Source organism: Paenibacillus urinalis (genome assembly GCF_028747985.1).
Classification (GTDB): Bacteria; Bacillota; Bacilli; order Paenibacillales; family Paenibacillaceae; genus Paenibacillus; species Paenibacillus urinalis.
This window is the reverse complement of sequence record NZ_CP118109.1, coordinates 57,672-110,780: the sequence shown is the minus strand read 5'-3', so window position 1 is coordinate 110,780 and position 53,109 is coordinate 57,672. Positions and strand designations below refer to the sequence as shown.

At 40.0% G+C, this 53,109-nt stretch carries 86 protein-coding genes (2 of these 86 running past the window's edge); all 86 read right to left on the bottom strand.

Annotated elements, in window-relative coordinates:
* Positions 1–67: the 5' portion of a hypothetical protein gene (locus tag PUW25_RS25945; RefSeq protein ID WP_274338637.1), read on the bottom strand. The gene continues 239 nt to the left of window position 1, outside the view; only the first 67 of its 306 coding nucleotides appear in the window; its start codon is at positions 65–67; its stop codon lies off the left edge, out of view.
* 28 nt (positions 68–95) lie between these two features.
* The gene (locus tag PUW25_RS25940) at positions 96–989 is read right to left on the bottom strand and encodes a DNA methyltransferase family protein (protein WP_274338636.1); all 894 of its coding nucleotides are present in this window, start codon (positions 987–989) and stop codon (positions 96–98) included.
* Between the two features lie 13 nt (positions 990–1,002).
* Complete coding sequence (locus tag PUW25_RS25935; protein ID WP_274338635.1) at positions 1,003–1,236, bottom strand: hypothetical protein; 234 nt, start codon at positions 1,234–1,236, stop codon at positions 1,003–1,005.
* A gap of 130 nt (positions 1,237–1,366) precedes the next feature.
* Positions 1,367–1,840 (bottom strand): hypothetical protein, encoded by a 474-nt coding sequence (locus tag PUW25_RS25930; protein WP_274338634.1) that lies wholly within the window; start codon positions 1,838–1,840, stop codon positions 1,367–1,369.
* Between the two features lie 188 nt (positions 1,841–2,028).
* Positions 2,029–5,274, bottom strand: coding sequence for a DEAD/DEAH box helicase (locus tag PUW25_RS25925; RefSeq protein ID WP_274338790.1), 3,246 nt, complete (start codon positions 5,272–5,274; stop codon positions 2,029–2,031).
* 11 nt (positions 5,275–5,285) lie between these two features.
* Positions 5,286–6,548, bottom strand: a complete 1,263-nt coding sequence (locus PUW25_RS25920; RefSeq protein WP_047912985.1) for a DUF6094 domain-containing protein — start codon at positions 6,546–6,548, stop codon at positions 5,286–5,288.
* 14 nt (positions 6,549–6,562) lie between these two features.
* On the bottom strand, positions 6,563–7,027 hold the full coding sequence (locus PUW25_RS25915; RefSeq protein WP_047912986.1) for a hypothetical protein: 465 nt from the start codon (positions 7,025–7,027) through the stop codon (positions 6,563–6,565).
* A 103-nt stretch (positions 7,028–7,130) separates the two neighbouring features.
* Positions 7,131–7,643 carry a hypothetical protein gene (locus tag PUW25_RS25910; protein WP_052512156.1) on the bottom strand — a complete coding sequence of 171 codons (513 nt, stop codon included), beginning with the start codon at positions 7,641–7,643 and terminating at the stop codon, positions 7,131–7,133.
* A gap of 87 nt (positions 7,644–7,730) precedes the next feature.
* Positions 7,731–8,402: a hypothetical protein gene (locus tag PUW25_RS25905; protein ID WP_047912987.1), complete on the bottom strand. Its 672-nt coding sequence runs from the start codon at positions 8,400–8,402 to the stop codon at positions 7,731–7,733.
* Between the two features lie 8 nt (positions 8,403–8,410).
* A complete protein-coding gene (locus PUW25_RS25900) occupies positions 8,411–8,653 on the bottom strand; it encodes a hypothetical protein (RefSeq protein WP_047912988.1) in 243 nt (80 codons plus the stop codon).
* A gap of 12 nt (positions 8,654–8,665) precedes the next feature.
* Complete coding sequence (locus PUW25_RS25895) at positions 8,666–8,899, bottom strand: hypothetical protein (RefSeq protein WP_047912989.1); 234 nt, start codon at positions 8,897–8,899, stop codon at positions 8,666–8,668.
* 89 nt (positions 8,900–8,988) lie between these two features.
* Positions 8,989–9,225, bottom strand: coding sequence for a hypothetical protein (locus PUW25_RS25890; protein ID WP_274338789.1), 237 nt, complete (start codon positions 9,223–9,225; stop codon positions 8,989–8,991).
* A gap of 3 nt (positions 9,226–9,228) precedes the next feature.
* Entirely contained in the window at positions 9,229–9,456 is a 228-nt protein-coding gene (locus PUW25_RS25885; RefSeq protein WP_274338788.1) for a hypothetical protein, read from the bottom strand.
* A complete protein-coding gene (locus PUW25_RS25880) occupies positions 9,449–9,781 on the bottom strand; it encodes a hypothetical protein (protein ID WP_047912992.1) in 333 nt (110 codons plus the stop codon). The genes PUW25_RS25885 and PUW25_RS25880 overlap by 8 nt, the downstream gene beginning before the upstream one ends.
* Positions 9,782–10,105: 324 nt before the next feature.
* Entirely contained in the window at positions 10,106–10,363 is a 258-nt protein-coding gene (locus PUW25_RS25875) for a hypothetical protein (protein ID WP_047912993.1), read from the bottom strand.
* A gap of 3 nt (positions 10,364–10,366) precedes the next feature.
* On the bottom strand, positions 10,367–10,528 hold the full coding sequence (locus PUW25_RS25870; protein WP_193746082.1) for a hypothetical protein: 162 nt from the start codon (positions 10,526–10,528) through the stop codon (positions 10,367–10,369).
* 37 nt (positions 10,529–10,565) lie between these two features.
* The gene (locus PUW25_RS25865; RefSeq protein ID WP_274338787.1) at positions 10,566–10,976 is read right to left on the bottom strand and encodes a hypothetical protein; all 411 of its coding nucleotides are present in this window, start codon (positions 10,974–10,976) and stop codon (positions 10,566–10,568) included.
* Positions 10,977–11,136: 160 nt separating this feature from the next.
* Positions 11,137–11,379, bottom strand: a complete 243-nt coding sequence (locus tag PUW25_RS25860; RefSeq protein ID WP_274338786.1) for a hypothetical protein — start codon at positions 11,377–11,379, stop codon at positions 11,137–11,139.
* Positions 11,354–11,701, bottom strand: a complete 348-nt coding sequence (locus tag PUW25_RS25855) for an eL43 family ribosomal protein (protein ID WP_274338785.1) — start codon at positions 11,699–11,701, stop codon at positions 11,354–11,356. The genes PUW25_RS25860 and PUW25_RS25855 overlap by 26 nt, the downstream gene beginning before the upstream one ends.
* Before the next feature lie 13 nt (positions 11,702–11,714).
* Positions 11,715–12,392, bottom strand: a complete 678-nt coding sequence (locus tag PUW25_RS25850; protein ID WP_274338784.1) for a hypothetical protein — start codon at positions 12,390–12,392, stop codon at positions 11,715–11,717.
* Between the two features lie 41 nt (positions 12,393–12,433).
* The gene (locus PUW25_RS25845) at positions 12,434–12,664 is read right to left on the bottom strand and encodes a hypothetical protein (RefSeq protein ID WP_274338783.1); all 231 of its coding nucleotides are present in this window, start codon (positions 12,662–12,664) and stop codon (positions 12,434–12,436) included.
* Positions 12,665–12,666: 2 nt separating this feature from the next.
* Entirely contained in the window at positions 12,667–13,056 is a 390-nt protein-coding gene (locus PUW25_RS25840) for a hypothetical protein (protein WP_274338782.1), read from the bottom strand.
* Positions 13,053–14,420: a CHC2 zinc finger domain-containing protein gene (locus PUW25_RS25835; protein WP_274338781.1), complete on the bottom strand. Its 1,368-nt coding sequence runs from the start codon at positions 14,418–14,420 to the stop codon at positions 13,053–13,055. The genes PUW25_RS25840 and PUW25_RS25835 overlap by 4 nt, the downstream gene beginning before the upstream one ends.
* Positions 14,421–14,476: 56 nt before the next feature.
* Positions 14,477–15,514, bottom strand: a complete 1,038-nt coding sequence (locus PUW25_RS25830; protein WP_274338780.1) for a helix-turn-helix domain-containing protein — start codon at positions 15,512–15,514, stop codon at positions 14,477–14,479.
* Between the two features lie 75 nt (positions 15,515–15,589).
* On the bottom strand, positions 15,590–17,578 hold the full coding sequence (locus PUW25_RS25825; RefSeq protein ID WP_274338779.1) for an ATP-dependent helicase: 1,989 nt from the start codon (positions 17,576–17,578) through the stop codon (positions 15,590–15,592).
* 88 nt (positions 17,579–17,666) lie between these two features.
* Positions 17,667–17,882 (bottom strand): hypothetical protein, encoded by a 216-nt coding sequence (locus tag PUW25_RS25820; protein ID WP_047913003.1) that lies wholly within the window; start codon positions 17,880–17,882, stop codon positions 17,667–17,669.
* A 65-nt stretch (positions 17,883–17,947) separates the two neighbouring features.
* Entirely contained in the window at positions 17,948–19,534 is a 1,587-nt protein-coding gene (locus tag PUW25_RS25815; RefSeq protein ID WP_274338778.1) for an FAD-dependent thymidylate synthase, read from the bottom strand.
* A gap of 300 nt (positions 19,535–19,834) precedes the next feature.
* The gene (locus tag PUW25_RS25810) at positions 19,835–20,041 is read right to left on the bottom strand and encodes a DUF2997 domain-containing protein (RefSeq protein WP_274338777.1); all 207 of its coding nucleotides are present in this window, start codon (positions 20,039–20,041) and stop codon (positions 19,835–19,837) included.
* A 36-nt stretch (positions 20,042–20,077) separates the two neighbouring features.
* Positions 20,078–20,476, bottom strand: a complete 399-nt coding sequence (locus PUW25_RS25805) for a DUF1257 domain-containing protein (RefSeq protein ID WP_274338776.1) — start codon at positions 20,474–20,476, stop codon at positions 20,078–20,080.
* Between the two features lie 100 nt (positions 20,477–20,576).
* Positions 20,577–20,939, bottom strand: coding sequence for a hypothetical protein (locus PUW25_RS25800; RefSeq protein WP_274338775.1), 363 nt, complete (start codon positions 20,937–20,939; stop codon positions 20,577–20,579).
* A gap of 12 nt (positions 20,940–20,951) precedes the next feature.
* Complete coding sequence (locus PUW25_RS25795) at positions 20,952–22,601, bottom strand: AAA family ATPase (RefSeq protein ID WP_274338774.1); 1,650 nt, start codon at positions 22,599–22,601, stop codon at positions 20,952–20,954.
* Between the two features lie 28 nt (positions 22,602–22,629).
* Positions 22,630–23,811 carry a hypothetical protein gene (locus PUW25_RS25790; protein WP_047913009.1) on the bottom strand — a complete coding sequence of 394 codons (1,182 nt, stop codon included), beginning with the start codon at positions 23,809–23,811 and terminating at the stop codon, positions 22,630–22,632.
* The gene (locus PUW25_RS25785) at positions 23,811–24,659 is read right to left on the bottom strand and encodes a 4Fe-4S cluster-binding domain-containing protein (protein ID WP_047913010.1); all 849 of its coding nucleotides are present in this window, start codon (positions 24,657–24,659) and stop codon (positions 23,811–23,813) included. Before PUW25_RS25785 ends, PUW25_RS25790 begins: the two co-directional genes overlap by 1 nt.
* Before the next feature lie 189 nt (positions 24,660–24,848).
* Positions 24,849–25,574: a hypothetical protein gene (locus tag PUW25_RS25780; RefSeq protein WP_047913011.1), complete on the bottom strand. Its 726-nt coding sequence runs from the start codon at positions 25,572–25,574 to the stop codon at positions 24,849–24,851.
* A 71-nt stretch (positions 25,575–25,645) separates the two neighbouring features.
* Positions 25,646–26,197, bottom strand: coding sequence for a hypothetical protein (locus tag PUW25_RS25775; protein WP_047913012.1), 552 nt, complete (start codon positions 26,195–26,197; stop codon positions 25,646–25,648).
* Positions 26,198–26,260: 63 nt separating this feature from the next.
* On the bottom strand, positions 26,261–26,725 hold the full coding sequence (locus PUW25_RS25770) for a hypothetical protein (RefSeq protein ID WP_047913013.1): 465 nt from the start codon (positions 26,723–26,725) through the stop codon (positions 26,261–26,263).
* 21 nt (positions 26,726–26,746) lie between these two features.
* Positions 26,747–27,352 (bottom strand): hypothetical protein, encoded by a 606-nt coding sequence (locus PUW25_RS25765; RefSeq protein WP_047913014.1) that lies wholly within the window; start codon positions 27,350–27,352, stop codon positions 26,747–26,749.
* Positions 27,353–27,374: 22 nt separating this feature from the next.
* Positions 27,375–28,013, bottom strand: coding sequence for a hypothetical protein (locus tag PUW25_RS25760; protein WP_047913015.1), 639 nt, complete (start codon positions 28,011–28,013; stop codon positions 27,375–27,377).
* A gap of 267 nt (positions 28,014–28,280) precedes the next feature.
* The gene (locus PUW25_RS25755; protein ID WP_274338773.1) at positions 28,281–28,694 is read right to left on the bottom strand and encodes a Na-translocating system protein MpsC family protein; all 414 of its coding nucleotides are present in this window, start codon (positions 28,692–28,694) and stop codon (positions 28,281–28,283) included.
* 139 nt (positions 28,695–28,833) lie between these two features.
* Complete coding sequence (locus tag PUW25_RS25750; protein ID WP_047913017.1) at positions 28,834–29,076, bottom strand: MerR family transcriptional regulator; 243 nt, start codon at positions 29,074–29,076, stop codon at positions 28,834–28,836.
* On the bottom strand, positions 29,073–29,642 hold the full coding sequence (locus tag PUW25_RS25745; RefSeq protein ID WP_274338772.1) for a uracil-DNA glycosylase family protein: 570 nt from the start codon (positions 29,640–29,642) through the stop codon (positions 29,073–29,075). Before PUW25_RS25745 ends, PUW25_RS25750 begins: the two co-directional genes overlap by 4 nt.
* Before the next feature lie 16 nt (positions 29,643–29,658).
* Positions 29,659–30,849, bottom strand: a complete 1,191-nt coding sequence (locus PUW25_RS25740; RefSeq protein ID WP_052512164.1) for a recombinase RecA family protein — start codon at positions 30,847–30,849, stop codon at positions 29,659–29,661.
* The gene (locus PUW25_RS25735) at positions 30,827–31,213 is read right to left on the bottom strand and encodes a hypothetical protein (RefSeq protein WP_047913019.1); all 387 of its coding nucleotides are present in this window, start codon (positions 31,211–31,213) and stop codon (positions 30,827–30,829) included. Before PUW25_RS25735 ends, PUW25_RS25740 begins: the two co-directional genes overlap by 23 nt.
* Before the next feature lie 23 nt (positions 31,214–31,236).
* A complete protein-coding gene (locus tag PUW25_RS25730) occupies positions 31,237–32,001 on the bottom strand; it encodes a hypothetical protein (protein ID WP_052512166.1) in 765 nt (254 codons plus the stop codon).
* 64 nt (positions 32,002–32,065) lie between these two features.
* Positions 32,066–32,245, bottom strand: a complete 180-nt coding sequence (locus PUW25_RS25725) for a hypothetical protein (RefSeq protein WP_047913020.1) — start codon at positions 32,243–32,245, stop codon at positions 32,066–32,068.
* The gene (locus tag PUW25_RS25720; protein ID WP_047913021.1) at positions 32,242–32,583 is read right to left on the bottom strand and encodes an OB-fold nucleic acid binding domain-containing protein; all 342 of its coding nucleotides are present in this window, start codon (positions 32,581–32,583) and stop codon (positions 32,242–32,244) included. Before PUW25_RS25720 ends, PUW25_RS25725 begins: the two co-directional genes overlap by 4 nt.
* A complete protein-coding gene (locus tag PUW25_RS25715; protein WP_047913022.1) occupies positions 32,570–32,806 on the bottom strand; it encodes a hypothetical protein in 237 nt (78 codons plus the stop codon). The genes PUW25_RS25720 and PUW25_RS25715 overlap by 14 nt, the downstream gene beginning before the upstream one ends.
* 48 nt (positions 32,807–32,854) lie before the next feature.
* Positions 32,855–33,577: a 3D domain-containing protein gene (locus PUW25_RS25710; RefSeq protein ID WP_052512168.1), complete on the bottom strand. Its 723-nt coding sequence runs from the start codon at positions 33,575–33,577 to the stop codon at positions 32,855–32,857.
* Between the two features lie 194 nt (positions 33,578–33,771).
* Entirely contained in the window at positions 33,772–34,989 is a 1,218-nt protein-coding gene (locus tag PUW25_RS25705; protein ID WP_052512170.1) for a glycosyltransferase family 2 protein, read from the bottom strand.
* 84 nt (positions 34,990–35,073) lie between these two features.
* Complete coding sequence (locus PUW25_RS25700) at positions 35,074–35,889, bottom strand: ThiF family adenylyltransferase (RefSeq protein WP_047913023.1); 816 nt, start codon at positions 35,887–35,889, stop codon at positions 35,074–35,076.
* A 7-nt stretch (positions 35,890–35,896) separates the two neighbouring features.
* Positions 35,897–36,322, bottom strand: coding sequence for a hypothetical protein (locus PUW25_RS25695; protein WP_047913024.1), 426 nt, complete (start codon positions 36,320–36,322; stop codon positions 35,897–35,899).
* An 11-nt stretch (positions 36,323–36,333) separates the two neighbouring features.
* A complete protein-coding gene (locus tag PUW25_RS25690; protein WP_047913025.1) occupies positions 36,334–37,005 on the bottom strand; it encodes a hypothetical protein in 672 nt (223 codons plus the stop codon).
* Complete coding sequence (locus tag PUW25_RS25685; RefSeq protein WP_047913026.1) at positions 36,977–37,504, bottom strand: hypothetical protein; 528 nt, start codon at positions 37,502–37,504, stop codon at positions 36,977–36,979. Before PUW25_RS25685 ends, PUW25_RS25690 begins: the two co-directional genes overlap by 29 nt.
* 14 nt (positions 37,505–37,518) lie before the next feature.
* Positions 37,519–37,860, bottom strand: coding sequence for a hypothetical protein (locus tag PUW25_RS25680; RefSeq protein WP_047913027.1), 342 nt, complete (start codon positions 37,858–37,860; stop codon positions 37,519–37,521).
* Entirely contained in the window at positions 37,860–38,207 is a 348-nt protein-coding gene (locus PUW25_RS25675; RefSeq protein ID WP_047913028.1) for a hypothetical protein, read from the bottom strand. Before PUW25_RS25675 ends, PUW25_RS25680 begins: the two co-directional genes overlap by 1 nt.
* A 43-nt stretch (positions 38,208–38,250) precedes the next feature.
* Entirely contained in the window at positions 38,251–39,066 is an 816-nt protein-coding gene (locus PUW25_RS25670; protein ID WP_047913029.1) for a hypothetical protein, read from the bottom strand.
* Positions 39,067–39,077: 11 nt separating this feature from the next.
* Entirely contained in the window at positions 39,078–40,943 is a 1,866-nt protein-coding gene (locus PUW25_RS25665; protein WP_238546453.1) for a DEAD/DEAH box helicase, read from the bottom strand.
* A 138-nt stretch (positions 40,944–41,081) separates the two neighbouring features.
* Complete coding sequence (locus tag PUW25_RS25660) at positions 41,082–42,089, bottom strand: hypothetical protein (protein ID WP_274338771.1); 1,008 nt, start codon at positions 42,087–42,089, stop codon at positions 41,082–41,084.
* Between the two features lie 142 nt (positions 42,090–42,231).
* Complete coding sequence (locus tag PUW25_RS25655) at positions 42,232–42,513, bottom strand: hypothetical protein (protein WP_274338770.1); 282 nt, start codon at positions 42,511–42,513, stop codon at positions 42,232–42,234.
* A 54-nt stretch (positions 42,514–42,567) separates the two neighbouring features.
* Positions 42,568–43,029: a hypothetical protein gene (locus PUW25_RS25650; RefSeq protein WP_274338769.1), complete on the bottom strand. Its 462-nt coding sequence runs from the start codon at positions 43,027–43,029 to the stop codon at positions 42,568–42,570.
* On the bottom strand, positions 42,999–43,256 hold the full coding sequence (locus tag PUW25_RS25645) for a hypothetical protein (protein ID WP_274338768.1): 258 nt from the start codon (positions 43,254–43,256) through the stop codon (positions 42,999–43,001). The genes PUW25_RS25650 and PUW25_RS25645 overlap by 31 nt, the downstream gene beginning before the upstream one ends.
* On the bottom strand, positions 43,256–43,477 hold the full coding sequence (locus tag PUW25_RS25640; protein WP_274338767.1) for a hypothetical protein: 222 nt from the start codon (positions 43,475–43,477) through the stop codon (positions 43,256–43,258). The genes PUW25_RS25645 and PUW25_RS25640 overlap by 1 nt, the downstream gene beginning before the upstream one ends.
* Positions 43,478–43,490: 13 nt before the next feature.
* Complete coding sequence (locus PUW25_RS25635; RefSeq protein ID WP_274338766.1) at positions 43,491–44,006, bottom strand: RNase H family protein; 516 nt, start codon at positions 44,004–44,006, stop codon at positions 43,491–43,493.
* A gap of 293 nt (positions 44,007–44,299) precedes the next feature.
* Positions 44,300–44,662 carry a hypothetical protein gene (locus tag PUW25_RS25630; RefSeq protein WP_274338765.1) on the bottom strand — a complete coding sequence of 121 codons (363 nt, stop codon included), beginning with the start codon at positions 44,660–44,662 and terminating at the stop codon, positions 44,300–44,302.
* 66 nt (positions 44,663–44,728) lie between these two features.
* On the bottom strand, positions 44,729–44,953 hold the full coding sequence (locus PUW25_RS25625; protein WP_047913038.1) for a hypothetical protein: 225 nt from the start codon (positions 44,951–44,953) through the stop codon (positions 44,729–44,731).
* The gene (locus tag PUW25_RS25620) at positions 44,946–45,431 is read right to left on the bottom strand and encodes a hypothetical protein (RefSeq protein ID WP_274338764.1); all 486 of its coding nucleotides are present in this window, start codon (positions 45,429–45,431) and stop codon (positions 44,946–44,948) included. Before PUW25_RS25620 ends, PUW25_RS25625 begins: the two co-directional genes overlap by 8 nt.
* Positions 45,428–45,955 (bottom strand): DUF2493 domain-containing protein, encoded by a 528-nt coding sequence (locus tag PUW25_RS25615; protein WP_238546448.1) that lies wholly within the window; start codon positions 45,953–45,955, stop codon positions 45,428–45,430. The genes PUW25_RS25620 and PUW25_RS25615 overlap by 4 nt, the downstream gene beginning before the upstream one ends.
* 531 nt (positions 45,956–46,486) lie before the next feature.
* On the bottom strand, positions 46,487–46,696 hold the full coding sequence (locus tag PUW25_RS25610; protein WP_047913040.1) for a hypothetical protein: 210 nt from the start codon (positions 46,694–46,696) through the stop codon (positions 46,487–46,489).
* 96 nt (positions 46,697–46,792) lie between these two features.
* Positions 46,793–47,044: a hypothetical protein gene (locus PUW25_RS25605; protein WP_047913041.1), complete on the bottom strand. Its 252-nt coding sequence runs from the start codon at positions 47,042–47,044 to the stop codon at positions 46,793–46,795.
* A gap of 1 nt (position 47,045) precedes the next feature.
* Positions 47,046–47,318 carry a hypothetical protein gene (locus PUW25_RS25600; RefSeq protein WP_047913042.1) on the bottom strand — a complete coding sequence of 91 codons (273 nt, stop codon included), beginning with the start codon at positions 47,316–47,318 and terminating at the stop codon, positions 47,046–47,048.
* Positions 47,319–47,329: 11 nt separating this feature from the next.
* Positions 47,330–47,476 (bottom strand): hypothetical protein, encoded by a 147-nt coding sequence (locus PUW25_RS25595; RefSeq protein ID WP_274338763.1) that lies wholly within the window; start codon positions 47,474–47,476, stop codon positions 47,330–47,332.
* Positions 47,477–47,527: 51 nt separating this feature from the next.
* Positions 47,528–47,764, bottom strand: a complete 237-nt coding sequence (locus PUW25_RS25590; protein ID WP_047913043.1) for a P-loop NTPase family protein — start codon at positions 47,762–47,764, stop codon at positions 47,528–47,530.
* Positions 47,765–48,314: 550 nt separating this feature from the next.
* Positions 48,315–48,569 (bottom strand): LysM peptidoglycan-binding domain-containing protein, encoded by a 255-nt coding sequence (locus tag PUW25_RS25585; protein WP_047913045.1) that lies wholly within the window; start codon positions 48,567–48,569, stop codon positions 48,315–48,317.
* A gap of 86 nt (positions 48,570–48,655) precedes the next feature.
* Complete coding sequence (locus PUW25_RS25580) at positions 48,656–48,889, bottom strand: hypothetical protein (protein ID WP_047913046.1); 234 nt, start codon at positions 48,887–48,889, stop codon at positions 48,656–48,658.
* Positions 48,890–48,952: 63 nt separating this feature from the next.
* Positions 48,953–49,318 (bottom strand): hypothetical protein, encoded by a 366-nt coding sequence (locus tag PUW25_RS25575; protein ID WP_047913047.1) that lies wholly within the window; start codon positions 49,316–49,318, stop codon positions 48,953–48,955.
* A gap of 35 nt (positions 49,319–49,353) precedes the next feature.
* The gene (locus PUW25_RS25570) at positions 49,354–49,779 is read right to left on the bottom strand and encodes a hypothetical protein (protein ID WP_047913048.1); all 426 of its coding nucleotides are present in this window, start codon (positions 49,777–49,779) and stop codon (positions 49,354–49,356) included.
* Between the two features lie 17 nt (positions 49,780–49,796).
* The gene (locus tag PUW25_RS25565) at positions 49,797–50,051 is read right to left on the bottom strand and encodes a hypothetical protein (protein ID WP_047913049.1); all 255 of its coding nucleotides are present in this window, start codon (positions 50,049–50,051) and stop codon (positions 49,797–49,799) included.
* Positions 50,052–50,086: 35 nt separating this feature from the next.
* Positions 50,087–50,269, bottom strand: coding sequence for a hypothetical protein (locus tag PUW25_RS25560; protein ID WP_047913050.1), 183 nt, complete (start codon positions 50,267–50,269; stop codon positions 50,087–50,089).
* Between the two features lie 14 nt (positions 50,270–50,283).
* On the bottom strand, positions 50,284–50,754 hold the full coding sequence (locus PUW25_RS25555; RefSeq protein WP_047913051.1) for a hypothetical protein: 471 nt from the start codon (positions 50,752–50,754) through the stop codon (positions 50,284–50,286).
* 163 nt (positions 50,755–50,917) lie between these two features.
* The gene (locus PUW25_RS25550) at positions 50,918–51,322 is read right to left on the bottom strand and encodes a hypothetical protein (RefSeq protein WP_274338762.1); all 405 of its coding nucleotides are present in this window, start codon (positions 51,320–51,322) and stop codon (positions 50,918–50,920) included.
* Between the two features lie 93 nt (positions 51,323–51,415).
* A complete protein-coding gene (locus tag PUW25_RS25545) occupies positions 51,416–51,859 on the bottom strand; it encodes a hypothetical protein (protein ID WP_047913053.1) in 444 nt (147 codons plus the stop codon).
* Between the two features lie 68 nt (positions 51,860–51,927).
* On the bottom strand, positions 51,928–52,161 hold the full coding sequence (locus tag PUW25_RS25540; protein ID WP_274338761.1) for a hypothetical protein: 234 nt from the start codon (positions 52,159–52,161) through the stop codon (positions 51,928–51,930).
* Positions 52,162–52,223: 62 nt separating this feature from the next.
* The gene (locus PUW25_RS25535) at positions 52,224–52,463 is read right to left on the bottom strand and encodes a hypothetical protein (RefSeq protein WP_274338760.1); all 240 of its coding nucleotides are present in this window, start codon (positions 52,461–52,463) and stop codon (positions 52,224–52,226) included.
* Positions 52,463–52,693: a hypothetical protein gene (locus PUW25_RS25530; RefSeq protein ID WP_274338759.1), complete on the bottom strand. Its 231-nt coding sequence runs from the start codon at positions 52,691–52,693 to the stop codon at positions 52,463–52,465. Before PUW25_RS25530 ends, PUW25_RS25535 begins: the two co-directional genes overlap by 1 nt.
* On the bottom strand, positions 52,690–52,998 hold the full coding sequence (locus tag PUW25_RS25525) for a hypothetical protein (protein WP_274338758.1): 309 nt from the start codon (positions 52,996–52,998) through the stop codon (positions 52,690–52,692). Before PUW25_RS25525 ends, PUW25_RS25530 begins: the two co-directional genes overlap by 4 nt.
* Positions 52,989–53,109 carry the 3' portion of a hypothetical protein gene (locus tag PUW25_RS25520; protein WP_274338757.1) on the bottom strand. The gene runs 116 nt beyond the window's last position, so the window shows 121 of its 237 coding nt (coding positions 117–237); the start codon falls outside the window, past its right edge — the gene reads right to left on this strand; the stop codon is at positions 52,989–52,991. Before PUW25_RS25520 ends, PUW25_RS25525 begins: the two co-directional genes overlap by 10 nt.

Sequence of the window (53,109 nt, the reverse complement as noted above, 5' to 3'; positions counted from 1 at the left end):
GTAGTTGATCTTGAGAAATCACCGATTGTTTTTCTAGTTTTTGGACTACCAATTCAGGGTTATGCATAATAAAATTCCTCCAATAAGTTAGTTTTTTATACGGGCGTGGTTGCCCAGTCTAAATCAAATGCAAGTTGTCCTTCGAGAATCTTCTTACCAGGTGATGCAGGAACAAGAGAAATTGTTTTGCTTTGCTCAAAGCCCTTAAGCCATTGTGGATGGAAAGCATACCATGGAGCATACCAATACATTTGAATCTTGCAGAGCTTAACAGCAATCTGGCTGATATCTTGGGCGAACATTCGAAGAGTATGATTAGATGCTGGAAGTATGGTAGCTCCGCAGCCTACACAGCCATCGTATACAGTCTGGCGCTTTTCCTCTTCGGGATCTCCACCCATGGTCATTTTGGTCATCATGCAAGTTATATTAAATGGTGTAGGGAAGTAGCCCAATCCAGACTTATAACCTTTTCCAGTTTCTTCTGAGAGCGTCTGAGACAAGTAATCGGTCGGATAATTTTGAACTAAAAAAATATCAAACTTTCTATAGTAATGCTCATTCAGCTCTGGTGATATATTGAGCTTTTGGTCTTCCGGTGAAGCCGCTAGACCCCACATCAGCCAATCTGCAAAGTGATCAATCGTTGATTCGTGATGATCGAGACAAGTGCGCAGCATCTTTTGAGTCTCTTCGACACCTTCTCTGCCTCGGTCTTTCCATTCAATCTGAGGAATTGGCCCACTGCCTTCGATCGTTTTCTTCTGCAATATCTCATGCCAGTAGTTCCATCTACCCCAAAGCAAATCATCGAAGGAGAATAGGAATGGCAAAAGCCACCCCCTCTTCTCAAATACCTCCGAATGATTCATTGGAAGACCGTTTACCGCTGAAGCATAGCTTTGAATGCTAGACTGCACTTTTATGAGCTGCTCCGGAAGAAAACGATCCATTTGATACAGGTCCTGGCGCTTCTTGGCTTTTGCCATCCAAGATTCCCCCTTATTCGATTGTTCTTTTGTAATATATTATTGAAAACAGTAGAAAGCCGAATCGGATGAGTCTTGGCCTCCTATCTATCCTCGGAAACCAAAATATAGGCTTGGCACACTCAAATGCAAGGGCGTGTGCTTTATTGTTGGCTGTAAACCATATTTCCACAGACCCCTTATTCTTGTTTATCCAAGGTTTAAATCTCTCTCTGATCCATCTTTTTGCCTTGATCTGCATCAGCACTCTCTCTCCTCCCCATCTTCATTGCCAGCATACAAATATTTGCAAGAATCCGAGCAAAAGTTTTTATGTTTATTGCTGGAGATCTCATCATCGCAGTGAAAACATTTCTTTACTAAAACGGCTTCCATATTTATGCTATCTCCACCGCGTCTTCATTATGGATGACCTCATAGGAGCCATCGGGCTCTCGCTTCCATACTGTGGCATCATCTTCGTCAGGATCAAAAGGATCTTGAGAATATCGCTCACGAATGTCTTCCATAGCCTCCTTCTCTGTATCAAATTTCGAAACACCATCCACAATGCCTCCGACAAGATAAACGTTAATATAATCTTGATCATAGATGCGCTCGTCTGGAGCTGCGCTCTTCTCCTGAAGCACATGCCATTTACCTTTTTCAATGTACTCAGATAATTCAGAAAATGAGCACCTGTATCCTCGTTCATTGTCGATCTCCCACGGATAGAAACAGTGAGCAGCGTAGTTAATATTGTCTTCATCTTGCAATACAGCGACTATCGTTTTTCCTTCTTCTCGCATTGCACGAAATGCTTCGTAAACGGAGCAGCGTATTGCTCCCTCTGGAATCTTTACAGCCGACATAGAATATCTCTCCTTTTGCTTGCTAGCTATACAGCAGCATATTTTGAATAGCATGAAAAACAGCAATATTTTTTAATATACTCAAAGTAATGGTAGGACCTGCCGCATTCATAACATCGAAGGCGGCACATCCATGCTTCACCGATCAAGTATTTCTTTTCAAGATAATGTTGCATTAGGTCCATAGATTAAAAGAAGGCAAAAGCGCCTTGTCCTTCCACGATTCTATCGTTCTTACGAAGCCCTTTGTTATACTCACGCACATCCTCAACGACACGGAAGATTTCTTCGATATGATCCATATAACTGTTTAGATCGTTCTGAGTAATCTTGCCGGAAGCCACATCAATACGCATCTTATTAACAAGGCCTTTCTGAATCTCACGCACTTTATCAATACCAAGTGGATTCATTTCATAAGAGTCATAACCCTCATAGGAGCTGTTCTGCAGCTGCTCATAGGAAGCATTGATTCGCTTCCATCGATCTTCAATGGAATTGATATTATCCAGTCTTCCTTCACTCATAAGCTTCTTAGCCAGTGCATTGATGCCATCGCCAGAGTCTGCCATTGCACGAAGACCCTCTTCAGAGAACTTGCCTTGCAGAGCCATTGCCGCATCAATCTTCTTCGCAATGCTTTCTAGCACATCTGCCTGGATTGTATTGCGATAGACCGACGTACTAACTTCAACTTCCTCAGTCTGTTTAATCCGCCAAGATCGGCGTGAAGCCTGCATATAGTTATAAGCACTGTAATCCATTTGATAGAAATGAATATGAGGGAACATAAGCAGATCAAGACCAACAGCGACCAGACGAGAGTTGGTTACAAGAACATCCCAATCATAGCGTTCCATATTCTTACGCAGCCAGGTTTCCCGATCCTCTTGCTTCGGCATCTTCATTCCATCATAGGTTCCAGATGAACGTAGGATACCAACATTATAGCCATCCTGTTTAAGCCGCTCATACAGCCACGTATCGACTCCATTATCTCCGCCAGTAAAACGTCCATAGACAAGTACTTTACGGCCGCGTTCCTCGATCTGCTCCTCCAGAAGGCTCTGGAGCGCATAATATTTACTTGGAGTGTAATCTTCAGGGAAATTATACGGCTGACATAGCTCCTTAACCTTGTCATGCTCATCAAGATATGTGATCGGCTCGTGTTTGAATGGCATATCTGCATACTGATAGAGCTTTGTGATATACGAGGAAAGATGCTTCATCCCGCCTTGCCCCATCGCATCCATGATGTTTTCTTCCAACTCGTCATACATTCTGCGATGCTCGTCTTCCATCTCGATGAACATTGGAATCTCACGATACGGCGGCAGTGCATAGCCTAGGTCACCCAGCTCGATAAAGGCACAGTTACTCATTAAGAAGCGCGGGAATACAAGTGGCGAAACGCCAGGCAACTGCTTCTTTCTCTTCTTGCCCTTACGATCATCGGTGAACTCTGTCATAGAACGTTCGTATACGCCATAGTTCTCAACGAAGCGGCTTTCATCATCATACGTAATACCTTCCAATTTCAGCTTCTTCGCGTCCAGTCTAGCCAGAAGATAGAAGATATCTCTTGCCATACCACCGAGAAGTGTACCTGTCAGCAAAATCTGCTTATTTGTATGATTGATCAACTGACCGAAGGCATTCGCACGATCCGAGTCTCCACTCTTGTATTCATGAACCTCATCTGCGATCAAGTATTCAAAGAATCCACGACGAAGATGTTTATTCAGATACCATGCAGGAGATACCTTTCTCTCGAGAGAGCGAGCAGGGAGCTTCTTAGCACTCCAAAAAATAAAGCCGCACTCTTGATCAGGAGAATCGCCCTTAAGACGCTGATGCTTAGGAAGAGCATCTTTTGAGACTTTATTGCGACAGCGGTAGTTTTCACGGTTTTGATTCCAAGCCCATTTGTCTTTACCGCGGCGAAGCTGGAAGTAATGCTCATCAGAGTACTTCTCTTTCGTCTTCTTAATCGGCTGTCCGCATTGAGGACAATACATAGCTTCAGGGCCAATAGCAGTTCGTGTTATCGCTGCACCATTTCTAAAGGAATTTTCTTTGGTCATACGAATGCGGATTTTCTTACCCGCTCTCTTTTGTGCAATGACTTCTTCATAGTCATGATTTTTGACATATCCTTTGCGGAAATCCATAACCGGTTCAATCGGATATGTCTGCTTTGCTGCATCAGAACTCATGACATAGTATTCGATCTCTGTCGGGCGATACGGCATATTTCTTAAGCGATGTACATCCCGCCAGTTATTGATTTGATATACTTTCACATCAGGAATACGCTCCTCTATCTCCCGCTTCCATTTTTCGACCATTATTGCTGGCACAAATACGAGTGCACGATAAGGCTTAGGTTTCTCCATGCCTGATCGAATAGCATGAGTAACATAAGGAATTAGGGCGCCCATTGGTGATTTACCAGATCCCATCTCACCGACGACAAATACGTAGTCATCCTCATCGTCTTTGATCGTATTAGCACAGCCCATAACGACATCTGCTTGTGGCGGGAACAATCCGGTAACACCTTTGGTGTTTGCATGAAGATTCGCATGATATAAAGAACGATGATGCTCTTCCTTTGTAGGATCAAAGCGCAATACAGAGTTTTCCTGAATCCGCTGGCCAAGCTCTCCTGCAAAGTTCTCGAGATACACATCCAACGTCGTGCAGTTCTTGAGTACAGATTCTTCTTCAGTTGGACCATCGTCCAGAATAGCGAATGGCATGGAATAAGACCGAATACCTTCTGAAATAATGGCTTCCAGGTTCTCTTCAGTGATTCGAAGCAAAGCAGCTTCAAGATCATAATCCTTACCATAGCTCTTTACTTCAAGGTTAGTCAGGAGACCATGATCATAACAAGCCTGCACGATCTCTTCCTTCCATTCAGGAAGCATTGGCGTATTATATCGATCATTCAGTACTCGATACACTTCTGAGAAGATATCGCCATCCCAAGCTAAGATAAGTTCAGGATGTGGCCCTAGTGGCTGTATGCCTGATTCAACGCGTTGCTTGTTTTCTAAAATGCGCATTTCCTTCTTCTTGATATCATTCTTGGCAGCTTTTGCTACATAAAGAGTGTTAACGATATCATCAATCTTTTGCTCCGATGAGTCATAAAAGTCTTTCTCTGGAACAAAGACGTTCATGATTTCATCCCGGCTTACCCCTTCACCTAATGGAGAGATCGTTCCGCTTTTATGCTCATTCATCTCATAAGCTAAAAGTGTTTGTTTCGGTCCTGCATTCATGGTATTAACCAAATACATATTATTGGCGCTTCTACCTATTCTTTCGAGGACGATCAAATCAATAAAAGTACTGATTCTAGGTCCACGACCTTTATTATGCAGGACGAGTTCAAAGAGTTTGTCCGATACTCTTGTGGCCATGACACAACCTCCTATAATAATTTGTGAAAATCACCGTGCCGATCTAAATATTTGATTCCGATATGGAAGTATTCACGATCTACGGTCTTAATCTCAGTTCCGCGATCCGTTTCTTCCTCTTCAGTAAACTCACTATTCTTTTTGACAACCGATCCTTTAACCAAGTGGCGATCCGCACCAGTGCCGATATATCCGTTTAGCAGTCCACTTGCAAGGGTTAATGATACATGTCCTTTATGCAGCTGCGTGGGTGGTTTTGGTGTGATATTATCCAGGGTTATTCCATGCTGAACAGCATAGTTTTCGACGAGCATAGACTTTCTCATGACTTGTTGAACTTCTTCTGGTGTAATCGGTCCGATCCGGAAGCTGACTACATCTTCTTTCTTTCCTTCAGGAACTTTATATAGAGGTTTCTCTTGTACAGAGATAACCGGAATATCCTTGTAAGGCTTGTATTTCGTCTGCATGATCTCGTAAGGGAGCGTATCTTGCTTCTCTGTTCTTAGGCGTTTCTTAGCGATAATAACGCACTTTCTGTGCTTCTCATATTCGCTATCATCCAGGCGGAAAATTTGAATATCTTCAAAGGCGTTGGCCAACTTAAATGAAATATGTGCATCAATAAATTCCTTCGGAGTAAGCATGATAAGAATGCCGCCAGGCTTTAAATAACGAGCAGCATTCGTTAAAAGGAGCTTATCATCACGCAAGGCAGAAGTACGTTTCTCTTGTTCACGTAATGCCTTACGATATGCAATGTTTCTATCTTCGATTGCTTTCTGAATCCGCTCTTCCATATCTACTTTGCGCTTTTCAACTTCTTCCTCCGTCATTTCAAGCTGATTCAGATCGAGATAATTATCTGCAGTAGATTGAAGCGATTGTTGTTGCTGCCGTATCTCAGCCTCAAAGTCAGGGATTTGAAAAGGATCATAGGACATAAAGATATCTTCAATGAATTGCGGGTGAATATAAGGATCAACAACTGCTAGCGAAAAAGCATCATTACTTATCTTCATCTCTCTCTTGTAATGAGAAAGGGCAACTCTTTCAAAGAAAGTACTGGCTTCCTTCGCCATATACTCACTTGCTTCGGCGCCATATAGGTAGCGTTCACTCGCAAAGTAAGTTAATTCATCTAATGTCTTGCCATTAAAAGCTTTAAAATCAAGGGCAGTAATTGACTTGCCTTCAGGGAACTCAAGAAAACTATGTAAACGCCTTGCCGTATGTCCAGACAAGGCAGCGTTAATTTGTGATGGAAAACTCATAATCAATCTCCTCCTCAAAATGGTATTTCTGAAAGTTTACTATTAGCAGAAGCGATTTCAACCATAGGAATGCCGTATTGCACACTGATCCTGAACTCTTCAATCATTGCATCAATTAGCTCTGCAGGTATACCTTTCTCAAGGTATCCTGATACAGTGCCAACAGTTTTAGAATGATAAACCTGCTTATCTACAAAACGAGAATTTTTATTGTCTGCCTCTTTCACTTCACTGAGAACAACCATAAAAGGGGCAGGCGTATCTAATGACAATAATTCAGGACCTTCTTTTTTAAAGCGTAATGTAATCTTGTACCACTGTGAACTGATTAACAGTCTTCGATGCAATATTGTATAAGCTGCCGATTTTCGATCATCCTCAAACCAATTGCAAGTCAGCAGGTTTGAAATCGTTCTTGCAGAAATGTCCGTAGTTTGAAAAGGGAATTGATTATATAAATAAGCTTTCATAAGCTCCATAGTATGGGCCTCCATTCAGTAACATAAGCTATTATAGCATGTTTTGAGCATAATAAAAGACGTTACAGGCAGAAAAATGTAACGTCTTACATTATGCAATGTTTTACTTCAATTTGCTGCGCATATGTTCACGTAGCTCTTCGAGATCAATATAGCCATCCGGTCGGATATCCATATCGTAAAAAGTGAAATCTAGAACAGCTTCTATCAGCATAGAAGGGGTGATTTTAGCCCCACCACGATATTGAGAATTTTCCGATGAAAAATTTTTAATAAATTTATCAATATCTTTATTATAGATTTGATAACTGCTGGTTGAAGGAACTTCACGATAGAGATCGTCAGGCAGCTCTGGACGCTTAACAAACCGATGCTTGGCAGTGCTTGTCTCTTGCCTAGGAAGACGTGGACGAACTACCCTCTGTTCAGTCTGTCGTGTTGCTGCAACCTGAGATTGGGCAGTTTCAATAATATCCTCTCGAATATTGCTTTCTTCTTGTTCTGGCTCAGGTGTTGGTGGCTGAGCTGCTGCAGTTCCCATTTTCGGTTTTTGCGGCTGAAGCCGGCTCTGCCCACTTGCGTTCGCGGCCGCTCTCATTAAATCTTGTGCACCCATATGTACACCTCCTCAGTCATGATTATAAATAAGCATGAGGCTGAGGTCAATATTTCATATGATATAGGATATACGAATTGTGTCGAATTATGCCGCTGGCATGGCGCTCTTAACGATTTTATGAACAGTTTGCAATTCATCAATGTCCAATTCGGTTAGATAATTAAAGCTGTGGCCTACTGCGCTCGCACATTGGTTAAAGACATTCTGGACATTGATATCCATATTGTACATTTGTTGCAAATAAAACGTGATTTGACTCTCAATATCAATGCGTCTTTTTGCTATATTTTCTGTCTCAATTACTTTTTGCATTTCCTCTTGGCTTGCGCTGCCGCTGTGATAGCCAAGATTATCTAAAGCACGGCCACTAGCCGACTCTTCACAGTTTTCTACCCAAGCATATTGATCCGCTTGGCGACCACCGGCGATAGAAAGAGAATAGCCGATAGAATCTGCACCTAAGAGCAGACCAATACTTGAAGCAACGATCGCTGCGTTATCCGGAGTAACGGACTTACATAGTTCTGTTACTGCAGTAACCGCTTCGGGTGAAAGGATGCGCTTTTCCTTATCCAGCCAGATTAAGGAAATATAGACTACATAATGATTAGCATAGTTAACGCCAGATATTTGCATTGGATAAATGATGGAATTGGGATAATCAATACGTAAGCGTTCTTTTCTTCGTTTAACAGTCTCATATTTAGATGGATCAAAGCTGGAGCGTTTTCCTCCGTTGCCGTTATTGTATGCCACTATATAATTCACTCCTTATTTTCGGGATATAGAATGGCCATAATAGATACCAAGTAATCGTGCATCATTATCCCATAAATAGCACTAGAATCGAACTGAGGGTATTGAGAAATAGCATGCCCTATCGCCTCTTTAAGCTTCTCCTCTTTACGCTCTGCTTTTTCAGCACGCTCTCTTAATTCTTCAACATAGGCGCATATATCACAACGAAGCCGGCCGTGATCTTCGCACACTTCGTCCTTGTCTTTCATAATTCACCGCCCTTAATAGCCGCCATTATTTTCACAAAGCCACTCTTTAAGCGCAATCTGCGCTTTCGCAAAGCAGAGCTGCATATCGCAATCATCCTGAACATGAATTACATTTTGGCCATGCATTTCATGTGCAGGTTTATAGCCAATGGTTATAATCCAGCCCACTATGCTTGAGTGGTAAATATCAAGCGTCCAGGAAAAATTATGACTTATGCTGTTATAAAATAAGAGAAAGTCATTCATACTCCTCCTCCTGGGATACACTTATATCTACATAAATACTGGCATCACATTGGTAGCAATCAAAATTCGCTTCCGAAGCACCCATATCCTCAACAGGTTCCCCCGCACCTTGGACAGAAAAGAATAATTCCTCGATCATAATCATCTTTAGTTCCAATTGGCAGAGCAACAAGTTTGTCTAATTGGTGATATGTGGTTTTAAAGACTTCATTAGCAGCAGCGCTTTTGCATTCTTCAAGTGTCATCTCTTTATCAACTGACACCTTTGCTGTAGTGTTATTGCTTTGACCATATACCCTATATAAGAGTTTTTTCTCTTTACTCAATTTTTACGCCTCCCAGTTTCCATAAGACCATCGCCCAATTGATACATTGCAAGGCTTGCAGAACATTTCATATTCAATGATAAGCGCGAAATCTTCGTACATATAATTACGTCCTTCTATATCAGTGCTTTCACAGATGTGACACTTTATCGGGCGACAGTCTTTGTCAATGTAACCTTCTGTAATCATTCGCTCAAGGTAATCACCGATTGTTTCTACTTCTTCATTCATCCTTTACTACCTCCAAATGTTCAAGTGGAACAATATAAGGTGCTTCGTCATGTATTATGGTTGCATATGTGCCATTTCTCTCTATCAAATGATCTACTGTTGCAACATTAGATAGATTGTATTGCCATCCGTGGTATCGCACCTTATCTCCCGGCTTAATGGTGGGTACTGGATCAGGATTGAGCAATCCTGAATCAATTGCTGCGCAAAGGTCTACGAATGCATCACCAGAATACTCAGATTCCATAAAAGGTTCAGCTTTGTCATTATTTAAAAACCATTCCTTCAGCTTATCTGCTGATATAAGGTGCTCTTGTTTACTCATAGTCTACCTTTCCACCATACTTTCGTTTTTCCTTTGTTTCTTTATTAAAAAAGTCATGTCCGGTATTGGTTAAGTACTCAACTACAACTCGCTGATTTTTAATCATCTGTTGTTCTCCCCTCCCTAATACCGTTTTACAATCTTGAAACTGATTTCTTCTTCCTTAAATTGAGGAGTAACTACACATATCTTCCGACCATCAATGTTTATAAGAATTTCATCTCCGTCTTTTGATTTCCCATCACTAACAAAGTCAGCTAAATACTCGTATATGTCAAAATTCTTCAATGTGTTCTCCCCTCCCAGGGAAAGAGACTGATGGCCTCAATCCGTCTCAGCGTTCCAACTCATATCTTGCTCCAGTTGCTCAATGAGTTCCTTTACTTCTTCGTTGTTTTCTTCCGCCCATTCATATAATTCATCCAATACTTCGTGTGCCGGCTTTAAATTGTCATAAATAGATATAACAACAGTCAGTCCTTGAGTCTGTTCAATGTTTTGAAGCTGCGTGTGTGCATTATCTGCATTAAGTGCCTTCATTTGTTCAACTAAATGTTTAATCACTTGCCCCTCTTGGCTCATCTGTTATCGCTCCTCTGCATAGTGCTTGGCTAATCTATTTACAAATTCAGAATGCTTTACAAAAACGATGTGTATGGCGAAATAGCCTAATCGTACACCTTTACTGTGCTTGTACCAGTCAAGACCTACTGTCCAATCCCGATCTAATTCTATTAGTATAAACAAGGTTTATATCTCCCCCAGAGGAAAGAGGTAGGCAGCCTCAATCCTTTAAATAATCATCTAGTTGTTTTGTTTGTCCGATGAGTTCGAAGTTTTCCATAACAAATCGTTCAATTTCTTCCCTTGTATAATTCTCATGTTGGTCAATACTTGGCATTGCGTAAAATTCACGCAAGGCAGGGAATTTATCAGGGTATTCAGATTCAACTATCGTCATTATAGTTGGAAAGTGATTTGTCCATGTGCAGTCATAAAACTTATTGGCCTGCTTATCGTAAACACCTAAACCGGTTGAACCATATCCTCTTTTTTTAAAATTAATTTCTAAATTCTTATAATCTTCTCTTTGGAAAATTACATCGAATATTAAGCGCGCATCTTTTTTCCAATTCTCTAATGTGATGACCTCTAAACCTTCGTTCTCCATAAATTTCAGCAATATGACTTCCAAAGTTTGGTCATCCATTTTGTTCAAAAAATCATAGCAGGCAAATTGCTTAGCCTTATAGAATTTCCCTTGTATATTGTTCTCCACATGACTTTCGAGAGCAATCCTTACAAGCGTAAGGGGATCATATGTGAGGATGTAATGTTTTCATATAAACTCCTTTTTATTGAGCATCCTCTGTTCTTTTCTCAGGCAATCCGAGCGCTTTGCGCCCTTCATCAGTCACTGAGAAATAAGCATCTTCATCATCCCAACCTGGACGCTTATTGGCATAGCCTTTATCAACAAGATCGTTCCAGTCTGCGTTGTTCGCACGAGTAAAGAAATAATTCCGTGTTTCATGTTCATGATAATTCAACCCAAGAGCATGTTTCATTTGATTACGTTGAGTCTCTGTTAGTTCCATATTTAGTATCCATCTCCTTACCCATGTATTTAAGCCAACAAGAATGGCAAAAGTTCTTTCCCAGTTTTAATAATGCTTCGGGGAAAGGCCAGACATTATCCTTATTCTTAATGTCGCTAGTTTCAAATTTGCAGAGATCACATTCTACAATGATAATTTTAGACGCAGTGAAAGTTGGAATAAAGTCAACATGAACCGTGAACTCTTGTCCGCAATGCTCGCACTCCCAATCGGTAGTGTTGTCATCAGACAGCCCTTCAGTAAGAGCATCACGCATATCGTTTTTTCTGCCACAATATGGGCAATCTACTTTGTCGTACAACGAAAAAACTCCTTTAATCGAAAGAGGGATTTGAGAACTCTGTCGTATACTCATCAATGATGAGTCTGGAACCGTGAATAAACATTTTGAAGATCGTTTCTTCAAGACCGTAAAGACCACCTAGAATAACGCTATTATCAAAACTCTTCTCACCAAGCATAGCGCTAGTTACAACATTATCATCCAGATATATTCGGTACTTGCATTCGTATGCTTCCTTATCTGGATTGGGATCTAAATAGATCCAAGTAAGCCCTGCGCCGGTCTCTTTTACATGAACTGAAATCTCAGCAACTTCATCATATTCAAGCTCTCCAAGTTCCATTTCAAATTCAACCATTTCTTGAATCAATTCGGATAGCTTATACTCATTCTTGCCGGTTCCAAGCATGTCTTCAAGCTGCTCCTTTAATTTAGCAGAACCAACTTCATGGATAGAACGATCAATCTCCTGTTTGATCATATTGAGAACGACATGATTATATGATGGCACGTCGAGAGACTTAAGATTAACATTAAGCGATTCTTCTACTTGTTTTTCTAATTCCTTGCCAAAATTACTGTAGGAGCGCAGGGAGTTTTCGATAACCGATTTAATTGTGCTTTTTAGCTGCTCCTTTACGACAGTTTCAATATATCCTTCTTCCTGTAGATTTACTAACTGCTGATTGATCAATGCATTCAAATCCATATGTGCTACACCTCATTATTATATTATGAAAAAGTAATGTGTTACAAAGAAATATTAAGATCGGTTTTTGATGCATTTTCGGTCGGCAAAATTTCAGCATCTAAAAGCCATTTTCGGAAATGGCCAATATGTTCACCGTGCAGTTGTTTGGAAGATGGCCTTTTGTAAAAGACCATGATTCCTTGCATGCCAAGATATATGCGTTTTCTTTTACCTTTTTGTAATACGGTTCCTGGCTTCATTACATGAAGCTGAGCCAAAGTCACAGCCATAATCATTTCTCCCCTGCAATTATATTTTCGGATTTTCCATTAAGATTTCTTAGTTCTTCTCGAATTGCAATAATACATTCTCTTACTCTAAAACCATCAATAACTTGGCCGTAATTCTGAGAAAGATTTGCTAAGATTTCAGCACTCCGAAGTATTTGCTCGTGGTGCTTCATGAATGGTATTCCAGTTTCCTGATCAATGTCAATCTCATAGAGATCAGAATCGAGCGATATAAAATCAATAGTATGTGGCTCTATATTTGGATTCCTACTATTCTTAGCTCCACAATATATGCAGTCATCTGGCAGATTGTTTTTCATATCTTTAAGCGCCCAGAATTTATTATTGCAGTCTTTGCAATGCATTAGATATCTTTCAATCTTTATGCTCATCTGACCATGAACACACCTTTCTCCTGATAATGCGAAACATGTGCCTGGATAGATTCATAGTTTACGCCAAACAATTCAGATGCTTGACGGACATAGATATCCTTTTCAACAGGATTCTCTATACTGCTAAGGACTTCAATTACTTTACGCATACGCTCATTCTGCAAGCCACTTATTCTTGACTGATGATAAACGATATCTTCATGCGTTTCTTGATAGATCCGTTTAAGCCGATACTGATTTAGTTGCATGGTATAACGCTCAATAAAACGAGCAAATGAATCATCCACCATATTGAAGTTATCGCAAACAGTGCAAGGATCAAGTCCTGGAGAGAGCGCAAGGACGAGTGGCTCAATACCATTTTCTTTTAATATTTTAGAATCACGCTGTATGGCAGCTTCACCTGCAGGATCACCATCACGCATGATTATCGCACTCTTTGCTCCTGCCCGTTTTAATAACTTGACCTGATTTAATGTAAGCGCCACGCCCATTGTAGCAACGGCATGCTGCGCCCCGTATTTATGAAGCTTAATTATATCAGTCCAACCTTCAACAATAATAGCAACACCGAATCTGCGTATAAAATCTTTAGCAATGTGAATACCATATAGATGATCGCCTTTTACAAACTCAGGATAAGGGTGATTAGCATAATTTGCATCGTCTTTCTTAAGGCCGATTCGATCTAAGTATTTAACAATAGTCGGCTTATTATCAGATTTAAGTTGATCATTTTTTGCTTTGAGAACATTATCAGGAAGCAGCACTCGACCCGTAAAACTGACCAGATTTCCCCAATAATCATAAAGTGAAAAGACAATGCGATCCTTGGTATTCCGAAAATCATAAACTTGGTCATCGCCTAATCCTAAATTCCAAAGTTTGATATCATTAATATCGAAACCCCGATTGTATAGATAATTAAGTCCTTCAGTGCTCTCTAGCAAGCGGTCATGAAACCGCCTGCCAGATTCTTCACAATATTGCACCCACTGAGATCTAATATTTTCTCTTTTTGCTTCTTCGGGATTCATCGGCGGCAATGGAATATTCAGAAAACTGGAGAGCCATTCGATCGCACCGCCCATATTCACATTTAAGATGCCTTTTAAAAAGCCATAAACATCGGATGCTTGTACCGTACTATGGTTTTTCGATCCAGCTCCGCAAGCATGACAATAAAACGTCTGAGTATCTGGACGAATTTGCATCGAAGGTGAATGATCGTTGTGAAATGGGCATATCCCAAATACATTACTTCCCATAGGAGTAAGTGTTGTAAACTGACTGATGACTTGGACAATATCAGCTTTCTCTTTCAATTCTGACTTAAAATTATCTGGGTAAAATGCAGACACTGGGTGCACCTCCTTATTCAATTTTCAAAAAGCCCCTGCCGGCGTAAGGCGGCCTGTTACTCCTTGCGGACAGCTAGTAAGAACAGCTCCTTAACTCTTTCGCCAATGTCTTTACGGAACTCCGTTTTCTGTAAAAACATAGTATGGGCTGGCTGATCAACGAAATTATCAACAATAAAAAGAAGGCTTTGATATATATTTTTTGCTTTCTGCTCTATATCGCCATTCTTGTTTTTCTTTGAACTCATCTCGTTAATTGTATCGTTCATCGTACTAATTTGATTTTGAAGTTCAGCAATTTGTTGGAGATTTTGATTCCTTTCCTCGATCAATGCTTGAATAAATTTTTTCTCTTCAATCGTAGATAATTGATCTGTTAAATCTTTAAAGAACATTTGAATTTGATTTAAACTTTCAACAGCAACAGATAAGATTTCTCGATCATCTTTTTCTAACATTATTTGTGCAGATGAAGATCTAGATTTAGCCTGAAATTCTCTAATTTGATCATCTAAAGACTTCTCTCTCTCAATAATTGATCGATTAAAAGAGTCATCTTCATCATGATTATCAGAAGAGTCCTCAGCTTTATTATTTGAAGATATTTCGCTAATAGAAAAATCGTTTTTGGAAATTATTTCCTCCTCGCCTGGGGCATCCTGTTCAATATTTTTATAATTTTCCTGATTAATTGTGTTTTCATCTATATGTTCATTTGTTTTTATTTGACTCTCCGAAGAGATTATGGATTTTGGTATATTAAGATGTTTAACACTATCTTTAATTTTTTGCATAAAGCTTTCATCATTAATCGTAGGATAGATTAATTTAGATTGAGGCACTTTTGATTCCCTCATTAAGCTAGATGATAAGCGATATATTTTTTTCTTATGTGGACCTGTTCGTCCTGTATCTACTATCTTTCCCTCATCCGAAAGTACACGTAAATGATGTGTAATTGAAGCAGTTGAAACCTCAAATTCTTGACCAAGAACTGTTGGAGATACATGAATATCTCCAACATCATCAGCCATGGTTTTTAAATGTTCGAGTAGGGTATCCCTATCCACTTTTTTTTGTGGCGCAGCACTCATTCTAAGGCCTTCCTTCCCATATCTTTAATTATTTTTAATTCCCCACTCGATTATAACCATTAAGATTAAATTATGCTAATTATTTGGTTTAAGCTCATGCCGAACCACAAGATCCTCGGGGAGTTCATCTAAAAATCGGGAAGAATCCTGAGAAGTTTTGCCCCCTCGATAGTTTGTGCGTTCTCGTGTAGATGTTAGCATAATCTGATTTTCAGCTCTTGTAACGAGAACATATGCCAATCGTCTTTCTTCCTCCAAGTCTTCTGGAGAGTAACTGCGGAATGATGGGAAGATGCCCTCGTTCATTCCTACACCAAAGACAACAGGAAACTCCAAGCCTTTGCTCCCGTGAATAGACATCATACGAACAGCATTATCCTTCTCTTTATTATCAAAATCCATGAGTAGGGATATCTCTTGCATAAAATCAGTAAGGGATTTGTCTAAATTTTCATCTTTATAACGTTCGACCAGTCGAAGAAACTCATTAATATTATCGACCTTTTCTTCTGCCTCTTTGTTGTTTTTTGAAGTCCACATTGCCATGTATCCGCTTTGTTCAAGCACATAGTGCACATATCTTCTAATGTCCATGTGCTTCATTGAATCGAAATGATCAAGCATACCGAGGAAGTCTCTTACTTTTCCTCTAGGCCCTTTTTTGATCACAGAAATATCATCAATATTCTTCATCGCTCGAGAAACACTTACTTTATGTTCATTAGCATAGTCAACAATATGATTGATAGTCGTATCTCCAATGCCACGAGAAGGTTTATTCATGATCCGTATTAAGGCACCATCATCCTTGCGGTTAACGATCGACTTCAAGTAAGCAACAATGTCTTTGATTTCTTCGCGTTGAAAGAAGCCGGTGCCGCCCACGACTTTATAAGGAATCATATTGTGCATAAACATTTGCTCGAATGGTGCGGACTGATCATTTGTTCTGTATAGGATTGCAAAATCACCATACGCATGAGTTCCAGCTTTAACCATCTTCTGAATCTGAAAAGAAACAAAAGCTGCTTCAGCATGTTCATTCTGAGTTTTCATAATAAGAATAGGATGAACATTTAATTCTGGATTGTTAGCTACTAGTTCAAGCCTCATGTGACTATTCTGTTTCATTAATTCATTGCCAGCACGGACAATAACATGGTTCGAGCGATAGTTTGTTGACAGTCTTACTGTTGTGCAAGGGAAATACTGAGACTCGAAAGAGAGAATCAGGTTAACAGCGGCTCCTCTGAATTTATAGATCGACTGCTGTGGATCCCCGACGACAAAGATGTTGTTATGTGGGAATGCAAGTAGCCGAAGCAAATGGTACTGCGCATGATTTGCGTCCTGATACTCATCAGAAAGAACAAATTTAAAACGGTTCTGCCAGTAATTGCAGGCATCTGGAAATTCCTCAAGAAGCTTTACTACGTTCATGATCAAGTCGCCAAAGTCCATAGCGTTCATTTCTTTAGCCAGGAGTTGAAAGTCTTGATAAACAAGGGCGCACATTTGATCATTTGCGCTTTCGGCCTGCTCATGAAGGCAATACTCAGGAGTAAACAGGTTATTCTTAGCTTGGTCAATATAGTGCAAAGCCAAACCTGGTTTTGTATTCTCATCAACATTTAACTTCTTATAAATACGTTTGATCAGATCAAGAGAGTCACCTGTATCCATGATCGTAAAGTTGCTCTCATACCCAAGCAAGTGTCCATGCTTGCGCAAGATGCGCACACAAAGGGAATGAAAGGTTCCCATCCATAAATCACGCACCGTCTCTTCACCAACAGCTTTAGCGATACGTTCTTTCATTTCCTTGGCTGCCTTATTAGTAAATGTGGCTACAAATATACTGGATGCTTTCTCGCCATGTGCAAGCATGTTAGCAATCCGATAGGTTAGTGTTTTGGTTTTACCGCTCCCGGCTCCCGCAAGAACCAATACGGGTCCATAAATTGCCTCAGCTGCTATGCGTTGCTCTGGATTTAATTCATCCAGTAATTCTTTGACCTTCTCCATCGATACAACATTGTTGAGCTCTCTCTCCTCAGTAGCCATTCATGTTCCCTCCTAAAATAAATCATAAAGCTTCCTTTATGTAGAAAAGCCGCGGTTAGGCGGCTTTTATGTTCATATTCATCATCTGTTAAGGAGCAACCGGCTCTGTAGGCTCGGCAGCCTCTTCTTGCATTGCTTCTTTGAACCGTTTACGGAATGCATTTGCATGCTGATCAGTAATTTCAAGGTTACGTTTATAATCGGTGCCGCCGCCAGCAAGAGTACCTACGTAACTCTTCTCTGCGCCAACATAGCGTTTAAGAACATCCTCGAAAACTGCTTCCATTTTTTCGATGTTTGCCATTCGTTTCACATCCTTTATGTCTAAATGTAATGCATTACTATTTTAGCATAAAGGATGCTGTGGTGCTATCTTCTTTTTGCTTGATCAATCAGATCAGGATAAAGCAAATGAAGCTGGCGATAGACTTCTTCAAATGTCTCGCGAATATCCCACTGTGCTTCTTCCGATGTTCTCAGATTGATCAAGTGGTAAGCCTCCCACAGATCAAAGTGAGCTACAATGCGGCGGCGGTGAGTATTCAAGACAATATATGGTGCTGTATATTCATGTCCTACTGTGCCAAGCAGCTTCTCATAAAGAGTTTCTGCTTTCTCTGCTAGATCAAAGAGCAGACCCTGCAAACCTGCTTCAGCAATACGAGGCGGAATTGTAACGCCATTATAAGGAGAAGGCTGGTTATAAATAAAGTCAGTCTTACGGTTATGGCGAAGCAGCTGGTGCCAGTTGGCTTCAGAAACAAGTAGTTCGAAAGAAAAATCAATCCCGCGGAAAGATTCTGGCGGGGTGTCATGCTTCCCAATTTCGAAAAGCATCTCTTTGATGATTTCGGTCGGATTAGAGATGTTCTCTGCCCGGCGCATAGCTTCCTCATAAGGAATACCATTCTCTTGCACAATGGCTTCAGCAATAATTGTTTCGATTGCCTTCTTAGGTGAAGGGCCTTTGATTAGGGTTGCAAGATTACTCACCTTTGTTGCGCTAGGCTGATCAGCAAAACGATGCTTAATACGCTGCTTGCTATTCACCTTATATTGAGAAGGCACAGCATGCTTCAGCAATGTTGGGAGTACTTTAGTGATCTCTGTTTTCAGATCACCAGCAAGCTTAATGACCTCCGGATAGGAGCTTGAGTAGAGAGTAGCAATGCCGTCCCGCCAAGTACGTCCGTTTGCTGTCATGCCCAGTTGAGTATGCATAGCAAGTGGCAACGCGTACCGTGCATCTTCGAACGCCAGTTTCATAATCTCATTATCGCGTTTTATATTTGCGGTTCCAGATGATGGATGGAACAATTTATCATCAGCTTCTTTTAGATGCTTATATACGCCATCAATTAATTGTTCGAATACATCGTAACATTCGTTCATAAAATCTTCGAACTCTTGCCAAAGCGGATTAGGCACCATGTCTCTGGTGATTCCGTTTGGATTAGGCATCGATTTAGGCACTGGATTATGCCAGTCCCCTCTCTGAGGCTTCTGATAGCGCTGAGAATACTCAGTAATGGAATAGAAAGTGTTGGACAGCTCCAGCTCAGCAGAAGCTAATCTGGAGACTTTCTCGATGCCTACGTGAGCATTCGCATGCTCCGCAACGCTGCTGTGTCCATAAGAAACCGTCCATTTCTCATGGAAGTCTTGGGCCTTCTTCGAAAGCTTCTCAAAGGAATCCTTTCCTTGATAATCGCTTGCATTGATGAGCCCATCTTGAATAGCTTTCAGTAGATGTTCCTTGAATGACTTCGGTGATCGGCTCACCCAGGCAAACAAGACAGCTATAAACTCCTCTGTGAGATTCGTTACCGCATATACATTTCCATCCGGATTCGTCACAAATGGAGTAATATCCGGTAGTGCTGTCAGATCAAGATTTTGTTCTTTAGCAACCGGCTGACTCTTTGTAGTGCGTCTAGTTCTTTTCTGTTCGGTCACGGTCGGTCTCCTTTGCTTTTTTAATAAAAGTTACGTCCTTGTACATCATCATGAATCCAAGACCCATTAATATACCGTTAATTATGTCTAATACCATTTCTGCTGTTGATGCTGCTCTCATGTTCCAGCCAAAGGCGGCAGTGTACATAATATTGACTATGAACATAGATACAGTTAGAAAGGCTCCTCTATCTCGCGTTCGCTCTGATCCAGGCTTCCGAGGCAGAACCTTCGAAAGCCCAATCAGTATGCTTACGGTAAAAGATAAAGAGACATAAGTCCAAAATATGCTGTCGCCCATTAGTCTAGGCTGTTAAACACATCAGTGAGGCCGCCGCCATCGTAGTACTCAGGTTTCTTGCCCTCATCAACCATTGTGCCGTTTTGGGACAAATGAACTTCGATATCCTTGGTGATCTTCGTGCAATCTGCACCTTCACCATTCAAAACTTCAAATGCCACGCCGCCTTCTTTACCAATAGTGAACTTTACTTTTCTCTCTTGCATGTCAAATACCTCCGATTTAATGAGTAGTTAAATTTATTAGGACCAAGTAGAAGCGACTAGCTCCAATTCGCCGGCATCATTATGAGCAATGCTGTCAAAATCGATAGAGAAGCCATTAGATTCGCACATGTCAATAACCATGTACTTGTCGTGCAGCTGTGCCACTTGATTTGTAAAGGACTTTTCAGAGAAGCCAGTCATAAACCAGTCAGCTACGCATTCGAGTTTAGTTTTGCCATCAACAACGTTCTCTTGGAACCCGATTGGTTGCAGCTTTCCGTTACTATCGATAACAGCCAGAACAACATTGCGGGACTGCTTGTAGTAGTCGATGATTGTCGTGTTTTCTTTGTATCCAAGACCCATTTCAGTAAGAGCCTTCTTTACGAACTCGACATTATTTACTTCACATTTGTAAGCTTGAAAGTGAGACATATTGATAATTCCTCCTAGGATATATTAAGTGCGCCCTAACCCCTCCGTCATGCGCTTGCCGTTGCGGCACCCAATTCGCGCCGTATGGTTCCCCAAGAAATTAAAGATTGTATTTATTTGCGATATTTCGCAGTAATTTGGCTCTGACTTCCTGAGAGGCGATCACATCTTTATGAACAGATGCTGGCATTTGATTTAACTCCTCTTCAGAATAATCTTTCTGAATTAAAAACGTAGCAGAAGACACGAAGTTATCCAGTGTTTTTATAAAACTTTCACCTGCATGAGCTTGAATTACATTGCCATTCATTTCACTGTGGGCTTTTCTCACATGCTGCTCGTATTCTTTTAGCTCGTTTAACGCATATTCGATAGTCTTATCGATCTTTGTTCTAGGATCCACATGAAGCGGTTTTGCAAGCTCCATTGCCTTTTTGCGTTGCTCTTCGCGATCATAGGGCATAGATTCACATCCTTATTGAGAAAATTCAAGATCTGTTCCAAAGACGCGGAATGTTGAACCAGATTTGTTTTCTTCTGTTTTTCCACCGCTATGAAGAAAATCATGTTCGGTGCTGGACACACAGACTGCTGAATGTTTAGCCCATTCTCTCAGATCATTAATCAACTGAGGATTTCGCTTCGCTATTGGAACAATTTTGTTTGCCTGTTCTTCAAGATCAGGAACAGTGATGTAGTGCTTCTCACGTTGTCCTTTTCTAAAAGCAGCGTACGCACGGCGACCAGCCTCAGAGACTGCCTGTTCGATCTCGGCACCAGTGAAATCTTTCATCTTCTCGGCAAGGTTAAGAATATCTAGCTTATTAAGTGTGCTGGGATGTTCAAAGTCATCGTTCGTGATTGAATACCCGCGTTTCTTTAGATGGATAGCCAAAATCTCGGCACGCTCTTCCGTGTGTGGGAGACTAACAAACATAATTTCGTCAAACCGACCCGCACGAGTAAGCTCTGGTGGCAGCTTTGTAATATCATTCGCAGTAGCAATAACAAATACCGGTTTCTCTTTTTCAGAGAGCCAAGTCAAAATCTCTTGAACAACGCGGGATAGCGTACCAGAGTCTGATTTGTCTGAACTCGACATGCCCGACAAACCTTTCTCAAACTCATCCATCCAGAGAACGCAAGGCGATACTTGTTCAGACAGTTTTAGAGCACGAGATATATTTTTCTCGGACTGGCCAACTTTGGAATCCATGATGTCCGACATGTTCATCTTAAGCAGCGGAAGATTCCATTGATGAGCAATAGATTTAGCCGCCAAGGATTTACCAGTACCCGGCACGCCAGCAAGGACTACACCACGTACCGGATCAACATTATACTGCTGCGCATCAGGATGGAATGCGTAGTAGGCATCTTCCGTCCACTCTTTAAAACGATCCATCGCGCCTACATTATCCATATCGCCAAGCTTCGTGATGTATTCGAGCAAGCCTGTCTTTCTGATAACTTGCTCTTTTTCAGCTACAATCTCTGCAAGGACGATCGCCTTATGTTTAGAGGTTGTCTTGCGCAGAATATTTGAAATCTCATGCTCGGTCATGCCAACTAAGGCATGGATAATTGCTTCATACTCTCGACCTTTAGGTGTGGGAAGGTCTTTGCTCTCCAAAAACTTGATGTTGCCATCCAGCAGAAACTTAACACGATCCCGATCAGGTAAATCAAAGTTAATTAGCGTTATAAGCTTTTCAAGTTCCAGTGGGATAGATGCTTCGGGAGAAGTTAAGATAATTGGTTTATAAAATTCAGTTTTCGATTCGAGATAATCCCGTAATTTACGCTTTGCTTGAGCATTGGTCCAAATATCATGAAAATCACGAATTACATAAATGTTTTGCTCCCTGGCTTCAGCAATAATATCAAAAAGCTTCATAGGATTATCAGCCTTTGGTCCCTCGGCTGGTTTCCCGGTAATACCATCTACAAGACCAGAAGTAATTGACCAATAATACATGTTCGCATAACCTTTTTGCTGAGCAATATGTTGCAAATTTTCTATGAAGCGTTGCTCTTCAAAAGTTTTAACAAGAATAGCTCTGTGCCTGGAGTTGAGAAGCACAGTAAGTTGATCCACAGATGATTGTTGAATAGCAGTTGACATGAATTAGTCCTCCTCAAGACTAGATAAATTAAAATTCGATATCAGAAAAGATGCTTTGAACTTTCTCTTGCTCTGCTTTTTGCTTGCTTAATCTCAAAATGGCATGTCGATCGGAAGCAAAAGTATCCTTGTAGTCCGCATAGAAAGGATCATTGGATTCCACAGACTTAAGGTTGTTACGAGATTCTACAGCCTTTGCTATAAGATCCACCTCTGACAAGTCAACAATCTTATCAAGATAAAGAGAAGCTGCATTCAATTGCAATGAATGTGATGCAAGCTCTGAAGGGAAAGAAGTGGAACCTTGTGCGCTGGCGCTGAGAGTGTATAGCAACTTTTCATCAAGGTTATAAAAAATAAATTCATATCGTTCCAAATTAGATAGGATAGTTTTATCATTTCCGATAGGGAGCGTTAAATCATGGACAATATATCGATTTGATCCGCTGTCCTTAACTTCAATTTCCAAGGACTCAAAAATACCGATATCTTCGTTCTTTTCTCTGTCCCAAATAATGCCTAGTCCTCCAACGAATGCTTTATTGCCAATCTTGAAATACAGATTGCCAACTTGCTTTTGGCCCTCAATATGAAGATCAATCGCCTCACCGAGGGTGTTTCGGAATAAGTCTGTTTGCTCGATACGTTTGTTCTTGTTCTCAGTTTTATGCGCCAGATCAGACATTAGTTGCTCAAACTGCTCTCTAGAAGTTTTCGCTTTGATTTTAGTATCAGAAAGCTTAGCCACAAAATAAATATTCTCTTCATCATTAGGCTCAATTTCCAGAGAAAGATCCATCTTCTGGAGCCTCATTGTTTCGCAAGAGAATAAATAGTCAGGGTTCATAACAGTCTTGTTAACAATCGAATAGTCAATGTAATCCATTTCATTCGGATTATGAGGATTCGGAATTGGCATGTGAAGTACCTCCAATATTTCTTTGTAATGTTGTTGAATTGATAAAAGTCCAGATAGCTCTACAGCATAACTCATTAACAGCTGATCGCTTGGAATACGAAATGCTGCAGGCAGATTCTCTGCAAGCTCGGTATTATTTAATGCGATCGATTGAAGCGCCTTAAACGCGCTATTCGGATCAGATCGCGACACTGCCTCAGCATGCGCTTCAAGACCCGGAGTAATATCAACAGAACGATTGCCATCACTTAGTGTCACAAGTAATTCGGATAAGTCGAGATCATCACCCATTAAGCACCGCCCATTTTGGCCATTGCCTTATCACGCTTGCGATATAATTTTGAGCATGTTGAATCACAGAATGTTCTTCGTTGATCTTCGAGCCCATGACCGCAGCATTTGCAATGTTTCAGGCGAAGGTGCTCTTCCATCCATTCGTCTGCATGCAGAAAGATAAAAGAGTTTTCTTTCAGAGTCGCTTGCGTATCAAATACGCGCTGATTACTAGAGCCAACAAACATACCCTCGTTCATATACTTCTCAGTAGGAATACGATGCTTAGCTTGGTAATCTCCATCAACAAGCAGATCAATTACAGACATTAATTCTTTGATTTGATCAGGCGTAGCTATAGTAAAACGGTCTTGCTCATCGTTCCAATCTTCACTATAGGCAAGAAGCGTTTCTTTAACAGGTTCTTCATCTACATTTCGGATACGATAAGTGATGCCGTTTTTGAGCAAATTTTCGAGAACATAAGCAGTGTAAACCACAATATGAAATCTAGGATTCCTGCGTTTTAATTCGGTGCAGACTTTAATAAGATTCCGTGTTTGTAGAAGTGGCTCTCCCCCGCAGAAAGTAATCTGTAGATTCCATGCATCTCGCTCAAGCATGTATACCACTTCATCGACTTTCATATCTCTCCTTAGCCCTCCAAATTCCCATGTAGCTGGATTGAAGCAGCCTTCGCAAGGGTTAACTATTCCTCGTATACATCCTTTTAAAAACAGTTCCAAGCGCTTTCCTGGACCTGCTGTAGTTGCATCTTTGGTCACACCAATAAAACGCATTTCTTGACGTTTCATATCTACCTCATGAACGCCTGCCAAATGGCGTATGTAACTTGAGTTAATCATTACCTCACTCCTACAATTGTAATGCGTTACATTCAATATAAACTATAACATAGGGAAAAACAAGAAAAATCTGCAGTATTTCAAAGAAAAATGAATTATTGCATTAGAAGAAGCACGAATTTATGATCATGCGTCTTCTGATACGCTAATGCATTAAAAAAGGCGCCACCGTAAGGCAGCGCCACAACACTAATTCATTTTTACATATAAGGATTTATCTGCAGGCACATAGTTTACGCAGCCTGGAATCCATTCTTGAAATTGCTTAATCGTTTCGGCAACTTTCGCATCATGCTGATTTCTTACTTCTTTCTTCAGATCGGCATACTTAGATTGGATCGGCTTCTTGTCAGCAGCCTTCTTAATATCCTTTGTTTCGTCTGAATATTGCTGATCCAGATCGTCTAACTTTTTCTTACGATCTTCTTCTAGCTTTTCAATTGCCTCATCGAGCGTCTTTATGAAGTAATTTTTAATAGCTGTTTCATCCAGAACAGGAGCTTTTAAGAACTGCTCCTTCATGTTTTGCTTTTCAAGCATTTGAGTAAGCTCATCAATATCAGCAATCTCGATCTTGTGCTTAACGGTGCGCGTCCCAACGGTGGCCACATCAAGAGCAAGACTCTCGCCTCGATTTTTGACATAACTCTCAATCGTTTGATTGATCTGTTCGATCTGTTCATCTTTACGATTGATTCTTTGTTTCCATTCAGATGCTACTATATCTGCCATTTGCTTAGTCTTTTCTTTTTCCTGGAGCAAGTATTTTCGACGAATGATCATGCGACGAATATCCATGTCGTTCAGTTCACGAGTAACCCCGCCGTTCTCTTTAGCGGCTTCCAGCATTTCATCGACTGCATTCATGATATCATCATGCTCAAACATATAAGCTGAATCTAATAGTGTATTCATTATTAACATCCTTCCTGTGTTTTGATTTTATGATGTAATTAAAAAAGACTATCAAAAAGCCCCCGCCGGCGTTAGTCGGCCTGCGCTGCATTAAGTTGATCCTGAAGATGACGCAAATTCTGATTCAGTATTTGAATCGTCTGAATATATGCAAGCATACGATCATATGTCATAACGACATAATCGGTATTTTGACCTTTGAATGTGAACGGAAGGAAGTAGAAGTCACGATTCATTAGTCGCGCTTCTTCTTCCAGCTTATCAAGCCACTCTTTCTTGATCGTAATTTGCTTCTCTCCGGACTTGCTTAGCGTTCCACGCTCTTTAAATTCGGCCAGAGCAGCTGTAAGATCCTCTTCGGTAATCATGTCTCCTAGAGAGTGATACAGAGCGCCTGATGCGAACTGACGACGCGCTACGTCTTTTGCTTGTCTTATCGCCTGGTTGTATTTCTTCGTACCGCGCTCTTCAAATGCCATTCCTTCTTTATCGCTCTTTTTGGCACCGGAGCGCTGCCCAAGCCGCCGTACTTCTTTCTTAGGACGAAACATGTTGTAGTTGAAACATCGGCGGCAGGACTTGTCCACGTTTTCACACTCAGAGGCGTGCTCACATTCAGACATATTGCTCCTCCTTGCATATATCAAAATAGCGGACTGGAGGACCAGACCGCTTTCTTTTCGAGTCTACATTGCTGAGGCCAGTTCATTTTTAAGCAGCGCATTGTTTGTAATCTTTGCGCCCATCTTGCCTTCAAGAGCTCTAACTGTAGATTGCATTGAGTAATAATTGCTTAAGATATTGTCTTGAAGCTCATAAAGATTTACGGCTTCAAAAGGATATCCAGTTACTGGAAACGCCCTGGCATGTTGGATTCCGCCAGCTTTCCTTGCAGCGTCATTCGGACCGGCATACAAATCTTTCAAAACACTTTCGAGCAGACTATCCATAATATCTTTTAATTTACGGATTCTGCCGAAGTCATAGACCGCTCTTGTGTTAAGTTCATCCAGTCTGACGTTAAAATCAAGCAGTGTCTCTGCTGTATTTTCAGACGGTACCCTTAAGTTTTTTGTTTCCTGTTCATACTCAAAGGTTAAACGATTCCATGCCATGAAATTTTCACGCAATATGATGTCGATAATAGCCAAATGTAATCACTCCTAACTACATTACCATAATACATATTGAGTAGGCTGAAACTCTCCCATTTCATCACGAACACTCTGATCAATAGGGATCGGGTTCGTGAAACGGCAAATAGCTTCGACAAAGCAAAGAGCACCATTATCATCATAGACCGGGCTCAGCTTAACTGTATAAGACTCTCCCGTGTTGCCGCGACTGATAAAGTCTACTGTTTCCCCGTTCCATGCGCGGAAATAGCAATCCCGCACATGTTCCAGGTTATCTAAAGGCATAAACTCTTTTGAAAGCTCCCTGCCAAGGAATTGATGCGAAGTCACTCCAACTCTGCAACAAAATTCGCAGTCCACTTCAACATGTAATAACTTACCTTTGACCATAGCGATGCGGTAATATGATTCATCCAAACAAGGTCTCTCATAATTATCCAGCATCATAGAAAGGTTATCGCAAAATTCATCCTCAATCCGCTCCTTCACTAAACCGCTAAAGGATGGATTGCTTGAAAATTGAACCATTAATTGCTCCTTAAAATTCTCAATCGTGCTGCTTTTTCCGCTCATAACGGCACTTGCAACCCATCTTGCAAAAGTATCGGATGTGCGATTTGATTTGGTCAAAAGATTAAGCATGTGGACGTGTTCCCCCTCGAACTTAGTGTGTCTTTACGAGATAGGCTCGAACGCCATCACCAATGTCCGTGATTCCTACGAATTGACCGTCATTAAACGGATTCACTCCATCTGTGTTGATTTGTTTCAACTCATTCTGCAGCGAAGCTAATGATTCGTTCAAAGCGCGGATCTCCTCATTCTTTGCATCGAGCTGAACATACAGCTGCTTCTTCTCCGTTTTCAACTGATGAATCTCCTTATCACGATTCACTAGAAGCTTTTCAAACCGCTGTAAATGACTGTTCAATTTGTCAGCCAGATTGAGTATTTCAGACACTTGTTCTTCTTCATTAGGCAAGCCTAAGAAGACATACTCGTGTGGTGTCGTGCTATCAGGCGACTGTCTAATATCAATTATGCCTTCAGCTTTCAAACGATTAACCGCGCGTGAAATCGTTGCGGTGCTAATGGCAGAACCTTTTTTGCTTTTGGAACTTGCGCCGCCCACGGAATGAACTTTTCGGACAGAGATGCGATCCTTAAACATTTCGCTAATGCTTTCAGCCATTTGAATCATAGATTCTTGTACGGATCCCTGTTCTTCTGTTTTAAGCTTTATATACTCATAAACTAACATTTCATTCTTCGTCAGGCGACTTTCCAGATAATTTTCAGACACGACTTCATCCTCCTCGCAATTTTGCATCGCCTTTTGGCACAAAGCAACGCAATACAATTTCACTTGTTACGATAAAGTATAACACGTTACAAAGTGAAAAGATATAATGCGTTACATTTTTGCAACGGCTATCTCGCGAAAGAGGCATTTTACTCTGTATACCTAGGGATTTTGCGCGATACAAAGGAAAAAGCAAGGTTAAAAAAAGGCTGGACAGTATCCCGAAAGAAAGGAGTAAACTGACCAGCCTCAACTGAACATTTATTTTCAGTTAATTGCTATCTTTCGAGTGACCGACTTAGAGCCGGTCACTCTTTCTTGTGCTATTAATTTTTCAATGTCCATATTCATATTCAAAATAAAAACAGAGAATCCGCCTTCTGTATTAAGTTTCAGATAAGAGTCTGTAACTTCAAGATCTGAGTGAATCGAAGCAAGTGTGACGCTAATCATAGGGAGAAGAATTTTTTTATAGTCTTCAATCATGGCATGCGTTACATTTGATATTTCAAGATGCTTGTACATTAGCTTTTCTAACTGCGTCATTTCTAGCCTGCAACGAATTACAATCATGGAATCTATAATGCGAACTCTGCATTCTGTAGGACCCCGCCCAATGACTTTCTTTCCGATTCTGGCGGATTCCATAGCAAGATTCTTCTCTAGCTGTCTTATTTCCATTGCTAAAACCACGCTCCTGCTCGATCCCGCAAGAATCCTCTTGTTTCCTGCGATTATCGATTACTTTTTTGATTATAAATACTTTGTCGTATAGTGTCAACGAAATATTGGAAATTCCATGAAAAATTTATAACGAGGCTTACTTTCTTTCCCAAATATGAAAGTTGTGTATCGCGGCGTCCAATTCAACATCGTAAATGCCTCGTATTTTAGCGATAGCCCTGATCTCATCCACATTGTAGATGCGATAACTATGGCGTGGACTGTTTTTAATAGAACGTCTAGCTCTGGGAATTAGATTTCTTTCCTCCCAGTACTTGATCGTATCCTTATGAACGCCAAGGATCTTGGCTGCTTCGTTGATAGTGTAGTCCTTGCTCATGCTGTCCTCATCCCCTGTAAAACATTTAAAATATAGTTAAACTGCCCCCGAAGCGTGTCTAAAACAATCGCCTCTTCTGCATCAGCAAATGAATATGTTGCTAATGCATGTGTATATGGCGCTATCTGAACATACTGACCAAACTGAGGTTGTTGCATAATTGTACTAGAAGTCTTGTATCCTAAACAAACTATAATAGAGGGGCGAACTGTTAAAATCTCACCGGTAAGATGATGGGCACATTTGGCGGAGTCTTGGGACTCTGAGCATTTTGTAAGGGAAGTTAAATAGACGTCTTTAAGATCAATACCCATTTCAACCAATAATTTACCAAGTTTTCCGCCTCGCTTGCCATCATACAAAACATCGTCGGGAGTCTCCCCGACGATCATAATTGAAGCATCAAAATTGTTGAGAGGCAGCGGCTTGGTAAGTTTAGCAAACGGACATAATCTGCAGTTTTGTATATCTTGACGCAACATGTCATGAGATTGTTGCAGCATACACTCCTGCGGCATATCATTAAGCAATTCATTATAGTAAACTGGTTTTTCGGCCGCTGCCATATCAACCACTCCTTATTTAGAGTAATACTTCTTCTTCAGTTGCGCCTTCCAAATCATCGGGCTCCTCATCTGAATCAGATTCATCTACAAAAACAGTATCGCTTGGAATATTTCCAAGAACAAGATTATTTGTATATTCATACAGTGCTGGGCTAACTCTTAAAGCTTGAAGCAATTGCTCTTTCCCTTGCCACTTGAGTTCATTACCAGATCCATCTGTGAAAGGATTCTTTGAATCATCAGGGTCGGCACCATAAAAATAATAAGCTCCTTTACGATGAATGATATCTAAATCACAAGCGACATCCATAATATTCTTCACACGATCAACGCCACCGACCCAATAGTAATCATACTCAGCGGTTGTAAACGGAACGGCGACCTTATTCTTCTTGAAATGAAGAGTAGTTGCCAGGCCAACCTCAGATCCGCCTTTTTCGATCTTTGTAGCTTTTACTTCGATACGCATTGATGCATAAAATCTAAGAGCAAGACCGCCAGGAGTTGTATTTACTACTGCTCCTTTTAAGCCTGGCTTTTGACGAAGTTGATTAATAAAAATAAAAGTAGTTCCCGTTTTTTGAGCAGGACCTTTCAATTTACGCAGCCCTTTTCCTAACATTCGAGCTTGAAGTCCGATCGGATTATACTCCATATCATTTTCAACTTCTGCAAGAGGCACCAACGCTGCTGCTGAATCGACTATTACAAGACCGAACTGCTCAGATAAGCACATAGCCTCCATTAGATCAAAGGCTCCTTCCCCTGTCTCTGGTTGGTTGATCAACATCCCATTTGCCGAAGTGTCTACGCCCAAGTTAGAGACATGATAAGGGTCTAAAGCATGTTCAGCATCTATAAACCCTACCTTCTTTCCGAAGAAGGGTCCTGGAAGCTTTGCTAACTCCTGAAATTTTCCTGCAAGCATTAAGCACAAACTTGTTTTACCGGATGACTCTGGACCGTAAATCTCGATTATACGACCAGAAGGAACCCCTCCAATGCCTGTTGCAAAATCGAATGCCGGTATACCAGAAGGAATAGGAGTAACTTGAGTGCGCTCATTTCCTTCAAGTGTAAAGAAAGTGCCTTCGCCAAAGCGCTTATTAAAATCGGCTTGGATTGCTTTATTATCCATCATAACCGGATTTTTAGGCTTAGCCGATTCTTTCTCATCGTTTTTTTTAGCCTTCGTTGTTGCTGCCATGATTGTACACTCCTTTATAGTTGACGATAAAATCATCAACCCCTACTTTTATCTTGTGCAGGTCGCCAATAGCGGCGCGGAGTGTTGCAATCAAATGTTCGTCTCCAGCCGCTACGGCTGACTCTAATTCTGTTGTTAACGCTCGGCCTCGGGCCTGAAGCGTTCTGGAAAAGAACTGTGCAGAAATCACCTGGGCATGATCCGGAATATCCTTATCATCTTTGATCATGTTGTGAATCTTGGTTAAAGATTCTTCATACATGCGCCCTTTCGCTCCCTGCACGTTCATCCCCTTATCCCGATAGAATGAGAAGATGCCGTGCAGGAAGCGTGAAATGGCTTCTGCAGGTTTATGCTGAGACATAATGCATCACCTGCTTAAAAGGATTAGCGTTGCGGTGCGCCGAATGGTGGTTGGAAATTACCTTGTGGCGGCTGGTTTTGAGGCATGCCTCCTTGTTGTGGGGCGCCAAATCCTGCAGGTTGTTGCTGACCAAATCCATTTTGTTGCTGGTTAAATCCTTGTTGATTACCCCAAGCAGGAGCGCCTTGTTGAGGCTGTTGCGGTTGCTGTTGGAACCCACCTTGCTGAGGCTGTTGCTGTTGGAAGCCTCCAGCTTGTTGCTGGCCAAACCCTTGTTGCGGCTGTTGCTGATAACCCTGTTGCTGGAATCCTCCGCCTTGTTGCTGTTGTTGACCAAAGCCGCCTTGTTGTTGATTAGATCCATTACCAGATTGATTGTTATTGCTAGAACCCAGACCTTGGATTTTGCTAACTTTGATGGTCGGAAACATACGGCCATCTGTGTTTTTCTTCAGCATTGGAATACCTTTGATGAAGAGTTGGCGACCCTTATAGCAGTGTTCCATCAGAAATTTAAAGTTACCGTCACGGTCGCCGTTCGCCCAAACTTCAAGATTCCAATAATCCGGTTCAGATTGACCTTGGTGATTAACAGCTACACTTGCATTAGCAACTTTAGAATCTCCAACAGCTCTTGCATAAGCATGTACGCGATCGCCGTTTTGATTGTTTGGATCCTTTACAGTAGCCAAATTAACGATGAGCTCGATTTCTGCGTGGGAAGGCATGCTGTTCCCCTGATTGTTATTTCCTTGTTGACCTTGACCATTATTTTGATAGTTAGACATGTGAAAGTCCTCCTCAAGAGTAATTTAATTTATAATTTCAAAAAGCCTATGGAGCGTTAGCGACCTAATACGAAAGCTTGTAGAGAATACGTTTTTCCTCATGAACAATAGAAGTTAAAGTAAGTATGTGATCTGAATTATCGCTAAAATGTGCAGCGAAGCGATCACCAATTTCTATATCTCGTTCAACAGGATACATGAAGTGCTGTTCGGTGCCGTCTGGCAAAACAAACACATTTCTCATACCAGTAGCTCCATATCATAGGCAACAACTGAAAACTCTTTTTTAGGCAGCTTATCGATTACGTTTAAAATTCCGTCAATACACAGGTAGCTGCCAACTTCGATGATATCTTTGAAATTCTGATATACATCATCAGCGATAATCACTCGGATCTCACCTATGTAGTCGTCAATAACAAATGATCGAATCGAAGATTCATTATCGAAAATAGGTAATAAAGGCGTCAAACTGACAGAAGTAATTTTGCCAGCAATCTTAACTTCACTGAGGTACTCACCGTCTTTTAATTGTTCAGAAAAATGCGTAACCACAGACTGTATCTTATTAATTGTTGCCATGCAATCTCACCTGCTCGTTGTATGTTTTCCATGCTTCGTCAAGCAGATCATTCAATTCATCTTCGCGAATGATTCCTCGTTTAATGAGAACGTTGAGTAATACATTGCTGATTACATAAGAAGATTGAAGCAGATCTTCTCTTCTAAGAGATACGAAAGGTTTCTCTTCTCTTGATGCAGGTATAAGATTGTCAAACAAATCACCCTGTCCATCTATAGGCATGTTAGTTCCTCCTCGGGCAGATCGCCCTCTCCTCATAATTTGCAGTGATTATAATTTCTCTGGTGTAGAGATAATCCTCACCTTGACTTCGTGCTTTCCGTATCTAGTACGGTCAGAAGCATCGGGCACATAGATATCAATTTTGTGGCCTTTAATAGCCCCACCAGTATCGTCAGCGCGCCGCTTCTCTACTCTGCCGTCTGGATACATGACTTCGACCCACGATCCAATTGGGATCAATCTCGGGTCTACTGCAATCGTAACACCAGCCTCTACTTTCCGACCGGAGAATGTCACTCCATAAGCCGGATGGCCGGGTCCCTTACCTGTAGATGCCTCGTTTGCATCATAGTACGTGGCAATGTAAGACGAACCGGTGCCTTCATCCCAATTCAGTTGCCTGGTCTGGGAATTAGCACTTTGCTTTGCTTGTTCTTTTTCGCTCGAAAGCTTCTCAATTTTCTGAGTGAACAAACGATTTTGCACTTCCAGCTGCTCCTTGAACTGCTCATTTTCTTCTGCTCTTTTTTCCTTAACGGTATTGAGCTGATAGGCCAATTCATTGTTCTGCTTTTTCAAAATTTCCTGATCGTTCAGCACCTCCTGCTGAGTGTCGATCAGAAGCTTCTGGTTAGCTACAGTCTGGTTTAAGTCATGTATCGTGTTTCTCTTTTCTTGCAAGCTACTATCCGCTCTTTGAACGCTAGTAACAAGTGCGGCAGCAAGTAGGACATTAATGACGCCCATCGTATAAAAATTACGATGTTTCATTCTGTTTCCACCTCGCTTTGTTCGGTTGTCGTAAGATATCATAGCATTATACCCCATGTTTTGCAATGCATTACAAAATAAAAGTACTACATATAATGTAATGCGTTACAATATAGGCGATAATCTTGGAGATATTAGGTTGTGATATTAGAATAGGTCAAAAATGCTCTGTTATACGAATTAATATTACAGATTTAAACAAGATCCTCCACTTGCTGAAGGCTTGAGGACTTTGTGTGTTTTGTTGTCACCCAAACTTTCTTAGAAAAAGTCAAGAATGACCAAAAATAAAGCGGAATATTAGATAGGCTAATTAGGTTTAAATAGAAGTAAGCCTTAAAGGTATTCACCTTATGTTTTGCATCCTTTAATGAGATATGGATATACATAAAATTAGAAAGAAGCATAAATGTGTAAACCCACATAGGAATAATCGTATCGTATAAAGTGTGGCCAAAAACCAAAGCTATATAGAAAAATGAAGACATGATAAAAGCGGCAGCAATTCTTCCTGGATTAAGCAGATAAAGAACGCTGTCAAATGCAGATAGGTCTCCCTTTATGAATGCTCTTTTAAGCAGGGGGGCAGTATATTTAAAGCATACATCCCAATGCCCTCTCGACCAGCGAAGACGCTGAATACAGCTGTCTTTAAAGCCAGTAGGCTTCTCGTCGTATACTTTAGCATGGTGGCACCACGTTGTTTTCACGCCTCTAAGGAGAGCCTGCATTGTAAATTCTAGGTCTTCAGTCAAGCTCTTAGCTGTCCAGCCTACTTCACGAAATACGTTCATCTCTACACAGAATCCAGTGCCGCCGATCACGTTACTGAGTCCAAGACGTGATTTGGCCAATTGCCATGATCTGTTCATTACACGAAAGCTTGTATCGAATGCGATCGTTACAAAGTTGTCTGTAGGATTTTTCGTGTCTATGTAGCATTGAACGATTTTCTCTCCAGCACAAAGGTGATTGTTCATTTGTTCAAGATAATTTCTCGAAACAAGATTGTCTGCATCAAATACACAGATTGCATCATACTGATTCAGATCGACTGTTTCAATCGCATAACGAATAGCATAGGGCTTTCCTTTTTTCTCCCCTGGGAGATAAAAATGCTCAAGGACCATTACATCCTTGGATCTACCTATCTCTGCTGTGTTGTCTTGACAGTTGTCAGCAATTAAGCAGATATCATATAGATGATCAGGATAGTCTATTTGCTTAAGATTTTCCAAGATGTCAGATATGACAGCCGCCTCGTTATTCGCAGGAATTAGAAGCAAAAATCGGTTTTCAGGCGCATGATTCGCTAACTTCTTTGCTTTGCCGAAGCCGAATAGACCAATGACAAACCAATAGCTTAACCAAAGGAAAATGACAATCTGCATCACTTCGAAAAAAGTCTTCAATGAACTAACCTCCGTTGTTATAAGAATTGAGAAATAAAAAAGCCGGCAGCCCTCAAAATGAGAGCCACCGGCTTTTATTGTGTATTATGCTGTAACTAAACGGACATTTTCTGCTAAAGCGAATTGTCCTGCAGTAATATATTCAGAGCGTGTTGATAATAGTCTTGCGTTGAAATTTGTTACATGACTGATAAGAGTGCGTGAGCCTAATATGTTATTTAGATAGCCAGCCATAACGAGAGCTGCCATTTCATTTGTCATCATGCGCTGCGGTTGATTAGCCACAATATCCCCGCATGACTCTGTAGGGAGCTTTGATTCCGTATCTGTTAAGATATCTTCATATAGATCTCCAACCGGCTGTAGCACTACTTTTCCGCTTAATTTAAGACCGCAAACAATCTGTCCAGAATATCCTGAAGCTGGATCATCTTCATCGTAAGGATCAATTCCACTATCAATGTAGATAATATCGCCTGTGCAGCTATGAAAGTATTCATGCATGATCTTGCGTGTTGCATGATTATCAACACAGCCGATAAGAATCTTTACCCGATGACCCCCAATGCTAAATGCTTCTTCAATACTTTGAATAGATTCAATGTACTCATCCTTATAATGAATCGGAAAGTCATAAACATTCCCATAACGATCAGCTAACACTTGAGACTTTACAAAACCAATATCTTCTTCGATGCATGGTTGCCGCAGGAGATTCTTCTCTTCAAATCGATCCCCATCAATAAGCGTATAAGTAAAGCGAAAAACTGGATTCGTCTGCAGGAAAGATTTAAGCATTTTTGAAAGACGCTGGGTTAAATATCCTCCATTACCTCCGACGCCAATCTGAACAATAGAAAATCCTGATAAAGAATCAGCTACATTGATTTCCTTGATCATAATATAATCACCCCTTTTTCGGTGCTTTGGTTACATTTGGAATGATATATTTCTGCTCCTTATCAATCATCATTTCAGTGCGGTCTTTAGAAAATTGAGGATACTCCATTTCCAAGTACTGTCGCACTTTTTCCAATGTTAATCCGTCTTCTGGAACGGGAATGCGCTTATCGTAAACGAGACATACCCAATTCGTATCATATTTGACAGGATCAGTCGGTGATGGCTTTGTAGCATTGACTTTAGGCTTTGAAGATTTTGATTTTGGAGTTGCTGCAGCAATAGGCTCACCAAAGAGATCATACTCAACATTAGCGTCTTTGCTTTCTGCCTCGTCTTCTGGTTCTTCTGGCTCCACTGATTTCATCATATAATCGAGCTGCTTTTGTTTTTCTAATTCCTCATTGTTTTCTTGCTCTTGAATAAAATCCATGATAATTCCTCCTAGTTGTTATTAATAAATAATCTAGACCAATCACCAAATGTCGTATTCATTGGTGTTAGGATATCGTAATCAAATGGCTTGTTTTTAAACATGTCAAAGACATTATACAAGGTGTCTTTAATTTTGTTGGTTTCTCCGGAAAAATAAATATGATCATTATTAGGCACTTCACGCCATTGATAAGGGAATGTCTGCAACTGCACAAGATCATGAACCAACTCATTAGTCCAGTAGCAGAGCTTTCCACTATCGTAAACATTAGAATAAGGGAATCGGTATAGCTCAGACGTGTCTCTAAGGCTTAAGTCTTTATAAGCTGCAACATATGCCGATATGAGTGTTTTACCAGCAACAGCAAAAGCAAAAACCATTTTTGGATATGGTATCGATTCGAAACTAAAATCATGATATTTAACATCATGGGTAGTTTCTTCTACTGTAATAAATAAATAGTTTGTTCCTTTTTCAGATTGAGCATATTTGGCTGTGTTTTGTGGAAGCGCAGGAGAAGTAAGAACCACTCTATCAGATGTAAATTCTTTCCCTCCTGTTGATGATTGAAGCATATCAATAATTTGATCCGCATAAACATATTTCGTCGTTTTAACTCCATTATCTTCAATAATTAAAAGCGGCATCTTTTCAGGATGAAGCTCGATCTTGACTGACATTTCCATTGCCTCCTTCTGTTAAATATGGCTTTATTTCTTTAAGTAAGTTCATAAAATTTATAGCACCCAACCCCACACCAACAAAATAATAATATTTAATATGCAATATATCTTCTTGTTCGATTTCCCACGAGGCATCAAAATCAAAACCTGAAATATCATCAAGAATATCTTCAAACTTCTTTTTGATGGGAGCTAGTATTTTTAATTCTGTTTCTGTTAAATCTTCACGAAAATAAAACTCGATTCTCGCAATTGTATCTTCATGATCATCATCGGAATAGCCAAATACTGCTCCGTAGGGAAATATAAGATCGTGAAGAGTTAGGCGAAATAATGTTTGAACTAATCCATCACCAGGCTGAGTTGTTAAGTTATTAAATTCCGATGAAGTTTCAAAATTATTAATCCTTCGAATTTTCAAGAGTGCAAGAATATCTAATTGATTAAGCCAATAATCACGTTCTTCAGCTCCGAACAAAGGGGTAACTTCGTGCATGGATCACACCTCTATTAAAAAAATTTTACTGGTTGTCGAACTCGCTGCATCTTTTTTAGCTCAAATATAAATTCGCGCATATATACATGTTGATAAATACTGTCTCTCAGCATATTGGGAGTATACTCCTCCCCATCTTCAAGGGTGGCAGTATAATTAATCTCTTCGAATAGTCGTTTAATGCCTTCAAAGCTAATGTTATCAAGCTGCTCATCAGATACTGAGTTGTTATTAAAAATGACATTTGCAACTTTCAATTCTTCTTCTTGATACTGGATATTATTGCTATTAATTGACTGAGTAGATAATGCGATTTCTAGTACACTACTATAATTAAAAAATTGTTCTTTAGGCATTAGATCAACCCCCTGTTTTTTGCTTCTTCAATCATCAATAAATAAGTTTTGGATTTGCGAAGATATTCAGCAATAACATCCATCCTTATATTTTTAGCTTTATTGCGCCTGTATTTTTTACTCATAATTTGAGAAGCAAGCTCGCGAAGATCAATATCCTGCACTCTTCTTTCAGTTAGGCGAATACAATTTAAAAGATGACTATCTGTCATATTGGCAGGCCGAATAACTAACCCCTTTTCTGTAGTCCAGAAGCCAATGAAATCCCCATTTTTAGCCTTCTGCAAATTGATTGAAGCCTGAAACTCACCGGGGTCTCGATAATGATAGGCTGTCATTAATTCCATGAATGTTCACCCCAATAAACATTAATTTCAAAAGAGATAATTTTTATGTGTTGAATATAGATTCGTATCGTTGCTGATCGTGGTACTTCTTCATCAAGTTATTAAGATCAAGCTGGGCTTCAATTTCTAAAAGCAAATCATTGTCATGACAACTTGATCTCGAATATGATCCTCCACTGTAATTAATATAAGAAATGTCTGGGTTCTGATACTCACCTTTCAAATCACTTGAGCTGGAATTTATCCAAGAACTAAAATTTACTTTGAACTTCGGCTTATATGTATAGAATTTGCCGATGCCAAGAGGCGATTTTGTAATCCGCCCGAACCTTTTTTCACATATGGTATCAATAGGTTCTCCCCAGGTAGATGAGACCCATAAATGACCTCGATCCCCAAAATTCTTAAATATATGAGTTAATCGGTGCTTATGGATAACCTTTGGCCATATATGTTTGCGAACATAGCTAGTCTTCTCAAATTTAATAACTTCACGGACAATTATCTTTCTAGCCTGCTGCTTAGTAACACCACTTGTTTTGCAAAGCACATGCACTTGGCCATGCTGATTAAACTGTAGATGCAGGTCATAAAGAGAGCGCCAGACTCTACGCTTCTGGCGCTTATCATAGTAGTGAACCCGCTTATGATCAAGACGACCGGTGTAATTATACAAGTTATAAAAAGTATCGGGCTCGACCTTAAAGCTATAGTTTCCATCAGGAATAAATTCTTCACCCCAATAATCTGACCTGCCCATTGCTTCTAAGTGAATCAATTGGTGAGCGAAGTAAACCTTCTCTTTTTCAGGCCCATATAAATATGGGACCTTCTTTACAACAACCGGCATTCCTTTCATAAAGATTCCTCCTAACCTCCAACAGTTACAAGACCCTGAGAAGATTTTTTTCTTTCCTTGATCATGTTTTCCATTGCAAGCTTGCTTATGTTCTTTGATGAGGCGGTTGACTTGCCGCCATCAATAACTGTATTGGCCATCGATGATTTACGCTCGAGAATATTCAGCAGATGCTCGTCGTATCCGTTATTCATGATCAAATAATAGATGTTGATGTTGCTAAACTTATTGCCTGTGCGATCAATGCGGCCATTCCGCTGCTCAACTAAAGTAGGATCCCAAGGCAAGTCAGCATGAATCATATAGTTGGCAACCTGCAAATTCAGTCCAGTGCTTCCAGCATCGGTACACACAATGGCCTTAATGTTCGGATTATTAACGAATTGCTCTTTAGCAAATTCCTTCGCGTTGTCATTCATCTTTCCATGGAATACCACCGATTGCTTGAGCTTGCTATGAATAAGCTCAGCCATACGGGCAAACTGAGTGAATATAACAACCTTAGACTTTGGCTCATCATAAAGCATTTGCTCATAGAACTGAACAATATGATCCACCTTTGGTGATTTAAGGTCTTTCTCGGACAAAGAGATATCCTTCAGTATGCCTTGCGCCATGGATGAATCGGACATTGTAAGAAGCTGCGGAGAATCACAAGCACTCAGCATAAATATTTGATAGCCTTGAGCTAATGCATCGTAATATTCCTTCGCCTCCTCTTTAGACATGCTTTTGCCGGCGATAAAATGATACTGATCCGGGCTAGAGGAAATCTTCTTAGCTGTCTCTTTAACTTCCATGTACTTATCCAGAAGATAATCATGAAGTTGTGCTTGCTTATCGGTCATATCAAGGAAGATTGGATCATCTGTAACTTTAGGCAATTGCTGTTGTACTTCTGGGTTCTCTTTCGTTCTCCGTATAAAGTAAGGCGCAATGCGATAATAAAGTTCTCCAAGCTCTTTGTAGCCTGTAATCCCATATCGCTTGCTATACTCGCAGTATCTTTCACGAAAAGCATACCAATCACCGAGTATATGTTCATTAACGAAGTAGAACAGACTCCACACCTCTTCTGCTTTACCCTGCATAGGTGTAGCAGTAGCAATAAACCGATGAGGAATATATTTTAGCTCATAAGTGGCGGAAGCTATCTGGCTTGGCTTGAGATCCAAAAAGGTATCTGTTACACCATTCTTTATTTTTTGAGCCTCATCTAATCCAACGGCATCAAAAGGAATACTAGTAATAAGTTTGCGAAGTTTTTCATCCCGCAGGATTTCATAGTTGATCACCAAATATTGTGTCTTCTTATGTGAAGCGAAGCCACGTATGAGCTTCTCTCTCTGCTTGGATGTGCCTGTTACTGGAATAGCTGGCTTACCCGTAAACTTCTCAATTTCCTTAGCCCATTGCCTCTTAAGAGAATTAAGTGTGACGATCAGTCCGCGCTTGCCACCACGTTCAAAAATTTTCTCAAAAGCGCCGATCAATTGCGGAGTCTTGCCAAGACCGCAACCATCAAAAACGGCAGCGGATCCTCGATCAAGAAGAAAGTTTGCACCCACTTTTTGATATGGATATAGCAACAGCTTAAATTTCTTGAACTCTGTTTCGGATTCCCATTGTAAGTGCTTCTGTACAATCTCGTCATAGATGTCTAATCCAGCAACGATTTCGTTAAGCGGGGTCATCCAGATAATCTGATTGTTAAAATTAAACAAAAGAGCACCAACATTGTCACGGGAGATCATCCACTCGCCAGTTTCCATGTTGAACGCACGTCCAGGCAAAGATCGAACTCTGGACAAAGTATATTCGAATGTATCTATGTTATCCAATATTTTAATATATACGTTATCGTATTGGCTGCGCACTTGTATCAAGAGGAAACCTCCCTTCTATCCTACATTATATCACGTTAACCCATTGTTCAATACTATTTTAAACAATTAGGCACTGCATGCAAGGCCCGATTTTAAATAATCATCGGAACCCTGAGTTGCAATGTCTAGTTAGAAAATTTGCTTTCCTGCAGAATCAACCGGAGCACCCCACTGCATAGACTGCGCCTGAAAGCTATTTGGGGATGCAGAGCCTTGTGGTTGAGCCTGTGGCGCTTGCGAAGACGACTGCTGACCAAAGAGTGGTTGAGCTGCAAAAGGATGCTGAGCGCTAAAAGCAGGAGGCTGAGAGCCGAATGTTTGGGATCCAAAGCCAAAAGATTGATGCTGAGACCGCTGATTCGATTGCTGATTCACAATTTGAAGAGCTTTTTCCATTGCAATTTCTATAATGGTTTGCTCTTGAATGTAGGCAAGTGCCTTGTACTTATTTCGAACATCCTGCACGTATTCGAATGGGGACACATCCGGATGAACAAACGAAGTATTCGGAAGATTTCCTTGTTGTGCTATCGTCTTAATGTAAGGCGTTACTTGTCCATTAGCCCTATCTTGGTGAACCTGAAGCATGCGTCGTTTTTTCGGTGTGAGTGAAGCATTTTCTTCAGTAAATACATCTGTATTGCGATCCCAATGGTCCTCCATGCCGATTAAATAGCGACTACCTGGTGCTTTGTTGCTATCCACTACTCGAAAATTGATGTTAAGCATATGTAGAGGAGATTTATCATGAGTAATTGTGAGTGAAATGGATACACTATTTTCATACTCAACAGCAGAGAAACGAGCTCCATTGAGTTCATAAGTGGCACGCTTACGATTATTTGCGCCAATCTCAACAGAATCGCCATTCAGAAATCGCTGGTCAATGCCCATAATGGCTTGATAAAGGGAGCTGAAATTAGCAATTCGGAGTGTAGAGAAAGCTTCTCTTCCGTCATATAAGCGCTCTGGGCCATTAGTATTGAGCAACCGAGGGTAATAAGTTAACGACCATCCTTTTGTAATGGATCCCTCAGAAATATCTTGAACGATAACAGGATAAGTACCATTACCAGTCATCATGCCTACTTCAACAGAGATTGCGTTTTGAATATCGCTTTTAATTTTATCTAACATTATAATTTCCTCCAATTATTTTTAGATTTAGGTAGCTTTACTTGAGTATTCCAAAAGTGATTGATCAATGCGAATAAAACAACAGCGGGCAGTAGCCAAAACTGCCCTATCAGAACAAAGAATCCGAATATAAAATACCAAATCATAATGCTACTTCTTCCTTGATACGCTCATATTGCAAAACGTTATGTGCTTTACGTTCTTCCTGAAGTGCCAGATCATCAATAATAGCAAGCTTTGACATAGTCCACATAGCAAGAAGCGTATTCTTAGAAGTAAGTTGAGATTCTACTTCATCAGAAAGTGCCTCAGAAGCTGCGCGCAGTGCTTCATACCTCTGCATGGATGTAAGAGGCTTAATCGCCTCTGTTATAGTATTCATAGTGCCTGCATTAACGATTTTATTTACAATATTCATAAGCATAAGTATTCCCTCCGTAATGTTAATTCTATAAGGCCATGGGAGCGTTAGCGACGATCAACACAGATGGCTTCCGCTTAAATAAGTGAGTGCTGTTTTCGCTGGAGCCTCATAATCTCCGAGTTCTTCTTTAAAGTAATTGTAATGCCTTACATGAACGCGGGAATCTTCTTTTAGTCCGCCATCTATAAGGCCTTGAAGGAATAATCCGGTCTCTTTCTCAGTTCCAAACTCATGTTCCTTCTCTAAATATTTGCCATCGAGTATTTGAATTGTGATACGCCTTACAATATCACGACATATATCCTTTTCTTCCTCAGTATATGCTTCCTCAATAATGCGATTTAGTTGCCAATATTTATTCCAGCCACCGATTTCCACATGAAAGCCAGGGCATTCCATAGCACGCCTATCTAGCTTTTCTGCCATCTTTAAAGCTTGAGAATAGTTTGCATCACCAAAGTCTAGTGTTACAGTCTCGTTACATTTTAAGCATGTCGTTTTGATTTGTCTTCCCATTGAATCTCTTCCTCCTCAATAATGATCTCTTCAATACTTTGTCTTCGGAGATCCCATCTAATATAAAATGTAAACAAAGCAGCGGCAGCAAGAATAATAAAAATGCCGAAGGGTTCTAATAAAATAGCTAGTGAAGCCAGAATGGCAGCCGTTAATAAGCAAAGCATGAAACGATCTGCAATAAAATCCAAGCCAGGTCCGATAATATCCATGAATGATCTTTTCATCAGATCACCGTCCTGACAATTGGATTCTGAATATAAGCAAACGCAATCGTATTTGGAATAGTTGCAGGTTTGTTCTTTCTAAGATCAATAATGTTCTTGAATGTGCAGAATGTATAACTGGTATCTTCCACTACACCTAAATACTTTTTGCCTAAATAAACAAACTCAACACGAGCATCGATTCTTGCCCAACCTGGGCGATTCTTATCTTGCGGTAGCATGATATCCTCCTTCTTATGACACAGCGATTGCTGTTTCATATATCGTTTGTTTTGCTTTCATTGCATATTCACTTGAGATATGAATAGCTTCGATATTATTCTCTGGAGCTGGGCTATCGGCCATATAATGGACTTTATAGCTTATAGTCTTTGACTCCAAAAGAGCATGAATTTGACGCCATAAATCCTCATGTTTGAGCTGATCGCCATTAGCTTTCTTGAAATCATTCTTAGCCCATTGATGAATCAGCTTATTTAGACCCGCACTGACTTGTGGAATGCCGGTATAGATATGGACAAAGGCTTTTTTCTTTATTTCTTTAAGTCCCTCAAGAACTGCTTTAAGCGTCATTCGAGTTACAGTTGTATCCTTGCCATATCCACCAAGAGTTTTTTTATAATGCTGGCCACCCATAGCAGAATGAAGCATGACACAATAGCCTCCATCCTTGTTGGTGTTAGCAGTGCCGGATACCCACATTTCAATGCGCAAACTGTCAAATTCTTTCTTTCCTTTTGTGCCACTCATCTTAAGCGACCTCCTATATAAAATAATGATATTTGCTGAAACATTTGATAACTCAAAATATTTGGATCACCAAATCTATCAACAAATTTTTTGATTTTACATACTTAATACGACATATTCCATACTACATATGATTTAAGCATTCAAGAAATAGAAAAAGACCCACATCATATGATATGGGTCTAAATCGTATTTCATATATAGTATTTAGTAGCAACTAGAATCTCTTACCCGTGTCTTATTTAGAGTCCATCACGGCATGGAGCCAGGGGTTGCTTCCCCGGCAAGACGAATTACTTAAAGCTATTTTTGATGAAATCTGGAAGCTGGTCAAAGATTTCCTTGGGTATATCATCAATGTTTCCGCCAACAATGATATGCCCATTTAAACCAGGTATTTTGAATGGATCAAAGCTCTCCTCTTTGTGAGAATGCAACATCATTTCTTTAAGCTCTTGAAGCTTAGCTTTCTTAGCTTCTTTAATTTGCTCTTGGATAACTGATTTGAAAGTATCGCCAATGTTTTCGACCGTTGCTTCTTTCAGAGATACAGAGATTTCATCGGTTTTAAGATTAAATTGACTCTCTTTATCTGAACCCTCTACTGGGTTAACGACATGGATAGATAGACCTTTGATTGTGATGTTAGCTTGCATGATTAAATTCCTCCAAAGTATGTTTTATTATTTAACTTCAAAAAGCCCCCGCAGTCGTTAGACTGCTTATTTGAAACGTCTAGTGCGACGATCCTCAAGTACATTACGAACGGCATTTCTATAGTTGGCACGGTTAAGCTTGGGATCCTTGGCTTCCCTCTTATTCGCTTGATGAACAGCTTCAGATCTTGCAATATGCTGATGTGTGGCCATCATATGTCCAAGAAGCAATCCACTCTTACCGTTAATTTGATAAGCCAGGGAATCAATAAGATAAAGATTCTCATCCACCAGGCTCCACCTCCTTAATAAAGTCAGAAAGCTTCATTTTGTCATGGTCGGGTATCATCGTATAATTTACACCCTTCTCATGATACGCCAGTTCTCGACTCGTAGTACGAGAACCTGTCTGATCATAGACCTTGATCCAAAAATCGACACGATCACGCTCGACTACTGTCGCATTAAAGTCGAATCGAAGCGGGTAGAAAAACCCACGATCTTTGACTCTAAGTACATAAAGTAGAGGTATTTCGCCACTGTGTGAAGAAAACGAATCACCATGAAAGTAAGGGATAGAATAATAATATCCATCTTGATTAGAAACATCCATTCGATCCATTGGCTGCTCTTGAATATCAAAGAAATCTTCTGATACATATGTAGCGAATATTCCAAGACCAGCTTGGAATTTAACGTGGAAATCATGAGAAAGTTCAGGATAGCCCGAAGGGCGTGATCTCAGCCATTCTTTAAGGTTGTTATTCATACGACACCTTCTTTATTGTAATGTATTACACGAACCTGTAATCCTTTATTCTTAGCGATATTAATCATGCCTGCTGTTCCTTTGCTAATGCTATCCCAGAAGGCCACAAGAGCATCGCCATTATCGGCCATATCAGCATTTCGCCTATGTCCAGCAGAACGATCAACAGGACCTCTCGGACCCCTAGGGCGCCAATTAGGGATGTATGTATCTATAAAGTATCCTCTTTCATTGGCATATCGCTCTCCTAGCATGTCTGCACCTATAGCATTTCCTGAAACAATCACGATGTTCTTCTTGTGTTGCAAGAGATGATCCAAATGTCTGCTAAGCAGTGCGTAATCATCGAAGTCGCGTGACCCGGCTACAACAAGTCTGAAGTATTCATCCACTTCAATAACATCCACGATAGATATGGCCGAATCATCCAGATTCCACATCTTCTCTACGTCTAATGGATCCTTGCAGTACTGCACTTTAAGTTCGCTATAGTTGGTGTCGTCTCTGTATTGTACAAGATACATCGAAAAATGTCTCCTCAATTCATATATTTTTGTTGTATTGCCTTACATTTTAGTACAAAACGACGGATTTTGCGATAGTCACCGATTAAATGGCATGCTACATAGATACCAAGCACGATACCGAAAACAGTCAATTTAGTTAGCCTCCCTCCACTGGAATAGAACATTACACGAACAGTATGTGTACAATTTGTGAACGTTTTAGGATTGGGTGTATATACCCTATGTTTTCCGGTAATTCTTTATATATAGAAGCAAGCTTACTTAAGAATAGATAGATTACATTCAATTCAAGAGTTAGCTTACTTCTGATGTAGATAGAAAAATAAAAAGGTGGAGCAAAAACGGCAGCTACCTTTAATAGAATGAGCTATCGTATAGAATCGTCAGTTCATTCTATTGAGAGTAACATTCATTAGTAAGATACATAAATAATCGGCCTTTGGGAGAGGTCTGTCCAAATGAGGCAGAGCATAAAACCTTTAAAACCCTATGCAATGGTTTAGTTATCCCATATAGGGAAACGAATCTTTAGGAGTGAGCAGTCTCTAATGACAGCACCTCCTCTACTTTATTTTCGAGAGCCTGGCGATCACGGGAATAGAAAGTATACTTCCCTTTCACGAAAGGCTTAGGGCCTTCCTCGATAATGATATCTCCTTTACTCCGAGTAGCGACAACCAAAGCAAAGTTATTCTGAATAGGCTTCATAAAATATCTGATGATCTGTTTATTATCCATGATATGACACTCCTTTAAATATAGTATGGTACTGCTATACTCCCGAGTTGGGAGCCCGCGCTTGGCCAAAAGCCTATTTATAGTCGCCAAGCCGACTTAGAAAAAGAGGGATGCTGATTGTCTGATGCATTCTTGTTTGAGATGCTGATTTTTGACAAATAAGTCAACGAGCATTAATTTGAGTGCGCTTTCAGGAATATCTTTGATCTGTTCGGACACCCAATGAGTAAGCAAATTACTTTCAGTTTCGATATCAAATGAAGCATTCTCGATATAAGCGGACATATTATCAAGGTATTGTTTGGCTTGATCATCGGTCATTTTCTCTTGTGCGACAGCAGTTAACATTTTATTCGCTCCAATCTATTTGAGTTTGATATGCTTCTAAAGCTTGTTGTCGATACCAGTCGGCTGCTTTAAAGCTGATCGGCATCGGACGATAAATCTTGATGTTTAGTTCAGCACACTTTTGTTCGATCTCACCTAGGATTTGACGGCATTCGTCATCCTTATCTTGAAGATAGAATGTATCAGCTCTGATTAAATCAATACTGAGCTGGGCGGGGAGAGGGGTGCGCTGTAAACAATAGATGTGATCATCTAAGCTAGTGTAATTAAACATAATTAGTCTCCTTAGAAAGGGACGCATTCTAAACAGAAATGGTCATCTATGCATCCACATGGTTTGTATGTATGAATGTCTTGCTCATAGCCAGTCGGATCGAAATCCCAGTGCATCTGCTGGAACTCCGGATCGTCGAAAATAAATACATTTTTCATAAGTCTTCCTCCTAATAAAAAAGCCCGCTCCATTAAGGAACAGGCTTAGGTTTAATTTGTGGTTGATTCTAACTCGTTATAGTATTCATCAAACTCGTATTCAAACTTTCGATCTATTACTGTGCCTTCTTCATTAAAAACAACTAGCATAGGAACTCCGAGAAGATACTCGCGAATTTCAAAATCGAGTCCTCGCTGATAAAGCTCGCCACCTATCATACCAAGTATTAAATCGTAGGCGTTATTTATTCTTTCAATTTCCTTCTGAATCTTAGGATCTTTTGGCATCTACATATAATTCCTCCTTCTAGTAGTTTGCTAGAATTATACAATTGTGTTAAGCATATTAATAGTACTAATCAATAGTACGAAAACACGTCCTGATAAATGAAAGAGCCAAGCTTAATTACCTAATCGCATCGTATAAGTATTTAATATATCATATGAAATAGGAATTATATAATATATCATACGATATAACTGTTATCGCATATGATATAAGACTTAAATCATATGAAATATCTTATAAATCATATGAAATACTATTGAGCGGATTCAGATAGCTCCATTAGATAAGCCGAATAAATAAAGAACATCATAAGTATAATTGCTCCTATAACCTCAAACTTGCGCTTTAGCGGGATTTTAGGATTTCTGAGAGCGGGAATAGCGATGATAAAGCATAGGAAAAGAAACAGCTCGAATATGATAACAGCAATTGTATTATACGTCTGGTTTATATCTATGATTATAACCTCCAATCATATTCTGTTTCGCTGCTAGTACAGCTCATCAGTACGGTTTGATTACCGCAGACAGAATAGGGGAGAGGCCCCCCTTATTTTTGCATTGGTATACGAACGATCATACCTGGCTTAAGATCACCTGGATTATGTAAGTTGCTTTTATCAATCATATAGGCGACGATGGCACGTTTATCTGTATCAATGTCACTTTGCTCAGCAATACTCCAAAGTGTATCGCCAGAATCAACAACATAGTCAACATATGCAGGATCAGGCTGCCATGCAATAATGCCAATAGTAGTACAGAGAGTGATAAAGAATGCGATAGCAAGTGATTTAGTTTTCATAGGTAAAACCTCCAGTTTATGATTGAATAAGAAAAAGGACTGCTATATAGACAGTCCTCATAAAGCCCTTGCTATCGTTAGATAGCCTAGAAATGATATTGCTCACAAGAGATAATTTCATCCTCATGAAGAAGAAGATCAATGAGAAGAGTAGTCCCAGAAGCTAAATCGAAAGAGATAGCATAATCAAAGTGAAAGTTTTCACCTTCTCGTTTAGAAAAAGACGCCTGAATGTTTCTTTCTTTGGTGTCCTTGATGTTGTATAGTCGTCCTGGAATCATGAGAACTTTGTTTACTGGGTGTAGAATAGGTGGTTGCATGTAGAAAATCTCCTTTGAATTAGAAATAAAAAAAGACTGCCTAAGTGGCAGCCGAAGGTAAAACTATTCATCCATCTCGCCAATATCGACAGTTACTGTTGATATCTCATATCGATATATTGGAACGCTTAATAATTTATAATTAAATTTGGCAGGCGAGTCTGGAAATGCTCTGAACATATTGCGCTTCTCGAAAATAACAATCTCATCATCACCATTATCTTTTCTGGTCAAAACAATATAATCCAGGCGATCTATGATGTCATATTCTATGAATGGAATGAGCTTATTTACAACTTCTTCGAAATACTTATGAATTGGATCAACAGTTATTACAGTAGCTCCATCGTGGGAAGTTAGACCATGATTTAGGTATTCATCAATCAAGTCATGCAGGAAATAATCTAAATCTAAATTGCTTACTGTCAAAAGAATCCGTCCCCTCAAAATAGAATAATTTACCTTTAAAACAATAGCATAGAATCATTCTGATTGGCAGTGCTAATCCAACCGCATTGATCCTCAAAATGAATAAGCTCAGCTTGATCAATTACGGATCCATCAAGAGTATGAAATTCTCGAGAACGGTAAGGATTATATCTTACTTGAACATTAAGATCTGCAGACTTGTCTGAATCAATAGCAACAAGAGTTCCGGAGAAGACAGCACAAACAGCTCGTTGTTTCTTCTCTTGAATAGAATCATATTTGCTCTGAATAATACGAGAACGAGCCGACCTAATGGTGACTCGCTCTGCATAAGCCAATACTTTATTATATGTAGGACTCTTAGGCTGACGATCAAGAATACTGAATACACCTTTCTTATTCAGATTCACATAAACGTCAACACGCTGTCCTATAATTGGATTCCCATTTCGTATTTCCAATATCATATGCTCCTTTACTATACGGCAGCGCTGATAAGCGCAGAGTCCACACGAATGATTGATTCATAAGAAAACTGGCAATTCACATCGAAAGTAATCTCACCTTCAGCAGTACGCTTTTCAGCATTATTCATGCGGACAACATAAGGGAGGTTAGGGTCGATAAAACATTCACCAGTATATTGAGTTCCATTGATAACAGTAACCGTGTTGATCTTGCCAGGGGAGAGAAGACTATCATAGCGGCGATCATAACCAAACATTAAATCCATTCGACCACGTCCTTGTATGAAATAAAAAAGCTCACCTATTGGCGAGCTTTAATCGTTGCTTGTATTCGTTTATTAATTTCTTTTCTATTTCTGATAAAGGCACTGACATTAGAAGTGTCAACTCCAGGCAATGTTTGTTCAACATAATGACCGTTAGTGTGTCGATCAGCGGCTTTTTCTAATTCTTTGAAGCGTCGATCAAGTATTTCTTTGTCCATGTTAATCACCTCTCTTATAAGTATACATTAACCAAATGCTGAGCGGTAGTCTCAGATACAATCATATCTTGGCCACTTATAGGAACCGCACCTAAAGATGAGAAATAATTGACCAGTTTAGTCTTAGCTTTCAGGCCAATAAAACCTTCGTGACCTAGTTCCATGCTTCGTTTACAGCAAAATGCAAATAAATGAGCTCCAATATGAGAAAACTGTTTATTAATCGGATCCCTATTACGGGGTGAGCTTTCGATTAAAAGCATAAAAACATGATCTTCTTTCTTTTCCAGTGCAATGGCGCCTTGTATTGTACCACTAGGATCACCTGTAACAACCATTTTATACACTTCTACTTTAGGAGCGTTAAAATAAATATTCCAGTCAAAAGAAGGCTCCCATCCAGTTTTATTCATAAATTTGACATCTGCTTTGGTTAAAGGAAGGAAGGATACGGGATATTCTTCACCATTTCTATGTAGAATCATTTTGCTAAAAGAACTCCTTTCATAAGCGGAAAATGCGGTTCATTGATCATATTAGCATAATAAATACGCTTAATGATTTATTTCACTAATTAAATTATTAATGTAATGAAATAAATAATGAACATAATAAAAGCCGCCCAATAACGAGCGGCAATGAAAGACATTACATAGAAAAAGATAACCTAGGTGGCATCATATAATGGACTCCTACACGTAAAGCCATCTTAGCTTTATCTATATCCTTATAGTATCCAGATATACGATCGTGGTGAAGGCAGACATCAAGTTCAAAATCATAAGAGTCATAGCCAATATAATAACCTGCGGCTGAATGCATAATCTTTTCAGGGGAGACGAGATTGCCATAAGCATCAAAGTTGTAACGGTATGTATTATCTAAGTATTCAAACAGTAAAGATTTAGCTTTAGTAACTGAATAGTCAGGCTCATAAATAAAGATGCCTTCTGATTCAAGTATGTCCATCAAAAGACTGCGGGAGATATTCTGAGCGGCAGGGTAGAGAGGTAAAATAGAATCTAAAAGTTCTACAACTTGCATAGTATTCATATGTATAGTCTCCAATCTAGTTAAAATGTAATGCGTTAAATTATATATCGGATAACATAATAATATCATAAAGACCTCGGAGCCGTTAGGCTCCTACAAGGCACCGACATAGTTGTAGTAATCGCCTTCAGAAGCAAAGGCGCCACCAAATGGACCGTCATTCTCATCATCGCATGGTGTGCCAAACTGAGAGATATATTCATGACCATCAGCATACCAAGCGCGAAGACCAAGCATGTATAAATCGTTATTAACCACAAAGCCGCCAAACTCATCATCAAGCTCTTGTTTTAAAGCAGGATTAGCATCTGGATAGTATTTCAAATCAATTTCAGGCTTGCTGATAACCGGTACGATAAGAGCAGGATCATAGCCTTGATCACGCATCTTGTTGATGATGTCATTACAGCATGCTTCTGCCCACATCTCAATACGAAGATCAGAAGAGCTGAAGCACTCAGGATTGTGTGAAGATGCTTTGTAGCCATAAAACATCATAGAAATCACATGTTCAAAGTTTTCGTTATGTATACGCATTATAAATAACCTCCATATGTATAAATTCAAAAAGCCCCCGGAGCCGTTAGGCTCCCGAGAGCGATAAGTTACTCAATTCCTATAACAATACTGTAATTCTCCCATTCCTCAAAACAGTTGCAGTCTGTATCATAAGTCTCACCAATAGGCTGACAATTGCAAGCAGATGCAACCATAGCTTCAGCAAGCTCGTTCTCGTCATAAAAATCTGTTAACAGCTGGCGTGGTGTAAAAGACTGGTTGATAATGCGACCATCTCTATTGTTTTTTAATACACATGGAATGTATGTTTTCTCAGGCATGTATGTATCCTCCTAAAATGTAGTATGTAGCGCCGTTCCGAAGGATCGGCAAAAGAAAAAAATTAAATACGAGGCTTCCAATTATCATTACCAGCATGCATAAGATGTTCTTCATCAAGCTCTGCTTCGTCATTCCAATAATCATCAGGAGTAATGCTAAATAATTCACAAACTTCTTTGTAACACCATAATTCTTCTATATGCAAACAATTGAAGTTGGCTGTGGCACATAAAGCACGTACAGCCTCCTTCTTAGTCTTAAGCGGAACATCATTAACTGTGAATTTAGTTTGATTGATCATTATAGGCCTCCATGTAATTCAAATAAGCGATCATCACTATATAGAATACCTAACTCTTTATCGCTATGATATAGCTTCTCACCATACTCATAACCAAGCTTATACTGAGGATCATCAGTATACACACTAGGGTAGAGGGAGACATAACCATAGCAATAGTTATAGGCATCGACTACACCATTAAAATACTTATCAGTATTCTCTTTATAGGCAGACATTAGCTCCATCATGGTCCACTCCAAAATGGGGGATACATAATACCTACTATGTCAAACTCTCGAATATAGTGTTGATTAGAAGTACTTTCATCGTGAATCACAACGTATTTAGAAAGTAAATCTTCGTTGATCTCTTGAATAACTCCAGTTGTATAGGACCTGGATAAAGTCTTGTTTTCTAAATCTATGTCATGATAATGTATCACACGTACAAAATCACCTACATAGAAGTCGGCATCCTGAAATGTAATGCGATTCATTATTGGCGGAGAAAAGGTAGGACCGGTATTCTCTAAATAAGCATTCATTAATTCCATTCCCAGTACTCCTTTATGTTAGATAGTGGAATAGAGCAAGAATTAACTTCATGAAGCATGTGATCACGACCACCATAGGAGACATGGGCAAATGTAAGAGTGACACCTTCT

What these genes read in the sequence shown, in the direction of transcription:
- PUW25_RS25810 (WP_274338777.1), bottom strand. Translation starts at nt 20,041, where the DNA reads ATGCAAGAGAGAAAAGTAAAGTTCACTATTGGTAAAGAAGGCGGCGTG.
- PUW25_RS25650 (WP_274338769.1), bottom strand. Translation starts at nt 43,029, where the DNA reads ATGGGAAGACAAATCAAAACGACATGCTTAAAATGTAACGAGACTGTA.
- PUW25_RS25645 (WP_274338768.1), bottom strand. Translation starts at nt 43,256, where the DNA reads ATGAAAAGATCATTCATGGATATTATCGGACCTGGCTTGGATTTTATT.
- PUW25_RS25860 (WP_274338786.1), bottom strand. Translation starts at nt 11,379, where the DNA reads ATGGAACTAACAGAGACTCAACGTAATCAAATGAAACATGCTCTTGGG.
- PUW25_RS25700 (WP_047913023.1), bottom strand. Translation starts at nt 35,889, where the DNA reads ATGATCAAGGAAATCAATGTAGCTGATTCTTTATCAGGATTTTCTATT.
- PUW25_RS25670 (WP_047913029.1), bottom strand. Translation starts at nt 39,066, where the DNA reads ATGAAAGGAATGCCGGTTGTTGTAAAGAAGGTCCCATATTTATATGGG.
- PUW25_RS25745 (WP_274338772.1), bottom strand. Translation starts at nt 29,642, where the DNA reads ATGGCAGCGGCCGAAAAACCAGTTTACTATAATGAATTGCTTAATGAT.
- PUW25_RS25820 (WP_047913003.1), bottom strand. Translation starts at nt 17,882, where the DNA reads ATGGCAAACATCGAAAAAATGGAAGCAGTTTTCGAGGATGTTCTTAAA.
- PUW25_RS25830 (WP_274338780.1), bottom strand. Translation starts at nt 15,514, where the DNA reads ATGAGTGCTGCGCCACAAAAAAAAGTGGATAGGGATACCCTACTCGAA.
- PUW25_RS25585 (WP_047913045.1), bottom strand. Translation starts at nt 48,569, where the DNA reads ATGAAAACTAAATCACTTGCTATCGCATTCTTTATCACTCTCTGTACT.
- PUW25_RS25800 (WP_274338775.1), bottom strand. Translation starts at nt 20,939, where the DNA reads ATGCCCTATGATCGCGAAGAGCAACGCAAAAAGGCAATGGAGCTTGCA.
- PUW25_RS25605 (WP_047913041.1), bottom strand. Translation starts at nt 47,044, where the DNA reads ATGTTAACTGCTGTCGCACAAGAGAAAATGACCGATGATCAAGCCAAA.
- PUW25_RS25930 (WP_274338634.1), bottom strand. Translation starts at nt 1,840, where the DNA reads ATGTCGGCTGTAAAGATTCCAGAGGGAGCAATACGCTGCTCCGTTTAC.
- PUW25_RS25555 (WP_047913051.1), bottom strand. Translation starts at nt 50,754, where the DNA reads ATGATTCTACATAGAAATGGTGAAGAATATCCCGTATCCTTCCTTCCT.
- PUW25_RS25715 (WP_047913022.1), bottom strand. Translation starts at nt 32,806, where the DNA reads ATGCCTATAGATGGACAGGGTGATTTGTTTGACAATCTTATACCTGCA.
- PUW25_RS25875 (WP_047912993.1), bottom strand. Translation starts at nt 10,363, where the DNA reads ATGAGCCAAGAGGGGCAAGTGATTAAACATTTAGTTGAACAAATGAAG.
- PUW25_RS25790 (WP_047913009.1), bottom strand. Translation starts at nt 23,811, where the DNA reads ATGGGTGATGATCTCGACTTATCCGAATTACTTGTGACACTAAGTGAT.
- PUW25_RS25885 (WP_274338788.1), bottom strand. Translation starts at nt 9,456, where the DNA reads ATGAATGAAGAAGTAGAAACAATCGGTGATTACCTTGAGCGAATGATT.
- PUW25_RS25915 (WP_047912986.1), bottom strand. Translation starts at nt 7,027, where the DNA reads ATGGAGCTTATGAAAGCTTATTTATATAATCAATTCCCTTTTCAAACT.
- PUW25_RS25880 (WP_047912992.1), bottom strand. Translation starts at nt 9,781, where the DNA reads ATGAGTAAACAAGAGCACCTTATATCAGCAGATAAGCTGAAGGAATGG.
- PUW25_RS25900 (WP_047912988.1), bottom strand. Translation starts at nt 8,653, where the DNA reads ATGAAAGACAAGGACGAAGTGTGCGAAGATCACGGCCGGCTTCGTTGT.
- PUW25_RS25640 (WP_274338767.1), bottom strand. Translation starts at nt 43,477, where the DNA reads ATGCTACCGCAAGATAAGAATCGCCCAGGTTGGGCAAGAATCGATGCT.
- PUW25_RS25685 (WP_047913026.1), bottom strand. Translation starts at nt 37,504, where the DNA reads ATGCACGAAGTTACCCCTTTGTTCGGAGCTGAAGAACGTGATTATTGG.
- PUW25_RS25750 (WP_047913017.1), bottom strand. Translation starts at nt 29,076, where the DNA reads ATGAGCAAGGACTACACTATCAACGAAGCAGCCAAGATCCTTGGCGTT.
- PUW25_RS25560 (WP_047913050.1), bottom strand. Translation starts at nt 50,269, where the DNA reads ATGGACAAAGAAATACTTGATCGACGCTTCAAAGAATTAGAAAAAGCC.
- PUW25_RS25660 (WP_274338771.1), bottom strand. Translation starts at nt 42,089, where the DNA reads ATGTTAGATAAAATTAAAAGCGATATTCAAAACGCAATCTCTGTTGAA.
- PUW25_RS25690 (WP_047913025.1), bottom strand. Translation starts at nt 37,005, where the DNA reads ATGTCAGTCAAGATCGAGCTTCATCCTGAAAAGATGCCGCTTTTAATT.
- PUW25_RS25530 (WP_274338759.1), bottom strand. Translation starts at nt 52,693, where the DNA reads ATGATGGAGCTAATGTCTGCCTATAAAGAGAATACTGATAAGTATTTT.
- PUW25_RS25565 (WP_047913049.1), bottom strand. Translation starts at nt 50,051, where the DNA reads ATGGATTTAATGTTTGGTTATGATCGCCGCTATGATAGTCTTCTCTCC.
- PUW25_RS25765 (WP_047913014.1), bottom strand. Translation starts at nt 27,352, where the DNA reads ATGCTTAATCTTTTGACCAAATCAAATCGCACATCCGATACTTTTGCA.
- PUW25_RS25635 (WP_274338766.1), bottom strand. Translation starts at nt 44,006, where the DNA reads ATGAGTGGCACAAAAGGAAAGAAAGAATTTGACAGTTTGCGCATTGAA.
- PUW25_RS25940 (WP_274338636.1), bottom strand. Translation starts at nt 989, where the DNA reads ATGGCAAAAGCCAAGAAGCGCCAGGACCTGTATCAAATGGATCGTTTT.
- PUW25_RS25785 (WP_047913010.1), bottom strand. Translation starts at nt 24,659, where the DNA reads ATGATTAACTCAAGTTACATACGCCATTTGGCAGGCGTTCATGAGGTA.
- PUW25_RS25910 (WP_052512156.1), bottom strand. Translation starts at nt 7,643, where the DNA reads ATGGGTGCACAAGATTTAATGAGAGCGGCCGCGAACGCAAGTGGGCAG.
- PUW25_RS25710 (WP_052512168.1), bottom strand. Translation starts at nt 33,577, where the DNA reads ATGAAACATCGTAATTTTTATACGATGGGCGTCATTAATGTCCTACTT.
- PUW25_RS25695 (WP_047913024.1), bottom strand. Translation starts at nt 36,322, where the DNA reads ATGGATTTTATTCAAGAGCAAGAAAACAATGAGGAATTAGAAAAACAA.
- PUW25_RS25730 (WP_052512166.1), bottom strand. Translation starts at nt 32,001, where the DNA reads ATGTCTAACTATCAAAATAATGGTCAAGGTCAACAAGGAAATAACAAT.
- PUW25_RS25895 (WP_047912989.1), bottom strand. Translation starts at nt 8,899, where the DNA reads ATGAATGACTTTCTCTTATTTTATAACAGCATAAGTCATAATTTTTCC.
- PUW25_RS25675 (WP_047913028.1), bottom strand. Translation starts at nt 38,207, where the DNA reads ATGGAATTAATGACAGCCTATCATTATCGAGACCCCGGTGAGTTTCAG.
- PUW25_RS25535 (WP_274338760.1), bottom strand. Translation starts at nt 52,463, where the DNA reads ATGATCAATCAAACTAAATTCACAGTTAATGATGTTCCGCTTAAGACT.
- PUW25_RS25600 (WP_047913042.1), bottom strand. Translation starts at nt 47,318, where the DNA reads ATGTTTAATTACACTAGCTTAGATGATCACATCTATTGTTTACAGCGC.
- PUW25_RS25525 (WP_274338758.1), bottom strand. Translation starts at nt 52,998, where the DNA reads ATGGAATTAATGAATGCTTATTTAGAGAATACCGGTCCTACCTTTTCT.
- PUW25_RS25545 (WP_047913053.1), bottom strand. Translation starts at nt 51,859, where the DNA reads ATGCGTATACATAACGAAAACTTTGAACATGTGATTTCTATGATGTTT.
- PUW25_RS25540 (WP_274338761.1), bottom strand. Translation starts at nt 52,161, where the DNA reads ATGCCTGAGAAAACATACATTCCATGTGTATTAAAAAACAATAGAGAT.
- PUW25_RS25580 (WP_047913046.1), bottom strand. Translation starts at nt 48,889, where the DNA reads ATGCAACCACCTATTCTACACCCAGTAAACAAAGTTCTCATGATTCCA.
- PUW25_RS25735 (WP_047913019.1), bottom strand. Translation starts at nt 31,213, where the DNA reads ATGTCTCAGCATAAACCTGCAGAAGCCATTTCACGCTTCCTGCACGGC.
- PUW25_RS25775 (WP_047913012.1), bottom strand. Translation starts at nt 26,197, where the DNA reads ATGTCTGAATGTGAGCACGCCTCTGAGTGTGAAAACGTGGACAAGTCC.
- PUW25_RS25680 (WP_047913027.1), bottom strand. Translation starts at nt 37,860, where the DNA reads ATGCCTAAAGAACAATTTTTTAATTATAGTAGTGTACTAGAAATCGCA.
- PUW25_RS25755 (WP_274338773.1), bottom strand. Translation starts at nt 28,694, where the DNA reads ATGGAAATAAGACAGCTAGAGAAGAATCTTGCTATGGAATCCGCCAGA.
- PUW25_RS25795 (WP_274338774.1), bottom strand. Translation starts at nt 22,601, where the DNA reads ATGTCAACTGCTATTCAACAATCATCTGTGGATCAACTTACTGTGCTT.
- PUW25_RS25620 (WP_274338764.1), bottom strand. Translation starts at nt 45,431, where the DNA reads ATGAATAACAACCTTAAAGAATGGCTGAGATCACGCCCTTCGGGCTAT.
- PUW25_RS25595 (WP_274338763.1), bottom strand. Translation starts at nt 47,476, where the DNA reads ATGAAAAATGTATTTATTTTCGACGATCCGGAGTTCCAGCAGATGCAC.
- PUW25_RS25655 (WP_274338770.1), bottom strand. Translation starts at nt 42,513, where the DNA reads ATGCTTATGAATATTGTAAATAAAATCGTTAATGCAGGCACTATGAAT.
- PUW25_RS25850 (WP_274338784.1), bottom strand. Translation starts at nt 12,392, where the DNA reads ATGGATTTGAATGCATTGATCAATCAGCAGTTAGTAAATCTACAGGAA.
- PUW25_RS25610 (WP_047913040.1), bottom strand. Translation starts at nt 46,696, where the DNA reads ATGGATAATAAACAGATCATCAGATATTTTATGAAGCCTATTCAGAAT.
- PUW25_RS25590 (WP_047913043.1), bottom strand. Translation starts at nt 47,764, where the DNA reads ATGCCAAAAGATCCTAAGATTCAGAAGGAAATTGAAAGAATAAATAAC.
- PUW25_RS25805 (WP_274338776.1), bottom strand. Translation starts at nt 20,476, where the DNA reads ATGTCTCACTTTCAAGCTTACAAATGTGAAGTAAATAATGTCGAGTTC.
- PUW25_RS25925 (WP_274338790.1), bottom strand. Translation starts at nt 5,274, where the DNA reads ATGGCCACAAGAGTATCGGACAAACTCTTTGAACTCGTCCTGCATAAT.
- PUW25_RS25550 (WP_274338762.1), bottom strand. Translation starts at nt 51,322, where the DNA reads ATGAATACTATGCAAGTTGTAGAACTTTTAGATTCTATTTTACCTCTC.
- PUW25_RS25840 (WP_274338782.1), bottom strand. Translation starts at nt 13,056, where the DNA reads ATGAGCATAAAGATTGAAAGATATCTAATGCATTGCAAAGACTGCAAT.
- PUW25_RS25845 (WP_274338783.1), bottom strand. Translation starts at nt 12,664, where the DNA reads ATGGCTGTGACTTTGGCTCAGCTTCATGTAATGAAGCCAGGAACCGTA.
- PUW25_RS25630 (WP_274338765.1), bottom strand. Translation starts at nt 44,662, where the DNA reads ATGCAAGCTAACATCACAATCAAAGGTCTATCTATCCATGTCGTTAAC.
- PUW25_RS25825 (WP_274338779.1), bottom strand. Translation starts at nt 17,578, where the DNA reads ATGGCTACTGAGGAGAGAGAGCTCAACAATGTTGTATCGATGGAGAAG.
- PUW25_RS25780 (WP_047913011.1), bottom strand. Translation starts at nt 25,574, where the DNA reads ATGAATACACTATTAGATTCAGCTTATATGTTTGAGCATGATGATATC.
- PUW25_RS25615 (WP_238546448.1), bottom strand. Translation starts at nt 45,955, where the DNA reads ATGTATCTTGTACAATACAGAGACGACACCAACTATAGCGAACTTAAA.
- PUW25_RS25725 (WP_047913020.1), bottom strand. Translation starts at nt 32,245, where the DNA reads ATGAGAAATGTGTTTGTTTTGCCAGACGGCACCGAACAGCACTTCATG.
- PUW25_RS25740 (WP_052512164.1), bottom strand. Translation starts at nt 30,849, where the DNA reads ATGGCAGCAACAACGAAGGCTAAAAAAAACGATGAGAAAGAATCGGCT.
- PUW25_RS25720 (WP_047913021.1), bottom strand. Translation starts at nt 32,583, where the DNA reads ATGGCAACAATTAATAAGATACAGTCTGTGGTTACGCATTTTTCTGAA.
- PUW25_RS25920 (WP_047912985.1), bottom strand. Translation starts at nt 6,548, where the DNA reads ATGAGTTTTCCATCACAAATTAACGCTGCCTTGTCTGGACATACGGCA.